This is a genomic window from Nakamurella deserti, from assembly GCF_003260015.1.
Lineage (GTDB): Bacteria > Actinomycetota > Actinomycetes > Mycobacteriales > Nakamurellaceae > Nakamurella > Nakamurella deserti.
Window position 1 is genome coordinate 284,808 of record NZ_QCXS01000004.1, and the last position, 57,671, is coordinate 342,478.

A 57,671-nucleotide genomic window follows, 5' to 3' on the forward strand; every position below is an offset into this window, starting at 1 on the left:
GGCCGACCGAGGACACCAGACGCAACGCGACGCGGACCGCGGCGGGATCCCGGCCGGCCGCCTCCGCGGCACGCCGAACGGTGGCGATCTCGCGGGCCAGTGCCACCGGGTCGAGCTCGGGTACCGCTTGCTGGGCCAGCCAGCCGTCGCCCAGCCGTCCCGCGCGTTTCAACGCCGCCGGTGAATGACCGCCGACGAGGAGTGGGATCGGCCGGGGTGGCGGCAGCATCAGCAGATCCTCGGCCAGCGTGTACTGCCCGCCGTCGTGAGCGGCGGGGCGCCCGGTCCAGCACTGCCGCAGCAGACCGATCCACTCCACCATGCGCGGACCCCGGGTGTCGAACGGCATGTCCAGCGCGTCGAACTCCTCCCGGAGCCACCCTGCCCCCACGCCCAGCGCGAGCCGCCCCGGGGCCAGCGCGTCGATGCTCGCCGCCTGCTTGGCCAGCAGCACCGGATTGCGCTGCGGCAGCACCAGGGCGGCGGTACCGAGCCGGACCCGACGGGTGACCGCGGCGGCTGCGGCCAGCGCGACGAGTGCTTCGACGTAGGGGGTGTCGGTCGGCCAGGTGGCCCGACCGTCCGGGACGAACGGGTAGAACGACGTGATCCGCGTGGGGAAGACGACGTGGTCGGCCACCCAGAGCGAGTCGAACCCGGCCGCCTCGAGGTCGACCGCCAGCGCGGCGATGCCGCGGTCGATGGCCGTCGTACCGGTGTGGGGCAGCTTCGCACCCAGGGCGATGGTCATCCGGCGGCCAGCCAGCCGCCGTCGACCGGCAGATACGCCCCGGTGATGTAGGACGCCCGCTCGGACGCGAGGAACGCCACCGCGTCGGCCATCTCCTCCGGTCGGCCGGGCCGGCCGAGCGGGATACGGCGCATCATCGCGGCCCGCCGGTCCGGATCGCCCAGAGTGCCCGCCGACATGGGCGTGTCGGTGACACCGGGGCCGACGACGTTGACCGTCACCCCGAAGCGAGCCCAGTCCACCGCCAGCGATCTGCCCAGCATGAGCACCGATCCTTTGGAGGCCGCGTAGGCGGCCTGACCCGGCAGGGCGATCATCGCGTTCACCGAGCCGATCAGGACGATGCGGCCGCCGTCGCCCTGTTCGACGAACCGGCGGCAGGCTGCGGCCGCGACGTCGAACGTGCCGAGCACGTTGACCTCGAGCACCTCCCGCACCGTGTCGGTTCCGAGCTCGGCCGCCGGCCCGACGCGCTCGATACCGGCACAGGTCACCAGCGTGTCCAGTCGACCGAACCGTTCGACGGTCCGGTCCACCGCCTGCTGTCCGGCTCCCGCCACCGTGACGTCCATCAGCAGGGCCATCCCACCGACACCTGCCGCCACTTTCTCCGCGGACGCCAGATCCCGGTCCGCGCAGACCACCTCGTCGCCGCGGTCCGCCAGTCGACGGGCCACCGCCGCGCCGATCCCGGAACCCGCGCCGGTCACCAGACTGATCATGTCAACCACCCTCCGTCCACCACCAGCACATGTCCCACCACGTACGACGCGTCCGCTGAGCTCAGGAAGGCCACCGCGTGCGCGACCTCGTCGGTGGTGCCCAAACGGCCCGCCGGGATCCGGGAGCCGGACAGGGCCGCGGTGCCGGCCTCGCCGAGCAGCCCGCGCATCAGCGGGGTGTCCATCGTCCCCGGGGCGACGCCGTTCACCCGCACGCCCGTCGGCGCCAGCTCACGGGCGGCGGCGGCGGTCATCATCCGCAGCGCCGCCTTGGAGGTGTCGTAGGCGACCATCGGCGAGCTGGACGCGGTGAACGACGACGTGGAACAGATGTTGACGATGCTGCCGCTCCCCCGGGGGACCATCCGCCGTGCGGCCGCCCGCAGTACCACGTAGGCGCCCCGCACGTTGACCGCGAAGATCCGGTCGACCTCCTCGATGCCGGTCGTGAGCAAGGGGGTCGTGGCCGCGATCCCGGCGTTGTTGACGACGGTGCCGAGCGGACGGCGAGCGTCGACCTCCGCGATGGCCGCCTCCACCGCGGCGGTGTCGACGACGTCGAGGACGAGCGGCTCCGCCGAACCGCCGCCACCCACGATGTCGTCCGCGGTGGCCGCGGCTGCAGGCGCGTCGCGGTCGGCGACGACGACGTGGTCCCCGCGCTCTGCCAGCCGACGGCAGATCGCGCGCCCGAGTCCGCTGCCACCCCCCGTCACCAGTGCAGCGTGAGGATATCCGTCGGTTTCCATATGAAAATGGAACACGATGAATACTGCGCGGATGTTAAGCCGATGACACATCCGGTCGCTCATCTGAAACACGGCCGACCTACCGTCGAGCTGTCCGGCCACACGGGGCCGGCGCTCGGGACGAAGAGGAGCTGTCGATGGAGTTCGGCGCCGGTCTGTTCTGTCTGCAGTCCACCGCGATGGCCCCCCGCCATCCGACGCTCCCCTACCGCGAACTGATGACGGACGCACGCCTGCTGGAGGAGCTGGGCTACCGCAGCATGTGGCTCTCGGAGCACCACTTCTTCTACGACGGTTACTGTCCGGCGTTGCTGCCGGTGGCGTCGGCGGCGTTGTCGGTGACGAATCGTCTGCGGGTCGGTACCGGGATGATGCTGCTGCCGTTGCAGGACGCGGAACGGGTCGCCGGTACGGCCGCCGACATCGCGTCCCGGTCCGGTGGCCGGCTCGACGTCGGCGTGGGCCTGGGCTACCGCGACGTCGAGTTCGACGGCAAGGGCGTGCCGCCTGCGCAACGCGTCGCCCGGCACTCGGCGGGAGTGGCCGCGCTGCAGCGCATCGCGGTACCCGCCGGCGCGGCGATCTGGGCGGGTTCAGCGACGCCGAAGGGCGTGGCACGGGCCGGTGCGCGAGGACACGGGGTGCTGCTGTCGGGAGCGAACCCGGTGTCGCTGGTGCGCGAGCTGGCCTCGGCCCACCGGCAGGGCTGGGAGGACGCCGGCCGACCCGGCGGCGTCCGGCCGAAGGTCGCCGCACTCCGCAACGTCTGGCTCACCGACGATCCGACCGAACGCGCCGCCGCACTCGACTGGCAGCGCGCCAGTTACGTGCTCTACGCGGGGCTGGGCTGGAGCGTCGCACAGCAGGGATCCACCCAGGCGATGGATTTCCGCGTGGATGCCGACGCGGCCGTTGCCCAGGCCGTGGCGACCACCATCGTCGGTCCGCCCGGCGCCGTCATCGAGGGCCTGCAGGAGGTCGCGGAAGCAGGCGTCGACGACGTCGTCTTCCGCGTCATCATCGAGGGCGCACCCTCGGCCGCGATCCGCCGGGTGCTCACCCGGCTCGCGGACGAGGTCATCCCGGCTCTGGACACGGTGGTGGCGGCATGAGGATCGGGACGTGGTTGACCGGTGACCGGGCGGACGACCCGGCCTGGGTGACCGCCGCCGAGCGGTCGGGGGCTTTCGGGGTGCTGGCCGACCCGGCCGGTCCGGACGGCGCCCGGATCGCCCGGGCGGCCGAGATCGCCGCCCGTACGGTCGATCCGCGGGTCGTCGTGCGGGTCGTACTCGGTGTCGAGCATCCGGTGACGTTGGCCGAGGAGGTCGCGGTGCTGGATCACCTGTCCGCCGGCCGGGTGGTGTGCGTGGTCGACACCGGAGCGCTGGACGCGTCGGCGGCCCTGGAGGATCTGACCCTGCTGCGGCTGAGCTGGTCGGCCCGGTTCTTCCGGCACGACGGGGCGCGTTGGACGGTGCCGAGCGGATTGCTCGGCGACGGGTTGCCGACGACCGTCTCGGTGACGCCGAAGCCCGCCCAGCTCGACATCCCGGTGTGGCTGGACGGTGCCGTCGCCGCCCCACTCGCCGTGTCGACCGGCCTACCGGCAGTGGCCCACGTCCTCGGCGACGTGGACCCAGCGGCTCAGGTGCAACCCGCGGCGGCGACCCTGTCCGGGGACCTCGAGGCCGACCGGCGACTGGTGGGCGCGTGGGCGGCCGCCGCTGCCACCCATCTGCTGGTCGCGCCGGCGGCCGCCGCCGCGCCGGACAGCCTGCCGGACGTGGTGGCGCGATACTTGCAGCCCGAAGTCGGCATGCCGTCGTTCCCGCGGATCATGGCCGAGTCTGCACCGCCACACACCTGGACGCCGCCCGTATGAGCACCCGCCGACCCGACTCCGAGCCCGCGGACGCCGATGCGCCGCCGCCGCGGGCCCGAACCGCCCGCGGCTCGATGGCCGGTCTCGCCGGCGCCATCGAGCGGCAACGACCTGCCGTGCCACTGGACGCCATCGACCGCGACCTGATCCGCCGGATGGCCAAGGACCCCCGCTCGTCACAGCGCCAACTCGCGCGGGAGGTGAACATGAGCGGCCCGGCGGTGGGAGAGCGTATCGCCCGGCTCGAGCGACTGGGGGTCATCCGCGGGTACACCGTCAGCATCGACTGGGCGGCCCTGGGCTATCCGGTGCTGGTGTACATCCCGATGAGCATCGCCCCCGGCGCCGACCTGTCGCAGATCCTCGAGGAGCTCAAGGCCATCGAAGAGCTGGAGGAGCTGGTCGCGGTCACCGGCACCTACGACCTGCTCGGCCGGCTCCGCCTGCGTGACCACGCCCACCTGCAGATGGTGCTGCTCGAGAAGGTCTGGCCGATCTACGGTCTGCAACGCATCGAGACGTTCCTCAGCCTCGGTGAGGTCAGTCGACCCGGCGTGCTGGACGACCTGCTGACCGCCGGCGAGCGTCCCCCACCGTCGGCCTGATCCCCGGTGCGCCGGCATCCACCGGCCGACGCCGGCGCGCGGGAAGGCACGTGCGGACCGACGCCGGGTGCGGTGCCGACGGCGGTGATGCTCAGGCGACGCCCACCAGCGGCTGGGGGGATGCCGGGGCACGTCGATGGCGGATGACGCCGGCGAGGTGGGCGGCGTCGCGGGCGATGCCCGCGAACCGGCCGGATCCCCAGGTGTGCAGCCAGGGCAGCCCCAGGAAGTACAGGCCGGGCACCGCGGTGACGCCGCGGTGGTGGCGTGGATGTCCGGATCCGTCGAAGGCCGGCAGGTTGACCCACCGGTAGTCGGCCCGGTAGCCCATCGACCAGATGACCGAGGTGATTCCGGCCGCGGCGAGATCGAGCGATCCGGGTTCGATCTTCGGTGCCCAGACCGGGGTGTAGCGGGGCTCGGTGGGGGCGTTGATGCCGTTCCGGGCGATCCAGGCGTCGATCGCGTCCTTGATGCCCTCCATCACCGCATCCGCCCGGTCCAGGCTCGCGCCCAGGGTGGGCGCGAAGGTCGCAGTGCCGTCCCGGATGTCGGTCATCCGACCGTAGAGGGCGACACCGCGGGTGGCGAAGTCGCGCAGATCGATGTCCCGGCCGCCGTCGCGTCCGGTGACATAGTGGTTGGTCTTGTCCCGCTGGGCGAGACCCTCGGGGTGGTCCTCGACCGGTCGGTCGTAGTGACCCATGTCGTGCAGCCAGGCGACGCAGTCCCGACCGCGGTAGAACCGCGCCACCCGCGGAGCGCTCCCGACCGCCAGATGGACCTGCCGGCCTTCCAGCATCAGGTCCTCGGCGATCTGGGCACCTGACTGGCCGGTGCCGACGACGAGGACCGCGCCGGCGGGCAGCAGGCCGGCGTTGCGGTACCGGCTGGAGTGCAGTTGGTGGAGGCTCGGGTCCAGCCGCTCGGCGATCCGCGGTACGACGGCTTCGTGGTAGCCGCCGGTGGCGATCACCACCCGTTCACAGGTCAGCGGCCCGTCGGAGGTGCTGAGCAGGAAGCCGCCGCCGGGCCGCTCGGCGAGGCTCGTCACCGCGACGTGCTCGCGGACCGGCGGGGCGAAGCCCTCGGCGTACCGGAGCAGGAACGTGTGTACGTCGTCGCGCACCATGAACCCGTCGGGGTCGGGACCGTCGTAGGCGTGACCCGGGAGCCGACACTGCCAGTTGGGGGTGACCAGCGTGAAGTTGTCCCACCGGCCGGAGCGCCATTCGTGGCCGATGGTCTCCCGCTCGAGAACCACGTGGTCCACGCCGTCCTGCGTGAGGTGCCAGCTGATCGACAGTCCCGCCTGGCCGCCGCCGATGACGACGACGTCGGTGTGCTCGACCGTTCCGGTCACCGGGTCACCGCCGGCAGCGCAGGCTTCATCGCCACGACCGTCACCATCGCACTCGCGTCGGCGAAGTGCGCCGCGCGGCGTTCGATGTCGTCGAGGGTCGCCATCGCCGAGGTGCAGGCGAAGCCGTACCTCGACCGGACACGCTCGGACGCCTCGTGCAGGGCCGCCCGTGAGCGGGCGACGAAGTCGGCCACGGCGTAGTCGGTTCCCGCGGTCAGGTGGTCGTGCATCACCAGCGACGGGGAATAGCAGTCCTGCAGCCGGCCGTCAGGCCACCGGACCTGCACGTTCATCTCAGGCATGGGCCAACTCCGGGGTCGGGTAGGCGTCGGGGCGGCGGTCGCGCAGGTGGAACATCGCCCGCCGCGCGGTGTCCAGTTCGGCGGCGAGGTCCAGCGTCGCGACGGCGAGACCGGCCTCGACGCCGGTGTCGGCGCGGATGTCGCCGCCCGGACCGACGATCTTGGCGCCGGCGACGAAGCGCAGGGACCCGAAGTGGCCGGCCTGGTTCGCCGACGCCCACACCACCTGGTTCTCCAGCGCCCTGGCCGCGTCGAACAGGTCGAACCGCTTCTTCCAGCGGTCCTCGGCGAGATCGGTCGCACCCGCCGTCCGGGCGGCGGGCCACGCCGACATGCAGGCGATGACCTCGGCGCCGTCCAGGGCCAGCGCCCGGGCGGCCTCCGGAAAAGCCTTGTCGTAGCAGATCATCATGCCCATGCGACCGATCGGTGTGTCGAACGCGGTGAAGGCGTCGCCGGCTGCGTAGGCGAGGCTCTCGCCCAACGGTTGGTGGACCTTGCGGTGCACGCCCAGCAACCCGTCGCCGGTCACCGCCACGGCGGTGTTGAAGCGTCGGTCGCCGTCCTGCTCGCAGAACCCGAAAGTGAGAGTCAGGTCGCCGGCCATGGTGATGACGCGGCCGATCTCGGGACCGTCGAGGGCCAGCGCGGGCGGCAGGGTGCGCCCGGCCACCGGGGTCGCCGCATCACCGCCGGGTCCGCCGAGCGCCGACAGGTAGCCGCCCAGCGCGGCCTCCGGCAGGACGAGCAAATTACCGCCCGCCGCCCGGGTCTCGGCGATCAACCGCCCGATGGTGGTGTAGGCCTCCTCGAGGTCCCGGCCGAAGAACGCCGCCGCGGCGGCGATGGTGAGGGTCATGCGGGTCCCAATCCGGTGAGGGTGGTGACGGCGTCGGTGGTCTCGCCGTCCGGCCAGCGGAGGCGGACGCCGGGGGCGGCCGTCAGCTCGCCGCAGACGGCGCTGGTGGCCGGACCGGCCGGTGCGACGGGGCGGTCGGCGGCGTCGGTGGTGAGCATCGCGAACCCCGGGAAGCAGGTGAGCCAGTCACCGGCGGTGGCGCCGGCGGGTCGCGGTACCGCCGCGACGTCGAGGACGGCGCCGGTGCCGCTGGACTCGGCGAGCATCCCCAGGGTGCCGACGGCACCGGCCATGCTGACGTCCTTGGCCGCCGCCGGGGCCGTGCGCGCCACGAACGAGGCCATCGTGCGCAGCTCGGCTGCCGACCGGGTGGACGTCGAGTCCCACTGGGCGCCGGTGTAACCCGGTCGCCAACCCCCGCCGAGATCGGCGGTCACCGTGACCCTGTGCCCGACCCGGCCGCCGCCGGCCGGGACCGGCCGGTCGGTCCGGCCGAGCGCGGTGACCGACAGGGACGCCGGCACCCCGAACTGGGTGTGTCCGCCCAGCACCGGCACGCCCCAGGCCCGGGAGGCGTCCCGCAGCCCGCTGACGATGCGACGGGCGAACGAGGCGTCCCGGGCACCGATCGCGTCGAGCAGCCCGACCGGAGCTGCCCCCATCGCGGACAGGTCGTTGACGTTGACCAGGACCGCGCACCAACCGGCCCACTCGGGGCTGCGCTCCACCATCGTCGGCAGGATCGCGTCGCACGCGGCGATGACGTCCGTGCCGGGCACCGGGGCACCGTCGTCGCCGACGAAACCGCCGCCGCCGAGGCCGGTCACGCCGTCGCGGAAGGGTTCCAACACCGACGCCAGGGCGGCCTTGGTGGCGGACGCGAGCCGCGCGATCCGGTCGATCGGATAGCGCATCTCGACGTGGGGCAGACCGTGCCGGTCCAGGGTGCGGATGGTGTCCCAGCCCAACCGGCGGAACAGGGTCTCGTTCCGTCCCTGCACCATGGCGTCGAACCGCAGGACGCCGGCGGACTCGGCGGCGGCGCAGGCCGCCCGGATCAGCGCCGCACCCACACCGCGGAGCGCCTGTCCGTCCCGGCTGACCACCAGCCGGGAGCCGGCCCACCAACCGATGTCAGGTCCGCGACCGGCGGGAGCCAACCGGACACCGCCGACGATGTGCCCGCCCGCGCGGGCCACGATGACCACGGTGCGGGGGTCGTCGTCGACGTCGTCCCGGTCGCTGCCGGTGAACAGCTGCTGACGCTCCACGAAGGCCGCTCGCCGCAGCCGGTGGTAGGCGGCCAGGTCCGCGGCCGTCTCCGCCCGGGACAGCAGGAACGGTGCGGCGGCGGTGGCGGTGCGCGGCCCGCCGGTGAGCACGCTGACGTCCAGCGGGCCGGCCGTCGGTGTCGTCGGTGGGGCCGGCGTGGTGATCTCGCTGCGCACCTCAGGCCCCCACGCTCGACAGCAGGCCGCAGGCGCCGCACGCCGCGCACCCGGCCTTCTGGTCCGCACCGCGCATCCCGGACGACACGAGGAGTGCGCCGACCCGGCGGCTGACATCCTCGAGGACGTGCGCCCGCGGGGCGGCGGCGCCGTCGGCGGCGGCCAGGGTGCCGGCCAGCGGTCGGAAGGGCACCACGAAGGGATACACGCCCATCTCGACGAGTTCCCGGGCGGCGGCGACGAGTTCATCGGGGTCCTCGCCGAGGCCGACGAGGAGGTAGGTGGAGACCTGGTTCCGGCCGAACACCCGGACCGCCTCGCGCCAGGCGGCGCGGTACTCGTCGAGGCTCACCGTGGACTTGCCGGGCATCCAGGCGCGCCGGACGCGCTCGTCCATCGACTCGACGTGGATGCCGATGGACGACGCCCCCGCTTCGAACAGGTCGGTGAGGGTGGCGAGGTCGCCGGGCGGTTCGCACTGCACCTGGATGGGCAGCTCGGGCACGGCGGCCTTCACCGCCCGGACGCACCGCGCCAGATGGACCGCGCCGCGGTCCCGGCCGGCGGACGTGCCGGTGGTCATCACCATCTGCCGCACCCCGTCGAGATCCACCGCGGCACGAGCCACCTCGGCCAGTTGAGCCGGGGTCTTGACCGCTGTGGTGGCCCCGGCCCGCAGCGACGTCTCGATCGCACAGAACCGGCAGCGGTCGGCCTCGCCGTAACGCACACAGGTCTGGACGACGGTGGTGGCCAGCACGTCCCGGCCGTGCAGTCGGGCGAGCTTCTCGTAGGGCACGCCGTCGGCGGTGGACCGGTCGTAGAACCGTGGCCGGTCCACCACCGTGAGATCGAGTCCGGTGTCGTCCCCGTCGTACAGGATGCGGTCGCCGACCACCTGGTACGGGCTGTCCTGATTGCGCGGGATGGCGGCGTTGAGTCCACCGACGACCACGTGACCGTCGTCGCTGGGACCCGCTCCGGTGCCGCGCTTCACGGGTGCATCGAAGCGGAAACCCTTAAGGGCCAGATCCACTCGTGTGCTCAGGGACGACATCGGGGCCCCGTCAGAGGTTGTAGGTCGAGTTGATGATGGCGCCCTTGCGCGCGAAGTGGATCAGCGCGTCCTGGACGTCCAACGGGTGGCACGGGATGACTCCGGGGATGAGGTCCTCCTCGCGCAGTCCGTGCAACGACAGCCCGAAACGGCAGCAGAACACCGTGCCGCCCTCGGCGATGAACGTCTCCAACGAGTTGTTGATGTTCTGCTCGCCGGGGAACGCCGAATCGCCGGTCGTCGGGAAACCGCGGGTCGCCATGCAGTTCATCGAGCCCGGACCGTAGAAGTACAGGACCGACTCGAAGCCCTTCCGCAACGCGCGGGTCGCCTGCAGGATGGCCACGAAGCTGACCGACGATTCGTGCGCGATGCCGTGCACCAGCGTCAGGTAGGACTCACCCTCCTCGGCCTGGTAGTCGGGGAAGATCTTGGTACTGCCGTAGATGGTGCTGCCCTTCGGCAGTGACGGATGCGGGATCTCGGCGACGGACTTCGCGATGTTGGCGGTGATGGACTCGTCGAACGGCATTTCCGGGGTCCTCTCGAGTGCGGTGCGGGGATGTGGGTCGGCGGTGCGGTACAGCGTCTCGACCGCGCTGTCGAGGGACCGGGGGAGGTGGCGGCTCAGCCACCGGCGGGTCAGGCGTACAGGCGGTGGAAGTTGTCGTAGCGCATCATCTGGGCGAGTTCACCGTCAGCGACGGCGTTGTCGAGCCGCGCGAGTTCACCGGCGTGGTCGCCCCAGGGCTCGTCGCTGGCGAACAGGACACGGTCGTGACCCAGGCCGTGACGGTCGATCTCGGCGGCGAGCCACCGGGGCGCGAACCCGATCGCCCAGCTGGTGTCGGTGTAGACCTGCTTGCCGGCACGGATCCAGTCGAAGAACCGTCCGGAGATGAGCTTGATGTGGCCGCTCATCCCGCCGCCCAGGTGGACCAGGTGGATCTTCACGTCGTCGCCGTAGCGGTCGACGAGCGTTCCCACTCTGTCGATGTCGGAGGCGGCCCCGGGGGAGGTGTGGATGTGGACGACGAGATCGTGGCTGCGGGCGGTGTCGAAGATGCGGGTCAGCTGCGGCTGGGAGGCCGGGTCGTCGGCGCCCCCGCCGAGCAGGAAGCTCGTCTTGAGCGCTTTGACGCCCGCCTCACCGGCGAGGGCCAGCGCCGTGTCGTTGAGAGCGGCGTCCTGTTCGCGGGGGGACACCCAGAGCCCGCAGACGACGCGTTCGTCCTTGGTGGCGGCTTCGACGACGAGTTCGTTCAGGGCGAACGACGACGCCGGGTCGGGGACCCCGTAGTTCGGGATGACCAACGCCCGCTCGGTCCGCTCGCGCGCGAGATCGTCCATGAGCTCAGAGATTTCGGCCCTGGCGTTGACATCCGGGTTGACGGGGGGGCCGCCGTAGAACGAGTGAGCGGGCAGTCTCCCCAGGTGCCGGTGGGCATCGGCCAGCGGTGTGGGGGGCATGCGTCCAGTAAGCGGGCGCAGTGTGTCGGGTGGGTTCAGTCGTGAACAACACCAGATGTCGGGACCGCCGAATCGTGTCACGCGATCGCAACACGTCAGCTCCCGGCGGGCCCGTCGAGCAACCGTCGGTACAGCGTGACGTGGGCGGCGGCGGCCGAGTCCCACGAGAGGGACCGCGCCAGTCGGCGACCCGCTTCCGCCGGCGGCGGGAGCGTCGTGGGGTCGAGGACGTCGGCCAGGGCGGCGGCGATGGCCGGGACGTCGGCGGCGAATCGCACGGCGTCGCCGAACACCTCGCGGAGCACCGGCAGATCTCGGGCGACCACCGGCACACCGGCTGCCAGAGCCTCCATCGCGGCGAGCCCGAAGCCCTCCTTGGTGGAGACGAAGGGGAACGCGGCCGCCGCGGCGACCAGGCTCGGCAGCGTGTCATCGTCGACGACGCCCAGCTGCACCGGCTCGACCCCGAGTGCGGCGGCCCGCCGGTCGAAGGTGGCGCGGTAGTCCCGGTAGTCGAAGAGCGTCTCGCCGCCGGCGATGACCAGCGCGACGTCGGGGAAGCGGTCGCGCACCGCGGCGAAGGCCTCCAACAGGTCCAGGGTGCCCTTGCGTGGCTCGATGCCGCCCACCGCCAGCACGTAGCGGCCGAGCCGGTTCCTCCACCGCCGGCGGCCGTCGAGACCGGCGGCACCGGAGGCCTTCTCGAAGCGGGCGGCGTCGACGCCGTTCGGGATCACGGCGGCGGTGCGGTGCCAGCCCGCGGCGACCTCCGCAGCGACGGCGGCCGACACGCAGACCAGTGCGCGTGGCCGGGAGACGGCCCGGTCGTGACAGGCGACGAGCTCCGGGGTGCTGAACGTGTCCAGGTGGTGCACCGTGCGGACGCAGTCGTCCACGGCGTTGGCGCTGATGCAGTCCTGGGCGTGGACGACGTCGTAGTCGTCCGGCCGCATCGCCGCTCGCATCACCGCGATGGAGCGGGCGATGCGGGCACCGACGGATTCGTCGTCCACCGGCGGGAAGTCGACGATGCGGATTCCGACCGCCGGGTCCACCTGCCGGAAGAACGCGCGGTCGCCGCCGCGGCCGAGGGTCCAGACGTCGACCGCCGTCCCGGCGCGGACGAGCGCCTCGGCGAGCGCGAGCGTGTGCACGACACCACCGCGGGGCTTGGTGGAATAGGTCATCAGGGCGACCCGCAACGGTGGCGTCACCTGCTCTCGGCCAGGTAGGTGTCCGGCCGTCGCTCAGCGAGGTGGTGCAGCACCCGCCGCGCCCGGGTGACCTCGGCGTGGACGTCGAGGTCGGTGAGGGCGATGCCACCCTTCGTCCAGGTGCGGGCGAGTACGTCACCGCCGGGACCCACCACCTTGGCCTGACCGAGGAAGCGCAGCCCGCCGAGGACGCCGGTCTGGTTGGCCGAGACGACGACGACCTGGTTCTCGGCGGCGCGGGCGCAGTCGTAGAGGTCGAACAACCGTGACTGCCGGTCCTGCGGGATCCGGGCGGCGCGGTCGGTGACACTGGCCGGCCATGCGGACAGACAGCCGATGATCTCGGCGCCGCTCCGGGCCAGGGTGCGGGCCGACTCGGGGAACGTCTTGTCGTAGTCGATGAGCATCCCCATCCGCCCGACCGGAGTGTCGAAAGCGGTGAAGGCATCACCCGCCGCGTAGGCCAACGACTCACCTGCCGGCTGGTGGACCTTGCGGTGACGACCGAGAATCCCGTCTCCGCTGACACACCAGGCGGCGTTGTAGCGGGTGCCGGCGGCGAGCTCGGTGAAGCCGAAACACACGGTCATCGGACCGGCCATCGCCACGACCGCCGCGAGTTCCGGCGCATCGAACGCGAGAGCAGGGGGCAGCTCGTCAGGGTCGGGATGGCGTAGATCGGGCAGGTAACCACCCAGGGTGGCGTCGGGAAGCACGAGCAGATCGACCTGCCGGCGGCGGGCGTCCTCGACGATTCCGGCCACCTTCACCAGGGCTCGTGCGACATCCCGGCCGAAGTGCCCGGCGACCGCGGCCAACCGCAGCGGACGACCGGCCACAGGTACGCGCATGTCGGCCACCCTAAGGGATCCCACGAATCCGCTGACCGACCCGCAGGTGGCCCGGAACAGCCGGCGGCGGGCCTCTGGTCCGGACCGACGCCGCGACGGACGCCGATCGTCACAGCGTCATCCATCGGCAGCCGACTCTGCGCACATCACGCGTCCGAGCACTGTGAGAAGTAGTTGACGCTGCTGTCACCAACGGTGAGTGAGCACGAAACGAGCGGTACCCACCATTCGAGGTGTCCGCCCCGGGACTGGCACCTGGCCAGCGTCCTCGGATCGCCGCCGCCTCCGGACGAATCATCCCCGGCGACGTCCAGCGCTGGACCACCGGCCACTCCCTGACGAAGGAACAACGACCATGACCGAACGCACCCTCAGCGGCGTGCCGAACCGCCGCCTCTTCCTGGCCGGCTCCGCCGGCGCCGCCGGCATCGCCGCGCTCGCGGCCTGCTCCAGCAACGACGACACCCCTGCGGCCACCGCGTCGTCCGCCACGGCGACACCGGCCGGCCAGTTCGACGAGGTGACGAATGCCGGCGGCAAGCTGGGCTGGGCCGGGATGGCCGTCATCGGTGCCGGTCAGAGCAACAAGCTGATGATCATCGACGCGAAGTACCACAAGATCGTCACCACCATCTACAACGAGGGCGCCTTCAACGAGCGCACCGATCCGTCGAAGTACCCGAATGTCCGTGATTCGCACGCCATCGTGTTCACCAAGGACTTCAAGCGGATGTTCACCGCCAGCGCCTTCACCTACGAGGTCTCCACCATCATCGAATACGACCCGATCACCCTCCGGGAGGTGGCCCGGGTCGACGCCGGAACCGGTTCTCACCACATCGCTCTCACCCCGGACGACAAGTTCCTCTACGTCGCCAACCAGTACGGCGCCGACCTCACCGTCATCGACACGGCGACGATGACGGTCACGACCACGCTGCCGGTCGGTGAGGGCCCCGACTACATCTCACCGAGCATGTACTGGGACGGTCTGGCCATCGACAGTCCCTACATGTTCGTCACGGTCGACGGCGCGAAGACCATCGCGGTCATCGACTGGAAGAAGAACGAGATCGCCAAGCAGATCCCGATTCCCGCGTCGGCCCACGGGGTCAACCTGACCGCCGACGGGAAGCACTGCTGGGTCGCCGGTCTGGCTTTCAAGGAGGTGTGGCAGATCGACGTCGCCAGCCTGGAGATCATCAAGAAGCTGCCCATCCCGGGATCGCCCGTCCACATCAGTCCCAGCCCGGACAACAAGTACGTCTACATCACGACCGCGGACGACCTGATCTACAAGGTCGACACCACCACCTACCAGACCCTCTGGCAGGCAGAGGGAACCGTCATCCCCGCCCACACCGGTCTCACCCCTGACGGTAAGGAACTGTGGACGCTCAACCACGGAATGGACACCGAGCGGTACCCCTACCTGCTCGGCGGACAACCCGTCGAGGGCGTCCAAATCTGGGACACCGAGACCGGCGCGCTCATCGGCGAGATCCCGCACGAGGCGATGCCCCACGAGATCCAGTTCGTGCCGTACGCCGCCTTCGGCACGCCCACTCCCCAGCAGGACATCAGCACCGGCTGACGGCCGCCCGCCCGCCCGTCCGCCCTCCCCCGCGCCTCGTCAGGAGATCTTCATGACCATCAACCACCTCGACCGCCGCACCGTCCTGCGGGGAGCCGCGATCGTCGCCGCCGGAGCCGGCCTGGCCGCCTGTGGTGACGACGCCGCGTCCCCCGCCGCGACGTCCAGCGCCGCCCCCACCACGACGGCGACCGCCATCGGGAGCTTCTCCGAAGCCCCTGCGGCACCCGTGGAGTCCTCCGACGCCACGGACGCCGGGTCGGCGGAGAACGCCCTCGGACAGGCCGCCGACGTCCCCGTCGGCAGTGGCGTCATCTTCGAGGACGCCAAGGTCGTGGTCACCCAGCCCACCGCCGGATCCTTCAAGGCGTTCAGCGCCGTCTGCACACATCAGGGCTGCCTGGTGTCCAAGATCGAGACGGACAAGATCCTCTGCAACTGCCACGGCAGCAGCTTCTCCATCACCGACGGCTCCGTCCTCGGCGGCCCCGCTCCCACCCCGCTGCCCGCGCAGGACATCAGCGTCGACGCCGGCAACATCCGACTGGGTTCGAGTTGACGGTCGCGGTCGCGCTCCCGCTGAGCCTGTCGTGACCCGATCACCGTTGCTGTCCTGGCGGCCGCGACCGGGTCGTCCGACCGGCGGTCGGCCGCGGGCGGTCCGCACGGTCCTCGGAGGGATCGCGGCCGCCGCGTCGCTCGCCGCCTGCGGCGCCGAGCCCGCGGCGACGACCCCGCCGACCACCGATTCGTTGATCGGACAGGTCTGCTGCGTGGTGCCCAGCCACGGTGCCGCGGAAATGGTGGACGGCATCGAGACCGCCCACAACGGCTGGGACAACACGCTGGTCAGTTGGTTGGCCCCGCATGACGCAGTTGCCAGCCAGATGGCGGAGATGGCCGCAACCCAGGCCGGCAGTGCACAGGTACGCGACCTCGCGGCGGGGCTCGACGCCCAGACCGCGCCGCGCTACCTCCAGTTGTCGGCCATGGCCGGCGCCTGGAGTCAGCCGATCCCGTCCACCGATCCGGCGGACGCCGCCGGTCACGACCACGGCGGCGGCGTCACCGAAGCCGACACAGCGGCCACTCTGATCCCACTGACCGGTGCGGACTTCGACCGCGAGTACCTGAAGATCATGATCGGTCACCACGAGGCGGCCGCGGTGATCGCCGAGAACACGATCGCCAACGGCGAGAACGACCAGGCCAAGGCCCTCGCACAGACCCTTCTCGACACGCAGGCGCCGGAGCTCGCCACGATGCAGGCACTGCTCGGCGAGGTCTCGTGAGAAGTCGCTTCCCGTCCCACCGGCGCGCGGCCCCGGGCCTGTCGATGCGGTGGCGGGTCGTCGCGGCGATGCTGCTGGCCGCGCTGCTCACCGGTTGGTTCGCCCTGCCCGCGCTCGCACACGCCACGCTGACCACGGCGACCCCGGGTGACGCGTCGGTCGTCGAGCGGGCACCGACGGTCGTCACGCTGACCTACGACGAGGCCGTGGGCCTCCAGAACGGCGCGGTCAAGGTACTGGCACCGGACGGCACCCGCGTGGACACCGGGGAGGCGACCACCGGGGACGGCGGCCGGTCCGTGACCGCGCCGCTGCAACCCGGACTCGCTCGAGGCACCTACACCATCCTGTGGCGGGTGCTGAGCGAGGACAGCCACTCGATCTTCGGAGCCTCGACGTTCAGCGTGGGACAGCCCAGCGCCACCGTCGCCGGTGCCGCCGTGGAAGCCGAAGCGGGCGGCGGCGACGCCGCGAAACGGCTGCTCGGTGTCGGGCGTCTGCTGCTCTACGCCGGACTGGTCCTGCTCTTCGGCGGCCTCGCCTTCCTGGTGACGTTGTGGCCGCCGGGTCGCGCGGCGCCCAGGGTGGTGACCATCCTGCGGGTCGGGTGGGTGTCGACCGTCGTGGCCAGCGTCGCCGATCTGCTGTTGCAGGGCCCGTACACCGCGGGGCTGTCGCTCGGGAGCGCGTTGGATCCCGTGCTGCTGGCGAACGTGCTCGAAACCCGGTTCGGCGTCGCGACCGTGATCCGGTTGCTGCTGCTCACCGTGGTGGCTGTCCTGCTACGCCGACTCGACCGGATGTCCCGGCCGGCACTGTCCCTCGGGACCGCAGTGCTCGGTGTCGGGGTCATGCTCACCGTCTCGGCGCTGGGCCACTCCGGCGCCGGCGACCTGGTCGTGGTGGCGATGGCGGCCGACGCGCTCCATCTCGCCGCGATGTCGTACTGGCTGGGCGGGTTGGTCCTGCTCGGACTCGTGGTGCTGACGCGGCATCCTCTCGAAGCGGCCGCCATGCTGCCTCGCTGGTCGTCGATGGCCGCGACCGCCGTGTGCGTCCTGGTCGTGACCGGCACCTTCACCGCCTGGCGCCAGGTCCGTCAGCTGGACGCCCTCGTCAGCACCGAGTACGGCGTGCTGCTGCTGGTCAAACTGGGAGTGGTGGCGGTGGTCATGGGGCTGGCGGTGTTCAGCCGCGCGCTGGTGCGCCGGCGCCTCGGCGGCCGCGTCGGGGGAACCGTCCAGCCGTCCGCGGGTGCGGTGACCGCAGCGCCCGCACTGGTGTACGCCGACGGATCGACCGCCTCGACACCGTCGGGCGGGTCCTCCGGTCCCGTCGAGACGGCCTGTTCCCCGGCCGGTGTCGACACCGCAGGACCGGTCGACACCACCCCGGCGACCGATGGTCCCGTCACCGGGAGCGGGCTGCGGCGCAGCGTCGTGGTGGAGGCGGTCCTGGCCGCCGTGGTCCTGGGCGTCACCTCCGCGCTCGTGGCCACCACGCCGGCCCGGGACACCTACTTCCCGGTCTTCGAGCAGACGGTCGCGGCGACCGACGCACTGCAGGTGGACATCACGGTGGACCCGGCGCGCACCGGACTGAACGACCTGTCGTTCTCCTACAGCGCCGACAGCCGCCCGGTGGACGTGGTCAAGGTGTCGACGCGGTGGACGTCGGAGGACGGCACGTATGTCGTGCCCGCCGAGCTGACCCGGGCCGCCACCGGCGAGTACCGCTTCTCGGGCCTGCTGCTGCCCAGCGCCGGGACCTGGAAACTCGCCGTCACCACGCAGACCAGCGACATCGACACCGGCACCGTCGTTCTCGCCGTCCCCATCCGCTGAGCCGGCGCTCCGCGGCGTCCGGCCACGTGCTCGCGCATCCCGGCCGCGTTCGCGACCTCGCCCACCCCACTGAAAGAGACCCCGAATGAGTCATCGTGCGACCGCTGCCGTCCTGTCCGCACCGCACCGGCCCACGAGCCGCCGTCGGTGGGCCGTCGTGGCCCTGACTGCCGTCGGCCTGCTGCTGGGACCGCTCGCCGGGATCGCCTCGGCGCATGTGTCCGTCGTGTCCCCCGGCGCCACCCAGGGTGGGTACACCAAGGTGACCTTCCGCGTTCCGACGGAGAGCGACACACCCACGACGAAGGTCGAAGTGGCGATGCCCACCGACACCCCGATCGCCTCGGTCCGCGTGCAGCCGAAGGAAGGCTGGTCCTACCAGGTGATCACGGCGGCGCCGGCGACGTCACTGGCGGGCGACGACGGAGCCGTCACCGAGATCGTGAGCCGCGTCGTGTGGACCGCGACCGGCGACGGCATCAAACCCGGCGAGTTCGACGAATTCGACATCTCCGCCGGACCGCTGCCCGACACCGACCAGGTCGTGTTCAAGGTGCTGCAGACCTACGGCGGCGGAGACGTCGTGTCCTGGATCGAAGAACCGGTCGCGGGAGCGGAGGAGCCGGAGCATCCCGCACCGGTCCTGGCCCTGGCCCCGGCGGGCGCGGATGACACCCACATGGGCACGGCGATGGCAGCCGAGACGGCCGCTGACGGCACCACCTCCAACAGCGCTGCCGCGCAGGCGACGTCGACCGGAACGGCCACCACGCTGGCGATCATCGGGGTCGTCCTCGCGCTGATCGCGGTGGCCGGTGCGGCCTACGCCATCACCCGCGGGCGACGAACCGTCGGCTGACCGACGCGCCCCTGCCATCGGCCCGTGCAGGTACGCACGGTGGTCCCGGCCCGGATTCCCGCCAGCCTGCTGGTGGGACATCCGGGCTTTTCACTGTCCCTGTCTCACAACGGCTCTCGTCCCCGACCCCGGCCGTGACCGCGGTGACGTCCGTGCTCACAACGCTCGCCCGGGCGCTGTGCGTACAGCGTTACAGAAGCGGAACCCGCTGCCGCACAGGCGAAACGGCGCCCTCCTACCCTTCCGCCATGACCATGAAAACGAGCGCCGAGCAGCGCCTGGACCCGCCCACGACCTCAGCGGTGGGCACCATCGAACGTCCCCGGAAGGGCCGGTGGATCGACGACTGGCGCCCCGAGGATGAGCAGTTCTGGTCCGCCGGCGGGGCGAAGGTCGCCCGCCGCAACCTGTTCTTCTCCATCGCCACCGAACACGTCGGATTCTCGGTGTGGAGCCTGTGGTCGGTGATGGTGCTGTTCCTGGGCCCGCAGTACGGCGTGGACCCGGCCGGCAAGTTCCTGCTCACCGCGACGCCCACCCTCGTCGGCGCGGTGCTTCGCCTGCCGTACACCTTCGCCGTGGCCAAGTTCGGCGGACGCAACTTCACCATCTTCAGTGCCCTGCTGCTGTTGCTCCCGTGCATCTTCATCGCCATCGTCCTGGAGCCCGGTGTCTCCTACACCACCCTGCTGGTCGCCGCCGCGGTCGCCGGTGTGGGCGGCGGCAACTTCGCCTCGTCCATGACCAACATCAACGCCTTCTACCCGGAGCGACTCAAAGGGTGGGCTCTCGGGCTGAACGCCGGCGGCGGCAATCTCGGCGTGGCGGTCGTCCAGTTGGTCGGCCTGCTGGTGCTGGCCACCGCCGGTGCCGCGCACCCCAAGGTCATGGTGGCCGTCTACATCCCGATCATCGTGATCGTCGCCGTCGGGTCGGCCCTCACGATGGACAACCTGTCGGTGGCCAGCAACGCCAAGGGCGCCATGCGCCGGGTCGCGCGGGACGGCCACACCTGGATCATCGCGCTGCTCTACATCGGCACCTTCGGCTCTTTCATCGGCTTCGGCTTCGCCTTCGGCCAGGTGCTCCAGGTGCAGTTCAAAGGCACCTTCTCCACTCCGGTCAAGGCCGCCTACCTCACCTTCCTCGGACCTCTGCTGGGATCGCTCATCCGTCCTTACGGCGGCAAGCTCGCCGACCGATTCGGAGGCGCGAAGGTCAGCTTCTACAACTTCATCGCCATGGGTCTGGCCACTGCACTGGTGTTCGTCGCCGCCCTGCAGACCTCGCTCCCGCTGTACCTGGTCGGCTTCATCCTGTTGTTCATCTTCTCCGGGCTGGGCAACGGCTCGGTCTACAAGATGATCCCCGCGATCTTCAGCGGCAAGGCGCGGGTCCGGATCGCCGCCGGCGCCGACGCGGTTCCCGAACGTGCCGAGGCGCAACGACTCTCCGGCGCACTGATCGGGGTGGCGGGAGCGATCGGCGCCCTCGGCGGGGTCCTGGTGAACCTGGCCTTCCGGCAGTCCTTCCTGTCGACCGGTTCCGCGAACACGGCCTACGTCGCCTTCATCGCGTTCTACGCGGTCTGTGTCGCCGCCACCTGGGTCGCCTACCTCAAGCCGAACCCGGCCCGCGGCTGGTCGGTCTGACGACGTCACCTGTCCCCCCGGTACCGACCGGAACATGCGCTGGGCCGGATCTCACCGGCCCGGCGCATTCCGCGCGCGTCAGCTCGTGACACCGACCCTGAGAAAGGCACCCCGCCATGTTCGAGACCATCGACGGCATCCCGTTCCACCCCTTGATCGTCCACGCCGTCGTCGCCCTGATGCCACTCGCGTCGATCCTGGTGTTACTGGACGCCGTCTGGCCCCGGTTCCGTCGGACGGTGGGCCCACTCCCGCTCGTGTCTGCGGTGCTCGCCACGATCTCCGTACCGTTCGCCACGAGCTCGGGTGAGTATCTGCAGGGCGCGATCGGAGCGGCGGAGAATCCGCTCGTGCAGCACCATCAGGCGTTGGGTGACCTGATGCTGTACTGGGGCCTGGGACTGGTCGTCGCCGCAGGACTCCTCTTCGTCGTGCGTCGTCGGGTCGCCGGCGGTTCCGGTGCGCGGCGGGTGGTGCTCCCGGTGGCCGTCGCGCTCGCGGTGGCGGTCAGCGTCGCGACCATGGTGCACATCTACCGTGTCGGCGACAGCGGGGCGCGTGCCGTCTGGGAGGGCGTCGGCACGTCCGCGCTGGGCTGAGCCCCCGGCCGACGGGCCGGCGGGTCAGCGGCCGGTCCCGAGTTGCGCCCAGAGGAATCCGGTGGCATCCGACGGCCCGACTCCGGTTCCGGCCGTCGGACCGGCTCCCGGCCACACGTGTCCTCCCCCGTCGACGAGAGCACGGACGACCCGTCGACCGTCGGCGCACCGCCAGATCGTCACCGCCGCGGTGCCGTCGGTGGTCACGTCGGCGGCCTCGGGGCAGCGGGACGCCTTCCGGAACGGGGCGAGGGACGACTGCACCGAGGGGAACGCGACCCCGTCCGGACCCGGTCCGCCGGTCGCAGGGATCGACGGGTCGGCGGTGCCGTGGACGGCGACGACGTCCGTCGGCGCCGGATCGGCACATCCGGTCATCACCGCACCGGCGACCACACCGATTCCGGCGAGCCGGCCGGGCCGCAGACAGGCCCAGGCGTAGGCCATCACGGCGCCGTTGGAGAAGCCGACGGCGTAGACCCGACCACCCACCCCGTCGTAACGGCGAAGTCCGTCGACCAGCGCCTCCAGGAAGCCGACGTCATCGGTGCCGAGCTGACTGGCGGGTGGGCAGCAGGCGCCACCGTTCCAGGTGTCCTGGAACAGGTCGAGCAGCCCGTTCGGGTACGCGACGACGAACCCCTCGCGGTCGGCGACCCGGTCCCACCCGAAACCGGCTTGCATCGCCGACGCCGGCGTCGCCGCCGGATGCAGGACGACCACCAGCGGCGCATCCGGACCGGCACCCGGGGGATGATGCACGATCGCGGATCGGGCGCCGTCCACGGTGGTCAGCGTGACGACCCCGTCCACGGGGGCTGGTGCGAGGCCGCTGGAACCGACGCCTGCGGTGACCGTCGGGGCGGTGTCCGCGTCAGGCGCACACGCCGCGAGCAGGACCGCCAGAACCAGGGCGCCCACACCATGACGCCCCCGGCGCCGCCGTCGGGCGGACACCGGCAACACGGTCAACGCCACCGCTCATGACAACCGCAGCGGCATGGTCCGGGGCGGTCGCGCAGCGCATCCCAGGCGGCGTCGACCCGGGCGCACGGGGCATGGTCGCCGGAACGCTCACACGCCGGCGACAGCTGCATCTGCTCGAGATGGCACCAGCAGCCGCACTCGGCGGCGTGGTCGAGGACGGGATCCCAGGCGGCGCATGCAGAGCGGCGGGCGTCGTGGCGCACGTCGACACCGCAGGTGGGGATGGTGGGAGTCATCGTTGTCCGTGTGTCGTCCATGCCTTACCTGACGTCGGGTCCGCAACCGCCGGCGACGCCGACGCGGCGTCCGGGTGATCCTCGGGTGAGGACCGGCCCGGACGTGCACCCAGCCTGCCGTCGAGATGTTGCCGTCCCGCCGCACCACCGGAGGCGGCACGTTTTTTTCGTTCACCACACCCGATCGGTGAGCGAGAGGTCGCCCCGCACCTCACCGAACCGATCATTCACCGGCGATCCACCCACCCGCCGTCGGCGGGTTCGACCCGGGTGCGCCCGACGAACGTGTTCACACATCTCCTGTGCGGCCGTACCTGGCCGAATCGTCCTCCGACGACTGGCTCACCCGCACGCCATCGACGTCGTGCGCCGACCGCCCACCGCGGGGCAGGTGAAACGACACCTGTCGAGGAGCCGGGCACAATGCTGTCGCCGGGGGCGCAGGCCCCGGCTCAGCGGTCGATGCCGCAGTTCGCCGCCAGCTTCGCGGGCACCACGTACCCGGCGGCGGCCGCCTCGGCGACGACGGCCCAGTTGGCGGCGTTGTCCAGCGAGGACGACGCGGCCGCGGGTGCGCCCGTGGTCACGGCGGCGGACGCCACGGGTGCGCCGGTACCGGCCAGGGTCGCCGCCGCCGCGAAGGTGCCGATGACCACGGCGCGGTTCAGGCGGGCGAAACGGGGGATGAGTGTCATGGTTGACCTTCCGGGTCGGATGTCAGGCGCTTTCGTGGCCTGGATGGACGTGAACTCATGGTCGTCGCGGAATGTGAAGACCGACGCTGCCGGCCGTGTCCGCCCGGTAACCATGACCTCTTCGGGGCCCGGGTGCCGTTGTGAGATCGACGCTGAGGGCGCCACATTCGCGGCGGACCGGATCGTCACTGGCGACCGTGAACACCGCCGGGCAGAGCTGTGGCAACGCGAGGGTGCGGAGGGCCCACGCCACCCGGTGACCTGACCTGCGAACGTTCCGGCGGTGCGCCGACGACGTCGGCGTAGCGTCACGACGCCGAGGATGACGCCTGTGCCTGCAACGATGAGGGGGATCCGACGGCCTCGAGGGCCTCGGCGATGGCCCGGACGCCACGCCAGCGAGGGCGAGGACGACGACGAACCAGCCGCAGGCGTCCACCCGGGGTCGGAGCTCTCAGCGACCCGGACGTGTCCCCTGGTGAACGCCACCGACGACAGCGTCAGGCGGCGGGCAGCTCCGGTCTCGTGGTGCCGCGCCCGTCCTCGCTCGATCCTCAGCCGGCCTCGACGCGAGACGCTGTCGACCGGCACCGACGATGCGCGGTCTCCGGTGAGCACACGAGGTCGAGCCGCTGCCGCCGGATCAGCCCGATTGGCCGCTGGTGTCCGGTCTCGGGCCGGTTTAGGCTGAATCCGCTGAGTCCACAGCCGGTCTGGATTCGAGTCGTTTCGCCTTCCAGGTGTACCACTCGACGAGCGACATCCCGCTGCCGCCAGAGCTTTTCCGGGTTGTGTCCGTGTGTCAGGACCGCGCTCGTGTCCCTCTCCCGTCGTTCACCCGGGTCGCCGACCCGGCATGGCGTCAGCTGTGTCGCCGTCCCACCCAGCGCATCAGGATGCCCTGGTGCGCTGGGGCGTGTCCTCGGGTGGTGCTGAGCGGTGTCGGCCGCTCGGGCCGTCTGGCCTGCAGAACTGATCGAGCGCCGGCGGCGGCTCGAGCTCGAGCGACCGATCCGCCGGGCCGACGACGCGAGGCGCGCCGGTGTGGACGCGCTGCGGTCCGCGCTGTCCGGATGCCCCTGTCCGCGCTGGGACGTGGAGACGGATCACCGTGGCATCGGTGCGTGGTGGTGCGTTTCCTTCGACGAGGTCGTCACCCCGATGTGGGTGGCGATCGACGAGCAGGAGCCGTCCCTGCGGCGCGCCGCCCGTCAGCGCTCCGCCCACCACGTCAGTCGCCGGTGATCCGGCACTCGGGTGGGCTTCTCGGTTCCACCCGCGCAGGTGGCCAGGGCACCTGTCCCGCGGTCGCCGGCCGCTGCGACCCTGGTCGGTGGCCGGAAGCGATGCCGATCACCACCGCAGGTCGCGTGCAGGTTCGCCTGGTTCGAAAGGGTGTCCGTTGACGGAGGTTCCCCGGTTCCTGTCGGTCTTTCAGCAGCTGAAGTCGGTCGTCGACGACGGGCCGTGGTCGATGGCGACGCGGGCGGCAGTGGCCGTCGTCGAAGTGCTCCCGGCCGTCGAAGGCGCAGTCGTGTGTTTCTCCCAGGCCGAAGGCATGCGGGTACCGGTCGGGGTCAGTGACAACCACGCATTGTTGGCTGAGCAGCTCGAGTACACCGTGGGAGAAGGCCCTGGGCACGAGGCGTTGCGCCGGCGGCGCCAGGTGGTGGCCGGGGCGGACTTCGCGCACCGGTGGCCCGTGTTCAACGATGTCCTGTTGTACGGAACCGGGTACCGGGCCGTCCGCGCCCTGCCGCTACCCCACGAGGCGGCCGTGGATCAACGAGGCGTGCTGCTGCTGATGTACGGGACCGCCCGAGAGGCGGACCGACTCACCGAGAACCAGCGTCTGGACCTGGCCCAGTTGGCACTGCTGATCGGTCAGGCGTTGATGGTCATCCCAGATCCGTTCACCGCCCCGTCCGGCTGCGACGCCGGCGCCGACCGCGTCGCTAGGCGGGCTGCGGTGGCGCAGGCGGTCGGCATGATCATGGCGGCGCACCACCTGTCGATGCCCGACGCGTTCGCGGTGCTGCGTGGTTATGCCTACGCCCGGACCGAACTCGTCGACGACGCGGCCACGAACATCGTCACCCACCGCGTCCCCGTCCACATTCTGGCGTGATGGTCCAGAACGGCCGTTGACGCTGAGCCCGGGGGCCCGGAGTGGCACGGACGGACACCGCCCGGCCCGGGGTCACCTCCGCTCGGAGAAGCGGTCGCGACGGACAGGTGGGGCCGTGCCGGACTTCGGACGGTTCGAGGAACACCACGAACGCCGCGGTGACCGCGCCCGGGCGAGGATGATCACCCGGAGGGGCGCGCGCCGTTCCGCGGTGCCAGGCAGCGGTTTCTGCGCGCTCTCCAGCGGCAGAGTGTCCTGTGCTGCCCGCCGGCGTCGGCGGCCGGTGGCCTGGATGCCGACACTGCCGAGCCGGCCGTCGCAGGCCCGGACCGCCCGTTCACCGCCGGACCGTAAGGGGCGGCTGGACACGGGCTGGGCGTTCTGCGGGCATAGTCGGGTGTGCGGGATGGTCGGTCGGACCACGGCGCCGGTCCCGGCGACAGCGACGGAGCTGGCGGACGTGCGAGGTCCTGGAGGTTCGATGTCGATGGCACGAAGGTTCTCGGCTGCGCTGCGGACGATGCGCACCGCGGATGGCACGCCGCCGACGGGGGTCGCCGAGGTGGCGGCTGCCGCCGTCAACGCCATTCCGGGTGTGCTCGGCGCCGTGATCTGCGTCCACGGCGACCGTGACGCTCCGAATTCGCGTCTGGCCGTCAGCGTCAGCGATGCCCAGGCACTGCTGGTGGAGCAGCTGGAGTACACGGCGGGAGCCGGACCGGGCCTGTACGCGGCGCACACCGGCTGCGTCGTCCGCGCCGGCGTCGACCTGGAACGACAGTGGCCGGCGTTCAGCGACACCGTGTTCGCGCGTACCGACGTCCGGGCCGTCTACGCCGCGCCGTTGTCCGACGGGCACCAGTTCCTGCACGCGGCGCTGGTGCTGTACTTCCGCGACGCACCGTCCATCGACGCTCTGGACGAGACCGAACTCCGTGACGTGACCGCGGCGGTCGCTGACGCCGTCGTCGACGCCACCCCCGCGATCGCCTCCCTGGCCGACACCGTGCCGGCCGACACGCCATCGTCGGATCCGCTCCGAGAACGACTCGCCGTCAACGTCGCGGTCGGCATGGTCATGGCGACCTTGAACGTCGTGGCGTCGGACGCACTCGCTGTGCTGCGCGGGTTCGCCTGGTCTCATCAGACCGTCCTGGAACCTGTCGCCGCCGACATGATCTCCGGCGAGCTGCCGGTGACATCGGTTGCCTGATCGGGTCGCTCCTGATGGCCAGTCACTTCGCCTCGATCGCCCAGCCTTCAGGGTGGCGTGTCGGACGGCTGACCTGTCGGGGGCCGGTTCGGCTGCGCTACCGGCGCACCTCGTCGAGTCGTACCGGCTGGAATCGGCTCGGGGGGTGGTCGGCCTCACCGTCGGTCGACTGTGAACCGTGACCGATCTGCGCCGCCCGAGCTAGGGACGAGTGGTCACGGGTGCAGGGTGGGCCGGTGCATCAGTTTCTGGATGTCACCGTCGAACGTGCGGCTCGCGAGGAGCTGCGGGTCGAGACCGGTGACGCCGTCGATGATGTGGACCGGCCGGTGCGTCCGGTGAGCATCGGGAAGACGGTCAGCCCGATCCGGTCGACCACTCCGGCGGCCATCAGCGACCGGTTCATCGCCACGCTGTCGCGGGATGCCGGAGCAGGTCGGATTGCTGCTGCAGGCGGGCGGCGAGGTCAACGGCGTCGCCGGCCACTACGACGCCGGGCCGGCCGAATGGGCCGCCGAGGGTACCGGACAGCACTGTCGTCGGGTGGCGGCGCATCTTCGTGGGCCAGGTGTCGCCGTCGTCGGTGCTGTCGGCCCAGAACTTCGAAAAGAGCCGACCGGTGTCGGCGCCGAGGATGGTCCGCTGATGTGCGCTGCACCGGACGGCGCGGTGCTCGGGGAACTCCGAGCCCTGCTTACCCAGGAGCCATCCCCGTCACCCGTGTAGGACCCGTACCCGTCCAGACTGGGAACACATCGAAGGAGTGGGACGCAGTCGTGGGCTCCTCCCCGGGGGCCGCCGTCGATCCGGCTCTGATCCTGACACCACGACCACGGAGTCCGCATCCGAGGGCCGTTCGACGGGCAGCGCCACGGGCCGGTGCCGGCTCTTCCGCGTTCGCCGTGCCGAGCCGATGGCGACGACGGCTGCACTTCGGCGCTGCCTTCGCGACCGAGCGGCCCGCAGCGGGCGGGTGAGCCGGTGACGGCCGTTCGGTTCCCGGACCGCTTGGGTGCCGCCGACTGGGACGAGGACCTACGGGGGGTCGGTTCAGCTCGAGTCGTCCGCGAACCGGATGAGCGACTTCGGCGCCTGCCGCCCCGCCGGGACCGACCCGGTCGTCAGCGCTGCGAGAGCTCTTTCAGGTTCGATGATCTCGGCGATGAGGGGCGTGGGGTCCACGGCGCCGGACGCGAGGAGGGCGATGACGTCTTCGTAGCAGTCCAGCCCGTGGAGGACGCCGTACACGGTCAGGTCCTTCAACGCCAGAGCGGTCTGATCCACCTGCACCGGGTTCGGCGGCAGGCCGATGACCGCGACGCGGGCACCGAGATCGGCGATCTCGACGGCGGTCTGCAGGCCCCGCGGGGACCCTGACGCTTCGATGACGGCGGTGAACCGCTCACCGTCGAGTTCGTCCGGGTGCCACGTCGCGTCGGCGCCCAGCCCGGCCGCGAAGTCGAGCTCACTGTCGCTGACACCGACCATCTCCACCCGGCCGGCGACCAGTTTGGCGAACAGCATCGCCAGTAGACCCAACGTCCCGGTGCCGATGACGGCGACTCTGTCGACGGCCTTCAGGTCGATCCGGGCGCCGGCCCGGTATGCCGCGACGCTGGGTTCGACGAGAACCGCAGCTCGGAAACCGACGGTGTCCGGCAGCACGCTGACCGCGAATTCGGGGACGGTCACGAACTCGGCGGCCGCTCCCTGGATGAACCGGAGGCCGACCTCCTTGAGGTTCCGGCACAGGTGGGGCCGGCTGCGCTGGCAGGTGTCGCAGCGGTGACAGGGCACCATCGTATGGCCGACAACCCGATCCCCGACCCGCAGGTCGGACACACCTGGACCGGTGGCTGACACGGTTCCCGCGTACTCGTGCCCGAACACGAAGGGGTACTCCTGGAACCCGTTCTCGAGGTAGAAGCTGTGGCCGGTGAGCAGGTGCGTGTCGGTGCCGCACACACCGGTGAACGTGACGCGGACCTGGATCTCACCGTGACCGGGCGCAACGACCGGTACCTGAGTCACTTCTCCGGTGCCGGGCCCGGTGATGGTGACCGCGGTCATCATGGCGGTGTGGAGCGGCATGCATCCTCCTGCAGCGCATTTCGGACAGGGCGGGACCACTCACCCGGTGGTGAAGCCACCGTCGACCATCAGCTGGGCGCCGGTGATGAAAGAGGCCTCGTCGCTGGCCAAGAACAGCACGGCGTTGGCGACCTCTTCCGGCCGGCCGATCCGGCCCAGAGGGGTGACGTCGATCAGGCCCTGTGAGATCGAGTCGTCCTGGGCTGCGATCATCGGCGTCGCGATCAGGCCGGGGTGGACGGAGTTCACCCGCACACCGTCAGCGGCGTAGGTCAGTGCGGCGTTCTTCGTCATGGACGTGACCGCACCCTTGGACGCGGTGTACGCCGCGACACCCGCGGCACCGACGTGTCCCCAGATGGACGAGATGTTCACGACGGACCCGGCGCCCTTGCGACGCATCTGCGGAATGAGAGCTCTCATGCCGTAGAAGGTTCCGTGTTGGTTGATGCCGATGATGTCGTGGTAGTCGTCGAGGTCGATGTCGACGATGCCGTCGTAGTTGCGAACTGTCCCGGCGTTGTTGACGAGGATGTCCGCGCCGCCCGCGTCGGCGACTTCCGCGGCGAGGGACTCCCAGGATTCGATCCGCGCCACATCCAGGGACCTCGTCCGGATCCCCCCTGTGGATCCGGCTTCGGTCCAGACCTGATCTGCGGCGAACACCGTCGCGCCCTCCGCGGCGAGCCTGTCGGCGATGGCTTTGCCGATCCCGCCAGCTGCTCCGCTGACGACGGCGATCTTGCCGGCGACTCTCATCTCACATCTCCTTCGGCAGTCGTCGGTGTTCGGTGGTGCGTCGGAGCGCCGGATGTGACACCCGCGCCCGTTGAACTCCCCCTCCAGCGGCCGGCCCCGGATCGCCGGTCCCGATCAGGTCCGGTCTGTCACCCGAAGGGCCGGGGAGCGGGTTCGACGCGTGGCAGGTCACAGGGAATGAACCGTTCGCCGCGCGCCTGGAAGCTCGTCGCGACGCAGACGCAGCGAATGGTGTTGCCATCGGTGGGCCAGATGCTGTGCCGCGCGTTGCGCGGAATGGTGATGAGGTCGCCTGGCCGCACGATGTGCGCTTCGTCCTCGACCTGCATGACCGCTTCACCTGCGACCACGTAGTAGAACTCGTAGGTGTCGTGGTAGTGCGGTTCCAACTGCGTTCCAGGCTCCAGGGTGAACTCGGAGATGAAATCGAAGAAGGACGCACCCTCGGTCTCATCCCGCATGGATCCCTCGGGAACCAGCCACCACACTTTCCCGGTCTGGTGGACGATCTCGACAGGAACCTGATCGGCTCTGGTCAGCAGCATTCCGGCGCTCCTTTGCGTCGTGTCGTTCCGGGAGCCTCCAACACCATGGATCCCTGGGTGGCCGCCACCTGCGATGTCGGCCGTCCCAGCATGGCACGCATCGTCCGTCCTGGCTACACATGTCCAGCGTCGCCGCACACTCCGTTCGACAAGCGGTATGGCCGCGGCCATGCCCTCCCAGAGCCTGGGGACGCTCGTCGACGTCGCGGTGGTCGCCCGGACTGGCTGCGTCGTCGGCAGGCGCTGGGCCTGAGACCATCGGACGACTCGAAGCCGAACCCGCCACCGGGCCCGAGCGGGACACTGATCTTCAGTTGCGGCGCCGACCCGGCGTCATGTCGGCGAGCCCGGCCAGCGCCGGGGTAACGCCCACGAGTGGCGTCATCCGGGCTTCACCACCAGTGTCGCGACGCAGCGGTGATGGGGTGAGCTGTCGTCTGGAGCTCCTGCTGCGGTGAGGCTTCGGCCAGTACACGGGCCCGCGCCACCGCCCGGAATGGAGTTCGCTGTCGGCGCTCACGGGTCCTTCCTCGGATAGCTTCGGTGGCATGGAGCTGGACGCACCCGTGCTGGACTGGTTGCTCGATTCCGACCCCGCGCTGCGCTGGCAGGTCGAGCGCGACCTGCAGGGGGCACCGCCGCAGGTCTGGGAGGCGACCCGCCGCCGCGTCGCCACCGAGGGCTTCGGCGCACAGCTTCTCGCCCGCCAGGACCCGGACGGGCAATGGGCCGGCGGAGCCTATTTCCCGGCCGGCTTCGACGCCGCGAGCAGCGGGCCCGGGCAGCCCTGGACCGCCACGACGTGGTCGCTCACCACCCTGCGGGACTGGGGACTCGACTCGTCGGCGTTGGCGGGCACGGCCGAGCTGTTGGAATCGAACTGCCACTGGGAGTACGACGACCTGCCGTACTGGGGCGGCGAGGTCGACTGCTGCATCAACGCTTTCACTCTCGCGAACGGCGCCTGGCTGGGAATTGACGTGTCCGCCCTGGCGGGCTGGTTCGCCGAGCATCGGCTGCCCGACGGCGGCTGGAACTGCGAATGGGTCGACGGCTCCGTCCGGTCGTCGTTCCACTCGACGATCAACGTCGTGAGCGGGCTGCTGTCGTACGAGCGGACGACGGGGACCGGCGGCGAGATCACGGCGTTGCGGCATTCGGGGCAGGAATACCTGCTCGAGAGGCGGCTGCAGTACCGCCGCTCGACCGGGGAGCGCGTCGGACCCTGGACGACCCGGCTCGCCTACCCGTTCCGATGGGTCTGCACCCCGTTGCGTTCTGTGGACCACTTCCGGGCGGCCGCGCTGCACGACGGGGTCCCGCCCGACCCGCGGTTGGCCGACGCCGTCGAGGTGATCCGGTCTGCCCAGCGCCCGGACGGCCGCTGGCTGCAGGGCGAGCCGGAGCCGGGGGCGGTCTGGTTCGAGGTCGACGCGCCCCACGGCGAGCCGTCCCGCTGGCTGACGTTCCACGCCGTCCGGGCGCTGCAATGGTGGGACGGCACCCCACGTCGCTGACCGAACCACCTCCGGACGACTCGACCCCGCAGACGGCTGCTTCACGGGTTCCCGTACACGCGGGGAGACACCGCACGATCCCGGAGGTCGGCACGGTTGTTTCGCAGATCCAGCGGGTGAGGAACAGCGACGGAACCTCGGGCGGCACCTGCAGCCACGAGCCGCCGCATCACACCTTCCCCGAGCCGGGCGGCGTCGGCCGCGATCACCGCGCCGGCGATCTTGTTCCTCCGCAGATCCTCACGGCCCCTCGGCGTCGGGCCGGCGGCCGGCTGGCACAGGTGGAGCCCCACCGGTGTCATCGTCGTCGCAGCCGTGTCGATCCTGATCCCGGTCGCTGTTCAGGTCGCCGGTGTCGGCCTGATCAGGCAACGGCGGCCCTGGCGTTGAGCATCATCGAGCTCCCCGCCGTGGCCATCGCCGCCGCCGGCGCCGCACTCAGGGCCGCGGTCAGCATCATCGGCATCGAACCCGCCGCCCCCGAGAGCACCGCCGAGCCCCACAAGTCCCTGATCACCACCGCCGTCGCCGGCGTCACCGCCTTCGTCAGCAGCATCGCACTGACCGCACACACGATGGACTGAGCCGTCGGCGACTTCACCGTGGAACGTTCCGCGACGCGTTCACCATCACCGCCCCGGTGCAACCCCTGGAGGCTCCTGATCTCGAGCCCGGATTTCTCGGCGAGATCGCGCTGCACAGGAAGTACCACGGCGGCTCAACCGGTTGGAGCACACCGAATCGCAGAGCTCGAGCCGAAGTTTCCGACACGCAATCCGTGGAGCACAGACCTCCCAGCCCCGCACAGTCGACAGGCGTACGTACCCGAACATCACCGGCGCGAGTAGCGACGGCGACCAGAGCTCCTGTAGGGACCCGGGCACCTGACGAGACCACGCGCCCGGCGCCATCAGGCCTCGTACGGCGCTGGCCTGCGGTGGTGGGGCGCCCCGGCGGGTCAGCCGAGCCAGTTGTGGACGGACCGGACGATGGCGTCGATGGACAGCCCGTACCGTTCGTGCAGGGTGGGTAGCGCGCCGGTGCCGAGGAACTCGTCCGGCAGTCCGATGCGTTGGATGGCCGGCACGCTGCGGGTGGTGGTGCCGGCGGTGTTGTAGATCAGGCTGGTTGCGACGGCATCGGCGAGACCGCCGATGATGGTGTGGTTCTCGAGCGTGACGACGAGCCGGCCGCCGGCGGCGGCGCGGGCGATGGCGGCGTGGTCGAGCGGTTTGATGGTGGGGACGTGGGTGACGGCGACGTCGATGCCGTCGGCGGCGAGGCGGTCGGCGGCGGCCAGGGCGCGCATGGTCATCAGGCCGGTGGAGATGAAACTGACGTCGCGGCCGGTGCGTAGTTCAGCGGCCTTGCCGAGCTGGAAGGTGTAGTCGTACTCGTCGAGGACGGTCGGGACGTGGCCGCGGAGCAGCCGTAGGTAGGTGGGTCCGTCGGTGGCGGCCAGCTGGGGGACGGCTTGTTCGATGTCGATGGAGTCGCAGGGGTCGACGATGGTGAGGTTGGGCATGGCGCGCAGCATGGCCAAGTCCTCGGTGGCCTGGTGGCTGGGGCCGTAGCCAGTGGTGAGACCGGGCAAAGCGCCGACGACGTTGACGTTGAGGTTGGGCTCGGCGATGTCCAGGCAGAGGAAGTCGTAGGCCCGACGGGTGGCGAACACCGAGTAGGTCGAGGCGAACGGAATCAGTCCGGTCTCGGCCATGCCGGCGGCGGCACCGAGCATCAGCGCTTCGGCCATCCCCATCTGGAAGAACCGCTCGGGGTGGTTCTTGGCGAAGATGTGCATGTCGGTGTACTTGGCGAGGTCGGCGGACAGCCCGACGATCGCCGGGTTCTCCGCTGCCAACCGGGACAGGGCATGCCCGAACGGCGCGGGGGCGGTGCGCTGTCCAGGCTCAGCGATGCTGGCGATCATCGCCGAGGTCTTCAGCCGGGGTGTGGCGGGCGCTTCGGGGGCGGTGGTCATCTCAGTGCTCCTTCTCGGCGGCGTCGTGCAGGGCGGCGTGGGCCAGGGCCCATTCGTGTTCGTCGATGCGCATGAAGTGCGCCTTTTCTCGGCCCTCGAGGAACGGCACCCCGCGGCCGATGCGGGTGTCGCAGACCACGACGGCTGGTCGGGTGTCGTCGGCCGGGACGGAATCGAATGCGGCGGTCAGTGCGGCGATGTCGTTGCCGTCGACGCGGACGGTGCGCCAGCCGAAGGCTTCCCACTTGGCCTCGACCGGTTCGATGCGCAGGACGCCGCGGGTGGGGCCGTCGGCCTGCAGGCCGTTCATGTCCACGACGCAGATCAGGTTGCCGAGTCCGTGGTGGGCAGCGGCCATCGCCGCCTCCCACGTGGAGCCCTCGTCGAGTTCGCCGTCGGACATCAGGTTGATGATCCGGGCCGGATTGGCCTGGAAGCGCAGTCCGAGGGCCATGCCGACGGCGATACCGAGCCCGTGTCCCAGGGAGCCGCCGGAGATCTCCATGCCGGGGGTGTACGTGCTCATCGCCGACATCGGCAGGCGGGAGTCGTCGGAGCCGTAGGTGTCGAGCTCCTGGGTGCCGAGGATGCCGGCCTCGGCGAGGGCGGCGTAGAGGGCGATGGCGTAGTGCCCCATGGACAGCAGGACCCGGTCCCGGCCCGCCCATTCCGGATCCTCGGGACGGTAGTGGGCAAGGTCTTTGTAGACGACGGCGAGGACGTCGGCGAAGCCGAGTCCCTGGCCGACGTAGCCCTGGCCCTGGACCTCTCCCATCGTGAGGACGTGGTGACGGATCCGGTCGGCGGCGGCCGCGAGTTCGGTGACCCGGGTGGACCGGTCGAGAGTTTGCGTCATTGGTGCTCCTTCGCTGCGTGGTGGGATGGCCGGCTCAGGCGATGTACGAGCCGCCGTTGAGGTTCTGAGTGGTCGCGGTGATGTAGCCGGCTTCTTCCGACGCCAGAAATGCGAACAGCGCGGTGACGTCGTCGACGCTGGCCTGCCGGCCGAGCGGGACGCTGGCCACGATCGACGCTTCGAGCTCGGGAGTGGTTCCGGCGACGCGGATGTCGGTGTCGACGGCACCGGCGGCGATGGCGTTCACGGTGATACCGGTCGGTCCGAGTTCGCGGGCCAGCGAGCGGGTGAAGCCGATGACGGCGGCCTTGGCCGAGGAGTAGGGGGTCTTGCCGAAGACGCCGCCGCCCTGCTGCGCCGACACCGACGACATGTTGACGATGCGGCCGTAGCCGCCCTCGATCATGTCGGGCAGGAACGCCTTGGTGACGAGGTAGGTGCCGGTGGCATTGACCGCGAAGATCTTGTTCCACAGCGCGAGGGTGGTTTCCAAGAACGGCACCGGGGACGTGATGCCGGCGATGTTGAGCACCGCGCCCACCACCGGCAGCTCGGAGTCGCGGACGGCCGCGGCGGCGGCGGTCACCGAGTCCTCGTCCGCGACGTCGACGGCCCCGCCGTAGGCCGGGACGCCGTACCGCTCGGTCAGCTCGGCGGCGAGCTTCTCCGAGGTCGCCCCGTCCAGGTCGAGGGCCGCGACGGCCCAGCCGTCGCGGGCGAAGCGGCGGGCGGTGGCGCGGCCGATGCCGCGCTCGGCGGCGGCGCCGGTGATGACGACGGTGCGCTGGACGGTGGTCATGAGATTCCTCCGGAGGGGGTGTGGCCGGCGAATGACGCCGGCGCCTGGGTGGTGCGAGCGAGGCCCGCGGTGGACTGGAGCAGGGCGGAAACGAAGCCGGCTGCGCGGGCGGTGGCGGCGGGGCGGTCGGCGTCGGCGACGTCGCGGGTTTCCAGCTCGAGCGCGAAATGCCCGTCGTAACCCGCGCTGTCCAGCGCAGCGACACCGGCGGCGAAGTCCACCGCGCCGTTGCCGATGCTGTGGTGGATGTTCCCCGTGGTGGCGTCGCGCAGGTGAACGTGCCGGATGCGGTCACCGAACAGGTCGACGAACTGCTCGAGACGGGCGCCCGAGGCGACGACGTGGCTGAAGTCCATCACCACACCGACGGGGCTGCCGGCGAGGGCCTTCGTGAGCTGCGTGGCCTCCGGTAGCGAGTGACACAACCGCAGCACGTGCAGGGACTCCACCCAGAGCTGCAGGTCGAACGTCGCAGCGAGCTCAGCCGCCGCGGCCAGTTCCATGGTCACCCGGGAGATGTCGATGTCCAGGTCGACGACAGGCCGGTGCGACAGCGCCCCGTTGGGCAGCACCAGGGCGACCGCACCGACCCGGGCGGTCAGATCCAGCAGCTGCTGCAGGTGAGCACGCCGCTCGCCGTGGCCCGGCACATCGAGAACGGTGTTCAGGTCGCCGATGTCGCCATTCACCGTGCGCACCCGGAGCCCGGATCCGATCACCTCGTCTGCCACCTGGGTGACCGCCGGTCCGTTGAGCGTGAACGGCACGTGGTCACACACTCCCGGTAGAGCTCCGAGGTCGATTTCGTCGAACCCCAGATCACCGATGACGGTCAGGGCATCGCACAGCGGCAGGTGTCGGAAGCTGATCGTCGAACAGCCCAGCCGGTCACTGATGCGCATGAGCTGACAACCCTGTCTGCGAGGCGTGCGAGCGCCGCGGCAATGCAGCGCTGGATGGTTGCGGCCCAGCCTGCCACGTCAACTGTCAACAGTCAACAGTTGTCCGCTGGCGGGTAGGGTGGGAAGGACGAAAGGGGCCGCCATGGCCGTTGTGACCCAGGGCTCGGGCGTCTCACGCTTGGGCGGTCTCGCCAAGACCAGCCTGCGCGAGCAGGCCTTGGATGTCCTGCGCAACGCGGTGACCTCCGGCGAGATCGCTCCCGGCACCCACCTCGTCGAAACCGAGCTCTCCGCGGCACTGGCCATTTCACGCGGCACCCTGCGGGAAGCATTACGCCAGCTCGAGCAGGAGGGCCTGGTCGAGCCCTCTGAACGGGGGCGGCTGCGCGTTCGAACCCTCAACGCCTCCGAGATCGAGGAGATGTTCGCCGTCAGATCGGCTCTGGAAGGTCTGGCAGCGGCGTCCCTGTGCCGACGAAGCGATCGCACCTCCGTCGTGCGGAAGCTGCAGGAGGCACTGGACGCATTGGCCGACGCCACCGGTTCCATCAACGACATGGTCGAGATCGACCTCGACTTCCACCGCACGCTGTGCGCCTTGACGGGCAACTCCGCCCTCGTGCGCAGCTGGGAAGGGATCGCCGGCTCCATCCGGATGTCCATCATGTTCGCCGGCGCGGATCGGGCCATGACCAACATGTCCGTTCCCCGCCACCAGGCCCTCGTCGATGCCGTCGCCGTCGGCGACCCGGATGCGGCACGAATCGCCGTCGAGGAGCACATGCGGGGCGCAGCAGCCAATCTGGTGACGCACATCGACTCGGACGGGTCCCGCAGCGCCTGACCTGGACGCTACTCACCACGCGCGCCAGCCGGCGGACCGCCCTGTGGACATCCCGCCCGGTTTCCGTGATCTGCCGCTCGCTTCGTCCGACATCCCCAGTGTCCTTCCGTGCATCCTTTCCGCTTTCAGTTGACTGTTGACAGTCAACGGTTGAGTGCCCCATGCTTCAGGAGAAGGTGTTGACTGTTGACAGTCGCCAAAGGCGGGGACTGCGGTCAGCCACCAAAATTCGCATGGACGCGGACCAGAGATGGAGCCTCAACGATGAGCAACTCGCATTCACACTCCCTGGAGGGCAACGCCCAGGGCACGCCACACTCCCGCAAGGTAGCGATCAGCTCCGGGATCGGAGCCACGATCGAGGCCTACGACTTCATCGGCTACGGCACAGCCGCGGCGCTGTACTTCGGCACCTACTTCTTCCCCTCGACCGATCCCCTGACCGGCACTCTGCTGTCGTTCGCGACCCTGGGAGTGGGGTTCGCGGTCCGGCCACTCGGCGGGATGATCGGCGGCTACCTCGGCGACAAGCTGGGCCGCAAACCCGTTCTCGTCGCCAGTCTGATCATGATGGGCCTCGCGACGTTTCTCATCGGCTGCCTGCCCACCTATCAGAGCGTCGGCATCTGGGCCGGGATCCTGCTGGTCCTGGTCCGCGTCCTGCAGGGCCTGGCCTACGGCGCGGAATGGGGCGGCGCCATCCTGATGACCTACGAACATGCCCCCTGGAAATCCAAAGGCAAGTTCACCGGCATCGTCCAGGCCGGATTCCCGGTCGGCCTCCTGCTCGCCAACCTCGTCTTCCTGGTCAGCGTCCACCTCCCGGGCACCTGGGCCTGGCGAGTACCGTTCCTGCTCTCCATCGTCCTGGTCATGGTCGGCGTCATCATCCGCACCAAGGTGCCCGAGTCCCCCGTCTTCGAAGAGGTCAAGGCCCGCGGCGAAATCGTCAAGAATCCGATCACCGAGGTTTTGAGGGAGGACTGGCGCAGCATCCTGCGCGGTATCGGCCTCCGCATCGCCGAAACCGCGGGCTATGCCGTCTCGATCACCTTCATGCTGAGCTACCTGAAGTCGGAGAAGCTGGCCGACAACACCCTCACCCTCACCGCTCTGTGCATCGCGTCGGCAATCGGGATCGTCGCCACCTACAGCTGGGGCAAGCTCACCGACCGCATCGGGCGACGGCCCGTCTACTTCTTCGGTACCGCGTTCATGCTCGCCTTCGCGTTCCCGATGTTCATCCTGGTGAACACGGGCTCACCGATCGCCATCATCATCGCTGTCGTTCTGGCCTACGCCGTCATCCAGAACTCCCTCGCCGGCGCTCAGGGCGCCTGGTTCCCCGAACTGTTCAACGCCAACACCCGCGCCTCCGGCGCCTCGCTTGCCTACCAGTTCTCGGCCATCGTCTCCGGCTTCACCCCCTTCGTCGTCACCCTGCTCTACTCCGCCTGGGGCTGGGCCGGCGCCGCCACGCTCTTCGGCGCCTACGCCTTGATCGGCCTGACCGCCACCCTCGTCACCCGGGAGACCTTCGGTCCCGTCGAACGCGCCGCCGCCGCACACAACGACCAGGCCATGCGAGTCAACGCCTGAGCCCATACCCGACACGCGGATGCAGGACGACAGTCGCCCGCCGGTCTGCACCCCTCACGGGCACGGGCCTTCACCATGAGTCGAGGCGATCGGGAGGACCCAGGACCGCGTCGGCATCCGGATCGTCATTGACGTTGTTGCTGTTCGCCAGGTCTCGCGCTTTCAACGGTTCCCGCACAGCGTCGCGGCGGCGCCCGGACCTAGCTGGTCCTCCACCAACGCCGCGTACCGACCGTCCGACCTGTCCCCTCGACAACTTCACGTGAGTGGTCGGTAGCACCATCCATGTCCCCCGCACACGTCGCGGTGACTTCCCAGCTGGCGACCGCCGTCATCGCGTCAACTGGCACGAGATCTGCTGTGACACAGGAGGACTCGCCGTGCTCTCCACAGCACCTCGCGACGGCTCACCGGCCTGTGCGGCCGCGAGCCGCTGAACGCCGGAACACGCAGCAACTCCGGCGACGCAGGGCCCGCGACGAAGGCACAGCCTGCGCACAGGATCGCGCTCACCCCTTCTCAGTCTCACCACCGATGCTTCTGCGGTGACGGAAGGAATTGTCGTGATTTCTGTGCTGCCGGAGACGATGTCTCCCGCTGTGTGCGCCGGGACACCGGGACGGAACCACCGATGAACGCCTCGGTGCTCACCCACCCGACCGCCCGCGCGCTGTCCGACGGGACCGCCGACCGACTCGTCCTGGGCCGGGACCACCGCCGCGACCGGGCGGTGCGACTGGTGACCGGCGTCCTGGTGTGGCTGAGCCTGCTGCTGGTGACCTACCTGTGGGACGCGGACGGCGGGATCTCCGACCTCACCGACTGGGCGGCCGGCCTCACCTCGGTCGGCCGGTTGAGTGGCCTGTGGGCCTCGGACCTGCTGTTGATCCAGGTGCTGCTGATGGCGCGGCTGCCGTTCCTGGAGCACGCCCTCGGCCGGGATCAGCTGACCCGGGTCCACCGGCTGGTCGGGTTCACCTCGTTCAACCTGATGCTCGTCCACATCGGCACCGTCATCGCCGGCTACGCCTCGGCACGCTGGTCGTCGGTGCTGCCCACGACCTGGGACCTGCTGGTGAACGACGGCGGGATGCTCCTGGCGCTGGCCGGCACGGTGTGCCTGGTGATGGTCGTGGTGACCAGCCTGAAGGCGGCCCGCCGGAAGCTGCGCTACGAGTCCTGGCACCTCCTGCATCTCTACGCCTACCTCGGGGTGGGGCTGGCGCTACCGCACCAGCTGTGGACCGGCCAGGAATTCCTGAACTCCCCGCTGGCGACGATGTACTGGTGGTCGCTGTGGGCGGTGACCGCCGCGGCCGTGGTGGTCTGGCGACTGCTGGTCCCGACGGTACGCAGCCTGCGGCACGACCTGCGGGTGGCGGCGGTGGTGCGGGAGTCGTCCGACGTGGTGTCGGTCTACCTCACAGGCAACCGACTCGACCGGCTGCCGGCCCGCTCCGGCCAGTTCCTCACCGTCCGATTCCTGACCGGCCGCGGCTGGACGCGGGGCAACCCCTACTCACTGTCCACCGCCCCGGATGGCCGGCACATGCGGATCACCGCGAAGACCCTCGGCGACGGCAGCGCCCGGCTCGCAGCGCTGCAGCCCGGGACCCGGGTCTGGTTCGAAGGTCCCTACGGGCGCCTCACCGACCGGGCCCGCACCCGCCGCGGGATCGTGCTGGCCGGTGCCGGCGTCGGGATCACCCCCCTCCGGTCGCTGGCCGAAGGGCTGCCCTACGCGCCGGGGGACGCGGTGCTGCTGCAGCGCTACACCGACGAGCCGCTCTTCACGGCCGAGCTCCACCGGCTCAGCGCGCAACGCGGGCTGCAGGTCTTCCCGCTGCCCGGTCCCCGCCCGCACCCCGACTCCGTCCTCGGCCAGCAATTCCTCGGCATCGACGAACCCGCCGCGCTGCGCCGGCTCATTCCCGACCTCGCCGAGCGCGACGTCTACTTGTGCGGCCCGAAGGCCTGGACCGACGGCTTCGAACGACTCCTCCTGACCGCCGGGGTTCCCCGCGACCGTGTCCACACCGAGAGCTTTGGTTGGTGACCTGATGAAGCGCATCGTCCTGTGGCTGATGTCCACCCTGACCGTCGTGGTCGTGCTGTTCGGCTACCGCACCTCCATCAACTCCGGAGCCACCGCCGCCGCCAGCAGCGCGATCGCCCCCACGCTCGCCGGCGGGACCACGTCCGGGGCTCCGACCGACGGTTCCAGCGGGGGGACCTCCACCACCGCAGGTGCGGGCGGTACCACCATCACGGTGCCGTCAGCGGGCACGGCCGGGAGCTCGTCCACGCCGACGGCGACGTCCCCGTCATCGGCTGCCGCGACCAGAACCGGGGCGGCGAACGGCACGAGCGCCACCTACACCGGTGCGACGGCGTCGACCCGATGGGGCGACGTACAGGTGGCGGTCACGGTGACCGACGGCAGGATCACCGCTGTCGACGTACCGGTCTTCCCGAACGGGAACGGCAAGGACCGACAGATCAACGCGCGGGCGCTGCCCGTGCTGGTGCAGGAGACGATCACCGCGCAGAGCGCCGACGTGGACATGGTCACCGGCGCGACCGTGACCAGTGACGGCTACCTGCAGTCCCTGCAGTCGGCGCTCGACCAGGCCGGGCTGTGACGGCCCCCACCCGGGCCATGGCTTCGGACTTCCGGACGGCGAACCGGGATCCGGTGCGGCGGTGGGTGACTCAGCTGATGGGGATGCCGGTCAGCCTCGCGCTGCGCGGACGGCACGACGACACCGCCGCGGGCCGCCGCGCGTGGGCCGCCGTGACCGCACAGCTGCGCCGGGTGGACCGGATGTTCAGCACCTACCGCGACGACTCACCGGTCAGCCGGCTGGGCCGCGGCGAACTGACCGAAGCGGACAGCCCGGCCGAGGTGCGCGAGGTGCTCGAGCTGGGCCGCGCCGCCGCGGAGCAGTCCGGCGGGGCGTTCTCGATGTGGCTGCCCGACTCCACCGGACAGATCCGGTTCGACCCCAGCGGCGTCGTCAAGGGCTGGGCGGTGCAACGCGCCTCGGCGGCCCTGACCGCCCTGGACGACACCGACTTCTGCCTGTCCGCCGGCGGCGACATTGTCTGCCGTGTAGCCGATCCCGACCGACCCGACTGGCGGATCGGCGTCGAACACCCACTCGACCCCCGGCGGCTGATCGCGGTCGTCCCGGTCCGCACCGGCGGAATCGCCACGTCGGGCACCGCCCACCGCGGACGGCACCTGCGGGACGGACGTACCGGGCGGCCGGTCACCGGCGTCGCCTCGGTCACCGTCATCGGGCCGGACCTGACCTGGGCCGACCTCGACGCCACCGCCGCCTACGCCCGGGGCGCCGACGCCGCCGACTGGCTGCGCACCCGCATCGGCCGCAGCGCCCTCGTGGTGTGGCCCGATGCCACCACCACCGTCGTCGTTGGACGGCTCCCCGACCATTCGTGACCCACGTGGACCGGAGTCCGGGCCGTACCGGCCGAATCGTTCGAACGCGCACTTGGACGGTCCGCAAGACTCTGCCCGGCGTCATCGCCACCGCCCTGGCCACCGTCGTGTCCATACTCGCCTGGTTCGTTGCGCTCGAGCTTCGAGTACGAGTTCGACGGTTGCACGACGCGACGTACGACGGCCGGCGTGGTCGGTTGCTTGCCCGAACAGCTCGAGCGGTCACGGTCCTGGTTGACAGTTCCGACCATGATCGGCTTCCCTCCGACGCGAGGTTGGGTGGGCGCCGGCGTGGCCATTGATCCGGCGACACATCAGCCCTCACTGTCGGACTCTCGCCCTATGCTCACGAGATGACCATGGAGGTGTTCACCGCGGCGCATTTCGACGAGCCGACCGAGGCGACACCGGCCGGCGGAGCCTGGGGCGGCGGCGAAGGGCGCATCGCGGCGGTCCCGGCATCCCTCGCTGCGGACACCGGCCTGCTCCGTGACGACCTGCCCGGCTGGGGTCGGGACACCTTCGTCCTCGTCGTCGCCGCGGTCGGCCACGCCGGCGGCAGACACGAATCGACCCGGCTGATCGCCGGCGGTCCGTTTGGTAGGAAGGCGAGGTGACACGCCTGTTGATCGGTCCGGTGCTGCGGCATGTCGGCTTCACCGACGCCACGGTGTGGGTGGAGGTCGACGGCCCGTGCGAGGTGGAGATCCTCGGTCACCGGGAGCGCACGTGGAGCGTCGCCGGTCACCACTACGCGCTGGTCACCGTCACCGATCTGGAGCCCAGCCGCCGGTACCCGTACCAGGTGCGGTTGGACGGCAACCCGGTCTGGCCGTTGCCGGACGATCCGCGGCCGGCCTGCCGGATCCGGACCCTGGCCGAGGGCGCGGACGTCGACCTGGCCTTCGGATCGTGCCGGTACTCCACCGAGGAGGCCGTCGGCAGCGACCAGCAGTACGACGACGACGCGCTCGACTGCTACTCGCGGGACCTCGTCGACGTCGCCGAGGAACGATGGCCCGACGCCCTGCTGATGCTGGGTGACCAGGTGTACGCCGACGACACGTCCGAGGCGACGCAACAGCGCATCAGGGCCCGCCGGGATGCCTCGGTCGGCGCGAAGTACGAGGTCGCCGACTTCGAGGAGTACACCTGGCTGTACCACGAGTCGTGGAGCGATCCCGATGTCCGGTGGCTGTTCTCGGTCCTGCCCACGTCGATGATCTTCGACGACCACGACGTGCACGACGACTGGAACACCTCGCACGCCTGGCGGCAGGACATGCAACGGACGTCCTGGTGGCAGGAGCGGGTGGTCGGCGCGCTGTCGTCCTACTGGGTCTACCAGCACCTGGGCAATCTCTCCCCTCGGGAGCTGGCTCACGACGAGCTCTATCAGGCGGTGCGCCGGTCCGGCGGGGACAACCGGGCGACCCTGGCGGACTTCGCCACGGCCGCCGACCGCGAGGCCGACGGCGGCAAGGGCTACCGCTGGTCCTACCGGCGCGATCTGGGCCGGGTCCGGCTCCTCGTGGTCGACTCGCGCTGCGGACGCATCCTGGCCGACGGGCGCCGGACGATGGTCAGCGACCCGGAGTTCGACTGGATCACCGAGCAGGTCGCCGGGGACTACGACCACCTGTTGATCGGCACGTCGCTCCCGTGGCTGCTGCCCCGGGCCATGCACGACGTGGAGGCGTGGAACGAGGTGCTCTGCGCAGGCCGGCGCGGCCGCGCGGTCGCCTGGGTCTCCGAGAGACTGCGCCGCGCCGCGGATCTGGAGCACTGGGCGGCGTTCGGGGACTCCTTCACACGGTTCTCCGGGATGATCCGGGAGGTCGCCCAGGGTGTCCACGCGCCGGACGGGAAGGCTCCGGCGACCGTGTGCGTGCTGTCCGGCGACGTGCACCACGCGTACGTGGCGACCGCCCACTTCCCCGAGCCGGTCGACGCGGCGGTCTACCAGCTGACCTGCTCGCCCCTGCACAACCACGTGCCGCCGGTGATGAAGATGCTGTTCCGCGGGGCGTGGAGCCGGGTCGCCGAGCGCTCCACCCGGGTCGTGCTCGGGCTGCTGGCCACGGTGCCCGTCCCGGCGCTGAGCTGGACCCGTGACGCCGGCCCGTTCTTCGGCGACGAGATCGCGGTGCTCCGGCTGTCGGGCCGCCGCGCCGAGGTCGTGCTGCAGAAGGCGAGTTCGGGGGGTCAGCCGAGCGCCCTGCACCCGGTCGAGCGGATGACGCTGTCCTGACCGGCGGGGGCGCGGCCGTCCGTGAAACCCGTCCCGACACCGAGGGCCCGTCTCCTCGGCCTGTCGTGGGCCGTCGTGTGCCGCGGCGGGGCCGGCGCCGCAGTGGTCCTTGCGTGACGGCCTGGGGATGCCGAGCGAGGCCATGTCAACGAGATTCGTATTCCCACAGGGAGTTCCGCAGTCATTGGTGGGCGCCGGTGATGCGGGGGTCGGGTCCGTACTGATGGGGGACGCCGAGGTTCGCGCGGAGGGTCGTACCCGGGTAGTCGGTGGGGTAGATGCCACGTTCCTGCAGGATCGGCACGACCTCGTCGACGAATGCGTCGATGCCGTCCTCGTAGATGTCGGGCGTCATCCAGAAGCCGTCGGCGGCTCCGGCCTCGAACCACTCCTGCAGGTGATCGGCGTGGAGCTTTCCCGGTCCGACGACCGTGGGGTGGTAATCGATCACCCCGTGCGCGAGGATGTCGCGGGGCGACCACCCCTGGCGGGCCACCGCGAGGGCGTTGGCCGAACGTGGGTCCCGCGGCGAGGCGTGCGCGGAGGCCAGTTGTGCCGGCGTGAGGGGTTCGTCGTACCGGTCCGGGTCGATGTGGATCCCGAGCACCGCGCCGAGGTGGGGAAGGCGGGCCTCGATGACGTCGCCCGCGTACCTCAGGCGGCGGTCGAGGCCCTCACGCACGGTCGGTGCGACGGTGGTCATGATGCCCGGGATGTACCTGACCTCGTTCGGGTCGCGGCCGGCGTCACGCGCGGCCTGGCGCACGAGATCCCGTTGTGCGCGGGCCTCTTCGATCGTCCACACCTCGGCGATGAAGCCGCTGGCGTAGCGGCCCGCGATCGACAGCAGGTGCGGGCTGGGGCCTCCGGAGGTGAAGACGACCGGCTGTCCCTGGTCTGAAGGCGGGATCGCCAGTGGGCCACGGGACGCGACGTACTGGCCCTGCAGGTTGATCGGCTGCAGCTTGTCCGGGTCGATGAAGCGGTCCGCTGCCTGGTCCTTGACCCACGCGTCCTGCTGCCAGCTGCCCCAGAGCGCCTGGACGATCTGGATGGTCTCGTGGGCGCGCTGGTATCGCTCGTCGCGATCGGCGACGGGCCGTCCGTAGTTGGCGGCGACGGCAGGGTCGCTGGTGGTGACGGCGTTCCAACCGGCGCGGCCGTGGCTCATCACGTCGAGGGCCTTGAACTGGCGTGCGGTGTTGAACGGTTCCTGGAAGGTCGTCGACCCGGTCGCGACGAACCCGATGTGCGTCGTCTCGCGTGCGACGGCGGCGAGTTGGATCAGCGGGTCCATCAGGTTGCTGGTCGTCGTGTGCTCGACATCGCCTCGCACCGCGGGGAAGTCGGGGGTGAAGAGGAAGGCGAAGAGGCCGCGCTCGGCGGCCCGGGCGTGGCGCACGGTGGCGTCGACGTCGGCGTAGGTTCCGGGGTCCACGTGCGGGGCACGCCAGGCGCCGTGCAGGCCGCCGTATCCGTCGATCATCCCCATCCCGAGGATGAGCTTTTTGTCCGTCGTGGTCACCGAACCGCCTTCTCGGCCAACGCTGTGTCGGTGGGGGTCGCAACGGCGGGGTCCGGTGAGCGGCGGACGAAGAGGACGCCGAGCAGGATGACCACACCGATGGCGAAGGCGGTCAGGAAGGCGGCGTGCCCAGCGGACGTGGCCTGGTCGGTAGTGAGTGCGCCGGCGTCGCTTGCACCGGAACCGATGGTGTACGACGAGATGAACACCGCACCGAAGGCGGCACCGGCGAGCTGCTGGACGGTGGCGAAAGCGGAGGCGCCGTGCGGGTAGAGCTCGGCCGGCAAGCCGCCCATCGCGCTGGTCGTCAGCGACGCCCACATCGCGGCCTGCGCGCTGGTGAACACCAGCCACGCGAGCATCAGCGTGACCACGCTGGTGTGCTCGTCAACGCGGCTGAAGAACCACAGGACGGCCAACCAGACGACCGCCGCCGGGATGACCAGCGGGCGCGGTCCGACGCGGTCGTACACCCGGCCACTGGCGGCCGCCACGATGGAGATGGCCGCCCCGCCCGGGATCAGGAACAAGCCGAGCTGCAGGGTGGTCAGACCGGTGACGTGGGTGAGCACCAGCGGGACGACCACCAGCAGACCGATCCCGGTGCCCGCGACGAAGAGCATCACCAGAAGAGGCGCGGTGAATGACCTGGCGAGGAAGATCCGCATGTCCAGGAAAGCGCTGTCCCGTCGTTGCAGCGGGATCTGGCGCAGGACGAACGCCGCCAAGCCGACCAGCCCCACCGCGATGGGCAGGTACGGCGAGATCGGAGCGTGCCCCGAGGACGCCTCGCCGAGCAGAGACAGCCCGTAGACGAGGCCACCGAAACCGACCGCGGACAACAGTAGCGACGGCACGTCCAGTGCCACCTTCTCGGGGGTGGTGGTGTTACGCAGCTTCCAGGCCCCCAACGCGAGGGCGACGACCGCGATGGGCAGCATCAGGATGAACAGCCAGCGCCAGCTCAGTACCGACAGCACGACTCCGGACAGCGCCGGACCGACAGCGGGTGCCACGGCCGGGACAGCCGTGGTGATCGCCATCATGCGGCCGCGGCGACCGGCCGGGACCAGCCGCATGGTCGTGGTCATCAACAGGGGAAGGAATACCGCGGTGCCGGACGCCTGGACGACCCGGCCGGCCACCAGGACACCGAACGTCGGCGCGATCGCGGCGAGTGCTGTGCCCGCGATGAACAGCGACATCGCGACCAGGTAGATCGTCCGGAGGTGGAATCGCCGCATCACGAAACTGCTGGCCGGGATCAGCACGGCCATGGTCAGCAGGAAGCCGGTGGTGACCCACTGCCCGGTGCCGGGGGTGACCCGGAAGTCCTCGATCAGCGTGGGAAGCGCCACGCCCAGCAGCAACTCGTTGAGGAAAACGATGAACGTCGAGACGATCAGGACCCCGATGACCAGGGCGACGCCCGGGGGGAGTCGGTCGCCGGAGTGGTTGGTGGGTGCTGCTGCGGCGAAGTCGGATGCCGATGGGGTGCTCACGTTTACTCGCTGTTCTGTGATGTCGACGAAAGATCTGTTGCTGCACAGGACCGAGCTGCGCCACGCGCCACGCGCGTTCTGCCGGGCCGAGTGCGCGGAACTGGGGTTCAGCCGGCGAGGACGTCACGGTTGCGTGCAGTCCTGTCGGCTTGACTCCCGTGACGGCCTCGCTGGCCGCTTCGGTGCTCAGGTGGTAAGCGGCACCAGCATGGGGTGCGGGCTCGCGCAGGATCTCTGCGGCGACGCGGGCGATGTCGGTGCAGTCCACCCGGCCGACGGGTCCGTCCCCCAGGTGCCGCAGTACTTCTCGCTGTCCAGCTCCCCCAGGATGGCCTGCATGAACACGTTGGGGCGCAGGTGGGTGTAGCCCAGTCCCGGGGCCTGGATGTAGGACTCGAGGAGTTGGTGCCAGATCATGTGACCGACGTAGCGCTCCATCGGGCGACCGGGTTGGTGAAAGGTGCCGAGGTGCAGGATGTGCCGAATCCCGGCGGCCTCGGCCGAATCGACCAGGTTCTTTCCCTGGGCCAGCATGTCGACCGTGTAGCCCGCGATAAGGAACAGCCAATCGATCCCGTCGAGCGCCGCGGCGAACCCGTCGTAGTCGTCGAGGTCCAGGTGGACGCTGCGCACTCCCTGCGCCGCGAAGTGCGCGGCCTGCTCGGGCCGCCGCACGGCTGCCCTGAGCTCGATCGAGGTGTCCTGCCGTACGAGGCCGACGAGCTCGCCGCCGATGCGTCCGGTGGCGCCGGTGACGAGGACGACCGGGAGTCTCGTGAGGTCCGTGGCGGCGGTGGTCGCAGTGGTGGTGCTGACGACCTCGGATTGCCGGCGAGCAGACGACGGTGACGTCACAGCTGGCTCTTTCTGTCGGGCGTTGAAGGGAAGTGGCGTGCAACAGAGCCGCCGCGCGGGTCCGTCTCGGTCAGCACGACGCACGCAAGGACTCCCGCCGCCTACCGCGGCCGCTGTGGGCCGCCGTCAACCGGCTGGTCGCACTGCGGCCAGGACCTACACGTAGAGCAGACGGTTGACCCGCACCAGGAAGTCCTCACCGAGCTCGCTGGTCGGGTCCCCCATCAGTTCACTGATGACGTTCATCGCCAGATCCCGCCGCCTCGGGGACCGCGCGGCGATAGCCGACTCGAGTGCACGGGGCATTTCGTCTGCGGTGAGATCCGTGCAGTAAACGGGGGTTCCGGGCTGTTGACGCCACGAGTCGGTGATGGTGCCCGCGTCGAAGCCCTGAAAACCGGTCTGCTCGACCAGCGACATGCCCAGGCCCCGGTCGTCGTCGTGGTCTGCCGCGACGGGAACCGCGATACGGCCTGACGCGCCACTGGGGGCGGCATAGGCGCCGAAGGACTGCGCCGTGATGGCGTTCCACGCTTTGACGATGGAGCGGCCGAGCTGTTCCTCGACCCAGCGGCTCTCCACGAGTCCGCCATCGAGGGCTTCGATGTGCCCGTCGCGGGCCGGATAGTAGTTGGAGGTGTCGATGACGACGGCCTCACCGGGTAGTTGGCCGAGCAGCGGTTTGAGGTCGGGCACCCGGACGAGGGGGACCGAGGTGATCAGGACATCCACACCCGCTGCAACCTGATCCGCGCGCACAGCCTCAGCGCCGCTGGCCAGAACCTCAGCAGATATGGTCTCCGGCCCGCGAGAATTCGCGATCTTGACCTGGTGCCCGTGAGCGCTCAGTCGATCAGCGAGCACGCTGCCGATGCTGCCAGCTCCCATGATGCCGATTTTCATGCCTGTCCTCCGGGTGGTGTGTGCTGAGTCGTCGTCTGTCCGGTGCTCCGCCGCATCCGGGGGCGGAGACGGGCCGCGGGCATGCTGCCCGGTCACCGCCCGACGTGCGCGAAGAATGGGCGACGATGAGCGGCAAGCAGCGCTCGCAACTCCCGGCGCGTCAACGAACCGAGCGAAACGGAGTCGGTGTCCGCTCCATCCAGGACGATACGGAGGCGGTGTCCGCCTGTCAATGAGGGCGTGACGACCGTGGCCGCGGTCATACCACGGCGACCGGCAGGAGAACCTGAAGGCGTACATCGACCGTGTGGCCATCACGCCGGTGCCTGCGGAAGAGACGCCCGGCGCCACCGCCGACACGAGGTGCCGCGCTGGATTCCTGCCAACGCTTGGTCGGAGGCGACCAACGCCGACAGGCGCCCGGGTCAGGACGCGGGAAAGGCACTCCGAAGTGCGGACGGCATTAGCCAACCCTCTCTCGCGATCGCGCGAAGGGACTGCGTGGATCCCTCGTCCGCCAGTTGCGCATCACTGATCCACGCGGAAGCCAGCACGCTGAGGACGAGGTCCCGGTCGCGCACCCACGGGCGGGCGTACCCGGCCGCCTGGGCATCGGCCAGGAAATGCCCGGTGATCTCGATGAGTGACTCGCACGCGACTGCGAGTGGAGAGGTGGTCTCGAGGAGGGCTTCTCGCAGGGGGCCGGGCAGGCCGTCGAAGACCGTCACATAGTCACCCAACGCGGTCAACCACAGCTCCAGTGCCGCGAGGGGGTCACCGCACTGGGCCTCGATTTCGGCCCGGCGGGCGTCCAATTCCTCCCAGCGGGCCAGAAGGAGCGCCGCGAGCAGCGACTCCCGTGTCGGGAAGTGGCGGTACAAGGTGCCCGGCCCAAGACCGGCCCGCTTGGCGATGTCCTGCATTGCTCCGCTCACGCCCTGCTCGGCGAAGAACTCCTCGGCCACGTCCAGGATGTGCAGCCGGTTGCGCGTCGCGTCAGCACGCGGCTTCGGCGGCGTCGCCTCCAGGTGTGTCTCCATACGACCTCCTCCATCAGAAACGGAGGATACTTCCACATGCTCCGCACCGCCAAGGGTGAACGGTCGATTCGGGTGACGCGGACAGGCACCGAATGCGGCTATGCCGGCCATCGGTCGCGACCCCCGTATGGATCGCCGCACCGCGACTGCGGCAGTGTCCGTCGCACGGATCGCCTCCACACCACGGGGTGCACCGGGCGGTGGTCGCTGTCAACAAGGGTCGGCAGGAGGCCGGTCGGGTTCGATGCTGATGCACCCGCGCCGTCGGCGCCGTGGGATGGCGCTTCGTACCCGCCTGGAATGGCATGGCACGGCTCAGGCAGGCTCACCTCGCGCTGAGCATCGACCAGCTCAAGGTTCCATTGTCCGGAGCCTTGGCGTCGGGGTCCGTTGCAGTGGCACAGCGGCGATCTCGTGGAGGCGCCGACGCCGCGCGGACGACTCACCCGGCCCGGTGCGTGGCGCACTCGCCGCGCCGACTGTCGTCCCCTCAGACCGGCCCGTGCACGAACCACACCCCGAGCATCCGCTCGGTTCCGGGGTTGCGCAGCGTGTGCGGGATGGTCGAGTCGAAGCCCAGCGACTCACCGGCCTGCAAGGTGAACACCTCGTGGCCGATGGTCACCTCGAGCACCCCGCTCACCACGTAGCCGTACTCGTAGCCAGGATGGCAGGAGACCTCACCGATGTCGGACGACGACGCCCCGGGCTCGTAGACGATCTGCATGAACGCCACCTCGCGTTCCGGCGTCGCCGCCAGCCGCTCCCAGATGACGCCGGCGGCCATGTCCAGCCGGGACCGGTGGCTGGGGTGCACGATCGACACCCGGTTCGCGTACTCCGACGGCCGCCACACCGCGGCGGGATCGGCCGTCGGCGACAACGGGGCCCCGCCGGTCCCCTCCGACGCACGGTCGGACCGCTCCGGGAGCCCGTGCAACCCGTCGACCAGCGCGGTGCGCACCACGTCCGCGGCCGCCACGCCCTCGTCGAACAGGTCGTCGACCGAGACGTGCAGGGACTGCGAGAACGCGTACAGCGTGGACACCGACGGTTGGGACTTGCCGTTCTCGATCTGCGACACGAACGACGGCGACACGTTCACCTGCCGCGCCAGCTCCCGCACGGTGAGCCCCGACCGCAACCGGAAGTCGCGGAGCCGCGGGCCCAGGGAGGCCGCTCGGGGATCCACCTGGACCCCACCCGGCTCCGCGGCCGGCCTCACACCAGCGCCTGCTGCCGCCGGCGCCGCGCGCGCGTCACCGAGAACAGCACCGCCGCCGCCAGGATCAACAGACCCTGGAACAGGTACTGCCACATCTGCGAGAGCCCGAGGAACGTCGTGGCGTTCAGCACCTGGATCAGCAGCACCGAACCCAGCAGCGTCCCGACGAACGTCCCCCGGCCGCCGAGCAGGCTGGTCCCGCCGAGGACCACCGCCGTCACACTGGTCAGCGTGTAGCTGACCCCCTGCAGCGGGTCGCCCACCCCGATCTGCGCCATCAGCATGAAGGCGCCCAGCGCGGTGAACAACGACGTGGCGAGATAGGCGAGCACCACCGTGCGGTTGATGCCGACACCGACCTTGCGGGCCGACTCCTCGTGCGAACCGACCGCCCGCAGCCGCCAACCCCACCGGCTCCGGCGCAGGAGCAGCTCCATCACGATCGTCGCCGCCACCAGCACCAGGAATGCCACCGGGATCGGCCCGACCTGCTGGGTGATCATTGCGACCACGTCACCGTTGATGTAGCCGTCCGACGTCGGCCGCAGCAGCAGGCTGACGCCCTGCAACGCGATGTAGGTGGTCAGCGTCGCCGCGATCGCGGTGAACCGGCCGAACCGGATGAGGCTGCCGTTGATCAGGCCCACGACCGCGGCCAGCACGATGCACAGCACCAGACCGACGGCGATCTCACCGGGCGGTGACTCGTCGGTCACCCAGAACGAGGCGACCACCACCAGGAAGCCCGCGAGCGGCCCGACCGACAGGTCGATACCGCCGATCAGCAGCGGGATGGTCTGCCCCATCGCGATGAAACCCAGTGCGGTCACCAGGGTCAGGATCGAGGCGATGTTGAAATCGGAGAGGTAGTTGGCGTTCTCGTTGTAGACGTAGGCGCCGAGCACGACCATCACCGCGACCAGCAGCACCGACGGCGCGTAGTCGCCGCGGAGGAAGCGGGCGAACGGCGACGAGTTCGCCTTCGTCCCCACCGTCGGCGCAGTCGCGATGTGCGTCGTGGACTCCACCGCGGCCCGGACGATGCGCTCCTCGGTGATGTCGTCGCCGTGCAGCGTCTCGACCACATGCCCCCGCGACATCACGATGACCTGGTCGCAGAGACCCTCGAGCTCCTTGGCGTCCGACGACGCGACGACCACCGGGATCCCGGACGCCGACACCTCCCGCAGGATGCGGTAGATCTCCGCACGGGCACCGACGTCCACGCCCTGGGTGGGCTCGTCGGCGACGACGAGCAGCGGCTCGGACAGCAGGGCGCGGGCCAGCACCACCTTCTGCTGGTTACCGCCGGACAACGCCGAGACCGGCGCGCTCATCGACGGCGCCTTGACCGCCAGCGAGTCGAGGGTCTCGCCCACCAGCCGTTGCTCGCGACCGTCGTTGAGCAGCCCCCGGCCGTACCGGCCCAGCGACGCCACGGCGGCGTTCTCGCGCACCGACAGGGTGCTCATCACGCCGTCGCGCTGCCGGTCGGCGGGCAGGAACGCCGCACGGTGCAGCAGGTCCTTGCCGGACGTGGACCTGCCGGCCACCTGCACGGTGCCGGTGAACGACTCGAGCCCCGCGAGGGCGCGCAGCAGATCCGACTGGCCGTTGCCGACGACCCCTGCCACGCCGATGATCTGGCCCGGCGTGGCGCTCAGCGACACGTCGGTGAAGCCGGTGCCGGTGACGCCCTGAAGCACGAAGTTGGGCGTCGCCCCGGGGGCCGGCGCGAGCTTGTCGGGGAACGTCGAGTCGAGCTGGCGGCCGACGATCATCGCCAGCAGCTCGCCGTCGGTGATGGCCGCGACCTCGGCGGTGCCGCGGACGCGACCGTCCCGGAGCACGGTCACCGAATCCGCCAGCTCCCGCACCTCCGCCAACCGGTGCGTGATGTACACGACCGAGGTGCCGTCGGCGACCGCCGACCGCACCTTGGCGAAGAGCAGCTCCACCGAGTCCTGACCGAGCGGAGCGGTGGGCTCGTCGAGCACCAGCAGCGCCGGCCGCACCGCCAGCGCCTTGGCCACCTCGAGGAGGTGCTTCTGGGCGACGCTCATCGTCTCGACGCGGTCGCTCAGGTGGACCTGGAGTCCGACGCCGTCGAGCAGTTCCCGGGCCGTGTCGGCGACCTTGCGGCCGGCGAACACCGACGCCGGCAACGCCACCCGCAAATTCTCCTCGACGGTCAGGTCGGGCAGCACCGCCGGGTGCTGGTGCACGATCGCGATACCGAGTTCGGTGGCCAGTGCCGGGGTGAGCGAGCCGATCTCCCGGCCGCCGACCGCGATCGTGCCGGTGTCCGGCTGCAGCACACCGGTGGCGATGTTCATCAGCGTCGACTTGCCGGCGCCGTTCTCGCCGAGCAGGGCGTGCACCTCACCGGGCCGCACCGTCAACGACACGTCGGTCAGCGCCGCCACGCCGGAGAACGACTTGGAGACGCCCGTCATCACCAACGTCGGCGTGCCGACGGCGCCGTCGGCCGCCGCGGAGGTGTCCCCGGCGGCACGGAGCGGGCTGGACCCGGCCGCGGCGGTCGGCCCGGCCGGGGTGTGCAGAGCAGGAGAATCGGTCACGGCTTCGCCTTCGTCAGCGGCCCTCGCGGGCCGACGGGACCGGGTCCCGGGACGGCGGTCACCGCCCCGGGACCGCGGGGTCTACTTGAGCAGCGCCGCCTGGGCGTCGCCGGGCAGCTGGGCCGACAGGTAGACGTCGGCCGGCAGGTTCTTGTCGCACTTCACCGGGTTCGGCTTGCCGCTGACCGAGTCCTCGAACACCGGCGCCTCGAAGGTGAGGTTGGTCGGCGGGACACCGCCGGTGGCGGTGGCGACGGCGTACTGGATGGCGAGGCGGACGTTGTCGTTGCCGGTGGTCACCGTCATCAGCTTGAAGTCGGGATTCGCGGCCTTGTTGTCCTCGTAGAAGCAGGACAGCACGTTGCCGTCGGAGGCCGCGACGGCCGGGATGGACCGGCCGCTCTTGGCGAACTCCGGAAGTGCGCCCACCAGCGACGGACCGAAATCACTGACGATCACGTCGATCTGGGGGTACTTGGCGATCGCCGCGGTCAGCACCTGCTGCGTCTTGGCCGGGTCCCAGTTCGTCACCTCGAACGGCGACTCACCGAGGATCGGGTACTTGTCGGCCGGCAGCTGCTTGTCGAGCTCCGCCCGCTCGGTGGTGCCCTGCGTGTTGCCGGGAGGGCCCGACAGGAACAGGATGTTGCCGCCGTCGGGGAAGTTCGCCTTGATCCAGGTGGCCCAGTTGGTGGCGTCCGCCGTGGGATCGGAGCCGACGTAGGCGTTGTAGTCGACTCCGTCCTCGCCGCCCGGGTCACTGCGGTAGGGGACGGTGACCACACCGGCCTTGTAGGCGCTGCGCAGCGCCGGCAGGATCGCCTTGCCCGCGTCCGGGAAGACCACCATCGCGTTGACGCCCTGGGCGACCATGCCCTGGATGTCGGAGATGGCCTTCTGGGTGTCGCCCTGGCCGTCGGCGTAGAGGTACTTGGTGACGCTCGGGCACTTCTTCGCCTCGTCCTCACCGGAGGCGGTCGTGACGAGGCGCCAGCTGTTGCCACCGAAGCCGTCGAGCAGGCCGAGGGTGATCTGCTTGCTGCCGCACCAGGACGGCGCCCCTTCCAGCGGGGACGCCGACTGCGAGGGCTGCGCTGCGGTGGACCCGCCGCCGCCGGAACCGCAGCCGGCGAGGACCGCGGCCAGACCGGTGGCGAGGGCGACTGCCCGGAGAGTGTGCCGTTTCATGGTGCTCCTTGGGTCTCGACGCGGCGTCGATGCCACGTCAGCGGATGTGCGGGAGGCGGATGCGGACAGGGAAGCCGGAATCAGGCCGACGACGGGGTGGCTGCGGGCCCGGACGCCGGACGCGAGCCGAAGCGCGCTCGCAGAGCCGCCCAGTTGACCGTGTACAGCGCGACGCCACCGGCGAGAGCGGCTGCCTGCACCAGGGTCTGGACCGCGAACGGCACCCCGAGGGCGAGCACGAACTGGTCCAGCTGGGTCAGGAACAGCGCGGCGATCACCGTCGACACCGGGAAGCCGCGCCCGCCGAGCAGCGACGTGCCACCGAGGACGACCACCGCCACCGACGGCAGCAGGTAGGCGTTGCCCTGGAACGCGGTCGGCTGGGCGGTGATGCCGGCCAGCAGGATGCCGGCCAGGCAGTACAGCAGTTGAGCCCAGATGAACGCGAGGGTGTGGTGCGACCGGACGCGCAGGCCCACCGCGCGGGCGGCGAGCCGGTTCGCGCCGATCGCGGTGAAGCGGCGTCCGGCGACGGTCTTCTTCGTCAGCACCGCCACGACCAGCAGTGCGGCCAGCGCGAACAGCGCGGCGTGCGGGATGCCGAGGGTGCGGCCGGCGGCCACGTCGCTGAGCAACCGGGTGGTGCTGCGGGGGATGCCGTTGGAGATGCCGAGCACCGCCCCGAACAGCAGGGCGTTGGTCCCCAGGGTGGCGATGATGGAGTTCAGACCCAGCCAACCCACCAGCAGGCCGTTCAGCGCCCCGGCCGCGACGGCGTAGGCCACGGCGATGAGAACCGCTGTCAGGACGCGGCTGTCGTCACCGTTCGGGTAGTGACTGACCACCACGATGGCCAGCGACATCGCGCCCGGAACGGACAGGTCGATGCCGCCCTGCTGCACGACGAGCATCTGGCCGAGACCCGCGATCGCCAGGACCGCCGCGAACGGCAGCATGCTGGCGATCACGCCACCCGAGACGCTGGACGGCGCGACGATCGCACTGACGATGAACAGGACCACGGTCGAGACGACGATCGTGATGGCGCCTTTGGCGGTGGCGAACCGGGATCCTCTGGCGACGGCCGGCCGCAGCCGGTCCGTGGACGTGGCGTCCGTCATGCTGTCTCCCGCACATCGTCGTTGAAGAGGAGATTTCGGAGGTGACACCGCACGCTGTGCGCGGCGTGTTCACAAGTGTTGAGTGAGACTGTACACATGAGGTGACGGCGTTCACAACCGCTGCGACGGTCTCAGTTCGGTGAATCTTCCGCGCGGCCGCCGGGGTCCGTACGTCCGGATGATGACGGCCCGACACGACCAAGGCGCCGTCGCCACGGCCGACCGGCGAACCCCCACCCGGTCGGCGGAACGGCCACCGCGGGCGCCGACGGCGATGTGCAGGTCACTCCTGCCGCTGTGAACGGTGCGTCAGTACACCATGTAACCGCCGTCGGCAGCGAGCACATGGCCCGCCAGAGCCGAGGCGGCGTCGGAGAACAGGAAGCAGACGACGGCGGCGATGTCCGCGGGCTCCATCAACCGCTGTTGCGGCGTCTGACCGACCCAGTCCGCGACGATGGCCGGATCGGTGCGGCCCACCGCATCCAGGATCGGGGTCCGGGTGTACCCGGGGGCGACCGCATTGACCCGGATGTTCAGCGGTGCCCATTCGACCGCCAGGGTGCGGGTCAGCTGGGCCACCCCGGCCTTGGAGACGTCGTAGGCGACATGGATCTCCGGGTGCACGACCTTGAGACCGGCGATGGACGAGACGTTGACGATGACGCCGCCGCCGGCGGCGGCCATCACCCGGCCGAACTCCCGCGCGCACAGGAAGGCACCGGTCAGGTTGACCGCGATGGTGCGGTCCCACACCGTCTGCGACAGCTCCAGGGTCGGGCTGTTCTCGACGATCCCGGCGTTGTTGAACAGCCAGTCGACACGACCGTGGGCGGAGACCAGAGTGTCGGCGAGGGAGCCGATCTCGCGGCCGTCGGTGACGTCGAGATGCCGGTACTCCGCGGTCCCCGGTGTCGTCGCCGTCAGCTCCGCGGCCATCCGCTCGCCGGCCTCCGGATCGAGATCGGCCACCACGACGGTCGCCCCGCGCTGCGCCAGCAGGGTGGCGGTCGCGCTGCCGATCCCGCCGGCACCACCGGTCACGACGGCGACCTTGCCTGCGAACTCCTCCATGGACGGTCCTTTCGGTCGGGCTGCGCGGCCGGCGGGACCCGTCACGGGTGTTCCGCTCCCGCCGCGCGGCGCAGGTCAGAGCAGGATCTGCAGGGGGTTCTCGAGGGTGGTGATGAGGGCGGTGAACCACTCGGCGGCGAGGGCTCCGTCGACGGCGCGGTGGTCGACGGAGAGGGTGAGTTGGAGGGTGGTGGCGATGGTGAGGGTTTCGGTGCCGTCGGGGTGGGTGTCGATGGCGGGGGTGCGTCGGCCGGCGCCGACGGCGAGGATGGCTGATTGGGGTGGGTTGATGATGGCGCCGAAGTCGTCGATGCCGTACATGCCGAGGTTGGTGACGGAGAGGGTGCCGCCCTCGAGTTCGTGTTGTTTGAGTTTGCCGGTGCCGGCGCGGGCGACGAAGTCCTTGACGGTGGTGGACAGTTCGCTGATGGAGAGTCGTTGGGCGGCGCGGATGACGGGGGTGACGAGGCCTTTTTCGCCGGCGATGGCGACGGAGACGTCGATGTCGTCGTAGCGGCGCAGGGCGTCGTCGGTCCAGATGACGTTCATGGCCGGGACCCGGCGGTGGGCGAGGACGGCGGCTTTGACGACGAGGTCGTTGACGGAGATGCGGGTGGTGGCGGCGGCGTTGAGTTGGGTCCGCAACGCGAGGAGCGCGTCGATGCGGGCGGTGC

General features: G+C 70.4%; 55 protein-coding genes (2 of these 55 cut by a window edge). 23 read left to right on the top strand and 32 right to left on the bottom strand.

The features are described 5' to 3' along the window. The 3 genes in view from DB033_RS19750 to DB033_RS19760 are tightly spaced (each overlapping or abutting the next) and all read right to left on the bottom strand, a layout consistent with a single transcriptional unit that may run on beyond the window. Positions 1–751, bottom strand: the 5' portion of a protein-coding gene (locus DB033_RS19750; RefSeq protein WP_111768671.1) for a TIGR03619 family F420-dependent LLM class oxidoreductase. The gene continues 155 nt to the left of window position 1, outside the view; only the first 751 of its 906 coding nucleotides appear in the window; its start codon is at positions 749–751; its stop codon lies off the left edge, out of view. Beyond that, complete coding sequence (locus tag DB033_RS19755; RefSeq protein ID WP_111768672.1) at positions 748–1,473, bottom strand: SDR family NAD(P)-dependent oxidoreductase; 726 nt, start codon at positions 1,471–1,473, stop codon at positions 748–750. The genes DB033_RS19750 and DB033_RS19755 overlap by 4 nt, the downstream gene beginning before the upstream one ends. Further along, a complete protein-coding gene (locus DB033_RS19760; protein WP_157970818.1) occupies positions 1,470–2,189 on the bottom strand; it encodes an SDR family NAD(P)-dependent oxidoreductase in 720 nt (239 codons plus the stop codon). The genes DB033_RS19755 and DB033_RS19760 overlap by 4 nt, the downstream gene beginning before the upstream one ends. A gap of 170 nt (positions 2,190–2,359) precedes the next feature. Here DB033_RS19760 and DB033_RS19765 point away from each other — a divergent pair, with 170 nt between their 5' ends. From DB033_RS19765 to DB033_RS19775, 3 genes are read left to right on the top strand one after another with little or no spacing between them, the layout of a single operon-like run. Next, positions 2,360–3,334: an LLM class flavin-dependent oxidoreductase gene (locus tag DB033_RS19765; protein WP_111768674.1), complete on the top strand. Its 975-nt coding sequence runs from the start codon at positions 2,360–2,362 to the stop codon at positions 3,332–3,334. Further along, complete coding sequence (locus DB033_RS19770) at positions 3,331–4,107, top strand: LLM class oxidoreductase (protein WP_111768675.1); 777 nt, start codon at positions 3,331–3,333, stop codon at positions 4,105–4,107. The genes DB033_RS19765 and DB033_RS19770 overlap by 4 nt, the downstream gene beginning before the upstream one ends. Then, the gene (locus tag DB033_RS19775; RefSeq protein ID WP_111768676.1) at positions 4,104–4,712 is read left to right on the top strand and encodes an Lrp/AsnC family transcriptional regulator; all 609 of its coding nucleotides are present in this window, start codon (positions 4,104–4,106) and stop codon (positions 4,710–4,712) included. Before DB033_RS19770 ends, DB033_RS19775 begins: the two co-directional genes overlap by 4 nt. Positions 4,713–4,803: 91 nt before the next feature. Here DB033_RS19775 and DB033_RS19780 read toward each other — a convergent pair whose 3' ends face one another. The 9 genes from DB033_RS19780 to DB033_RS19820 all read right to left on the bottom strand — a co-directional run bounded on the left by DB033_RS19780 (position 4,804) and on the right by DB033_RS19820 (position 13,276). Then, positions 4,804–6,075 carry an MSMEG_0569 family flavin-dependent oxidoreductase gene (locus tag DB033_RS19780; RefSeq protein WP_111768677.1) on the bottom strand — a complete coding sequence of 424 codons (1,272 nt, stop codon included), beginning with the start codon at positions 6,073–6,075 and terminating at the stop codon, positions 4,804–4,806. After that, positions 6,072–6,377 (bottom strand): MSMEG_0570 family nitrogen starvation response protein, encoded by a 306-nt coding sequence (locus tag DB033_RS19785; RefSeq protein ID WP_111768678.1) that lies wholly within the window; start codon positions 6,375–6,377, stop codon positions 6,072–6,074. The genes DB033_RS19780 and DB033_RS19785 overlap by 4 nt, the downstream gene beginning before the upstream one ends. After that, the gene (locus DB033_RS19790; protein ID WP_111768679.1) at positions 6,370–7,236 is read right to left on the bottom strand and encodes a carbon-nitrogen hydrolase family protein; all 867 of its coding nucleotides are present in this window, start codon (positions 7,234–7,236) and stop codon (positions 6,370–6,372) included. The genes DB033_RS19785 and DB033_RS19790 overlap by 8 nt, the downstream gene beginning before the upstream one ends. Then, positions 7,233–8,684, bottom strand: a complete 1,452-nt coding sequence (locus DB033_RS19795) for an MSMEG_0567/sll0787 family protein (protein ID WP_240615991.1) — start codon at positions 8,682–8,684, stop codon at positions 7,233–7,235. The genes DB033_RS19790 and DB033_RS19795 overlap by 4 nt, the downstream gene beginning before the upstream one ends. A gap of 1 nt (position 8,685) precedes the next feature. Further along, complete coding sequence (locus tag DB033_RS19800) at positions 8,686–9,741, bottom strand: MSMEG_0568 family radical SAM protein (protein ID WP_111768681.1); 1,056 nt, start codon at positions 9,739–9,741, stop codon at positions 8,686–8,688. A 10-nt stretch (positions 9,742–9,751) separates the two neighbouring features. Further along, on the bottom strand, positions 9,752–10,273 hold the full coding sequence (locus DB033_RS19805; RefSeq protein WP_111768682.1) for an MSMEG_0572/Sll0783 family nitrogen starvation response protein: 522 nt from the start codon (positions 10,271–10,273) through the stop codon (positions 9,752–9,754). A gap of 110 nt (positions 10,274–10,383) precedes the next feature. Continuing rightward, positions 10,384–11,211: an amidohydrolase family protein gene (locus DB033_RS19810; protein WP_111768683.1), complete on the bottom strand. Its 828-nt coding sequence runs from the start codon at positions 11,209–11,211 to the stop codon at positions 10,384–10,386. Between the two features lie 95 nt (positions 11,212–11,306). Further along, positions 11,307–12,413 carry an MSMEG_0565 family glycosyltransferase gene (locus tag DB033_RS19815; protein ID WP_111768808.1) on the bottom strand — a complete coding sequence of 369 codons (1,107 nt, stop codon included), beginning with the start codon at positions 12,411–12,413 and terminating at the stop codon, positions 11,307–11,309. Positions 12,414–12,421: 8 nt separating this feature from the next. Next, complete coding sequence (locus tag DB033_RS19820; protein WP_111768809.1) at positions 12,422–13,276, bottom strand: carbon-nitrogen hydrolase family protein; 855 nt, start codon at positions 13,274–13,276, stop codon at positions 12,422–12,424. A gap of 355 nt (positions 13,277–13,631) precedes the next feature. On the opposite strand from DB033_RS19820, the gene DB033_RS19825 reads away from it, so the two are divergent. From DB033_RS19825 to DB033_RS19855, 7 genes are all read left to right on the top strand, one after another. Further along, on the top strand, positions 13,632–14,870 hold the full coding sequence (locus tag DB033_RS19825) for a YncE family protein (RefSeq protein ID WP_111768684.1): 1,239 nt from the start codon (positions 13,632–13,634) through the stop codon (positions 14,868–14,870). Between the two features lie 52 nt (positions 14,871–14,922). After that, positions 14,923–15,429, top strand: a complete 507-nt coding sequence (locus tag DB033_RS19830) for a Rieske (2Fe-2S) protein (RefSeq protein WP_111768685.1) — start codon at positions 14,923–14,925, stop codon at positions 15,427–15,429. A gap of 31 nt (positions 15,430–15,460) precedes the next feature. Continuing rightward, entirely contained in the window at positions 15,461–16,162 is a 702-nt protein-coding gene (locus tag DB033_RS19835) for a DUF305 domain-containing protein (protein WP_111768686.1), read from the top strand. Next, complete coding sequence (locus DB033_RS19840; RefSeq protein WP_157970819.1) at positions 16,159–18,006, top strand: copper resistance CopC/CopD family protein; 1,848 nt, start codon at positions 16,159–16,161, stop codon at positions 18,004–18,006. The genes DB033_RS19835 and DB033_RS19840 overlap by 4 nt, the downstream gene beginning before the upstream one ends. 157 nt (positions 18,007–18,163) lie before the next feature. Beyond that, positions 18,164–18,865, top strand: a complete 702-nt coding sequence (locus DB033_RS19845) for a YcnI family copper-binding membrane protein (protein WP_240615993.1) — start codon at positions 18,164–18,166, stop codon at positions 18,863–18,865. A 254-nt stretch (positions 18,866–19,119) separates the two neighbouring features. After that, positions 19,120–20,517, top strand: a complete 1,398-nt coding sequence (locus DB033_RS19850) for an MFS transporter (RefSeq protein WP_111768689.1) — start codon at positions 19,120–19,122, stop codon at positions 20,515–20,517. Positions 20,518–20,633: 116 nt separating this feature from the next. Beyond that, positions 20,634–21,116, top strand: a complete 483-nt coding sequence (locus tag DB033_RS19855) for a DUF2231 domain-containing protein (protein ID WP_111768690.1) — start codon at positions 20,634–20,636, stop codon at positions 21,114–21,116. 24 nt (positions 21,117–21,140) lie between these two features. On the opposite strand, the gene DB033_RS19860 is transcribed toward DB033_RS19855, so the two are convergent. After that, entirely contained in the window at positions 21,141–21,902 is a 762-nt protein-coding gene (locus DB033_RS19860) for a CE1 family esterase (RefSeq protein ID WP_170315606.1), read from the bottom strand. A gap of 889 nt (positions 21,903–22,791) precedes the next feature. Next, entirely contained in the window at positions 22,792–23,034 is a 243-nt protein-coding gene (locus tag DB033_RS19865) for a hypothetical protein (RefSeq protein ID WP_111768692.1), read from the bottom strand. A 939-nt stretch (positions 23,035–23,973) separates the two neighbouring features. Between DB033_RS19865 and DB033_RS19870 the strand changes: the two genes are divergently transcribed. The 4 genes from DB033_RS19870 to DB033_RS20855 all read left to right on the top strand — a co-directional run bounded on the left by DB033_RS19870 (position 23,974) and on the right by DB033_RS20855 (position 27,101). Beyond that, entirely contained in the window at positions 23,974–24,279 is a 306-nt protein-coding gene (locus DB033_RS19870) for a hypothetical protein (protein ID WP_111768693.1), read from the top strand. 157 nt (positions 24,280–24,436) lie between these two features. Beyond that, the gene (locus tag DB033_RS19875) at positions 24,437–25,162 is read left to right on the top strand and encodes an ANTAR domain-containing protein (protein ID WP_111768694.1); all 726 of its coding nucleotides are present in this window, start codon (positions 24,437–24,439) and stop codon (positions 25,160–25,162) included. Between the two features lie 487 nt (positions 25,163–25,649). Further along, positions 25,650–26,375 (top strand): ANTAR domain-containing protein, encoded by a 726-nt coding sequence (locus DB033_RS19880; protein ID WP_157970821.1) that lies wholly within the window; start codon positions 25,650–25,652, stop codon positions 26,373–26,375. A 423-nt stretch (positions 26,376–26,798) separates the two neighbouring features. Continuing rightward, a complete protein-coding gene (locus tag DB033_RS20855; RefSeq protein ID WP_157970822.1) occupies positions 26,799–27,101 on the top strand; it encodes a hypothetical protein in 303 nt (100 codons plus the stop codon). Positions 27,102–27,425: 324 nt separating this feature from the next. On the opposite strand, the gene DB033_RS19890 is transcribed toward DB033_RS20855, so the two are convergent. The 3 genes from DB033_RS19890 to DB033_RS19900 all read right to left on the bottom strand — a co-directional run bounded on the left by DB033_RS19890 (position 27,426) and on the right by DB033_RS19900 (position 29,770). Further along, entirely contained in the window at positions 27,426–28,466 is a 1,041-nt protein-coding gene (locus DB033_RS19890) for a zinc-dependent alcohol dehydrogenase (RefSeq protein WP_111768696.1), read from the bottom strand. Between the two features lie 39 nt (positions 28,467–28,505). Beyond that, entirely contained in the window at positions 28,506–29,225 is a 720-nt protein-coding gene (locus tag DB033_RS19895; RefSeq protein ID WP_111768697.1) for an SDR family NAD(P)-dependent oxidoreductase, read from the bottom strand. A gap of 128 nt (positions 29,226–29,353) precedes the next feature. Then, positions 29,354–29,770, bottom strand: coding sequence for a cupin domain-containing protein (locus tag DB033_RS19900; protein WP_157970823.1), 417 nt, complete (start codon positions 29,768–29,770; stop codon positions 29,354–29,356). Positions 29,771–30,318: 548 nt separating this feature from the next. Here DB033_RS19900 and DB033_RS19905 point away from each other — a divergent pair. Both DB033_RS19905 and DB033_RS19910 read left to right on the top strand, forming a co-directional pair. Beyond that, positions 30,319–31,287: a prenyltransferase/squalene oxidase repeat-containing protein gene (locus tag DB033_RS19905; protein WP_111768699.1), complete on the top strand. Its 969-nt coding sequence runs from the start codon at positions 30,319–30,321 to the stop codon at positions 31,285–31,287. A gap of 386 nt (positions 31,288–31,673) precedes the next feature. Continuing rightward, positions 31,674–31,871: a hypothetical protein gene (locus tag DB033_RS19910; RefSeq protein WP_111768700.1), complete on the top strand. Its 198-nt coding sequence runs from the start codon at positions 31,674–31,676 to the stop codon at positions 31,869–31,871. 374 nt (positions 31,872–32,245) lie between these two features. On the opposite strand, the gene DB033_RS19915 is transcribed toward DB033_RS19910, so the two are convergent. The 4 genes from DB033_RS19915 to DB033_RS19930 are packed head-to-tail and all read right to left on the bottom strand — an operon-like array spanning position 32,246 to position 35,825. Further along, complete coding sequence (locus DB033_RS19915) at positions 32,246–33,268, bottom strand: transketolase family protein (protein ID WP_111768701.1); 1,023 nt, start codon at positions 33,266–33,268, stop codon at positions 32,246–32,248. A 1-nt stretch (position 33,269) separates the two neighbouring features. Continuing rightward, complete coding sequence (locus tag DB033_RS19920) at positions 33,270–34,124, bottom strand: transketolase (protein WP_111768702.1); 855 nt, start codon at positions 34,122–34,124, stop codon at positions 33,270–33,272. Positions 34,125–34,158: 34 nt separating this feature from the next. Next, positions 34,159–34,923, bottom strand: a complete 765-nt coding sequence (locus tag DB033_RS19925; RefSeq protein WP_111768703.1) for an SDR family NAD(P)-dependent oxidoreductase — start codon at positions 34,921–34,923, stop codon at positions 34,159–34,161. After that, the gene (locus DB033_RS19930; RefSeq protein WP_111768704.1) at positions 34,920–35,825 is read right to left on the bottom strand and encodes a sugar phosphate isomerase/epimerase family protein; all 906 of its coding nucleotides are present in this window, start codon (positions 35,823–35,825) and stop codon (positions 34,920–34,922) included. Before DB033_RS19930 ends, DB033_RS19925 begins: the two co-directional genes overlap by 4 nt. Before the next feature lie 142 nt (positions 35,826–35,967). Between DB033_RS19930 and DB033_RS19935 the strand changes: the two genes are divergently transcribed. The 7 genes from DB033_RS19935 (at position 35,968) to DB033_RS19965 (ending at position 43,982) form a co-directional block, all read left to right on the top strand. After that, positions 35,968–36,669 (top strand): GntR family transcriptional regulator, encoded by a 702-nt coding sequence (locus tag DB033_RS19935; protein ID WP_111768705.1) that lies wholly within the window; start codon positions 35,968–35,970, stop codon positions 36,667–36,669. A 264-nt stretch (positions 36,670–36,933) separates the two neighbouring features. Then, complete coding sequence (locus DB033_RS19940; RefSeq protein WP_111768706.1) at positions 36,934–38,268, top strand: MFS transporter; 1,335 nt, start codon at positions 36,934–36,936, stop codon at positions 38,266–38,268. Between the two features lie 631 nt (positions 38,269–38,899). Then, positions 38,900–40,324 (top strand): ferredoxin reductase family protein, encoded by a 1,425-nt coding sequence (locus DB033_RS19945; protein ID WP_111768707.1) that lies wholly within the window; start codon positions 38,900–38,902, stop codon positions 40,322–40,324. Between the two features lie 4 nt (positions 40,325–40,328). Continuing rightward, positions 40,329–40,910: an FMN-binding protein gene (locus tag DB033_RS19950; RefSeq protein WP_111768708.1), complete on the top strand. Its 582-nt coding sequence runs from the start codon at positions 40,329–40,331 to the stop codon at positions 40,908–40,910. Positions 40,911–40,975: 65 nt separating this feature from the next. After that, positions 40,976–41,731: an FAD:protein FMN transferase gene (locus tag DB033_RS19955; RefSeq protein ID WP_205844058.1), complete on the top strand. Its 756-nt coding sequence runs from the start codon at positions 40,976–40,978 to the stop codon at positions 41,729–41,731. A 353-nt stretch (positions 41,732–42,084) separates the two neighbouring features. Next, positions 42,085–42,348 carry a hypothetical protein gene (locus DB033_RS19960; RefSeq protein ID WP_111768709.1) on the top strand — a complete coding sequence of 88 codons (264 nt, stop codon included), beginning with the start codon at positions 42,085–42,087 and terminating at the stop codon, positions 42,346–42,348. Next, on the top strand, positions 42,345–43,982 hold the full coding sequence (locus tag DB033_RS19965) for an alkaline phosphatase D family protein (RefSeq protein WP_111768710.1): 1,638 nt from the start codon (positions 42,345–42,347) through the stop codon (positions 43,980–43,982). The genes DB033_RS19960 and DB033_RS19965 overlap by 4 nt, the downstream gene beginning before the upstream one ends. A gap of 181 nt (positions 43,983–44,163) precedes the next feature. Here DB033_RS19965 and DB033_RS19970 read toward each other — a convergent pair whose 3' ends face one another. The 11 genes from DB033_RS19970 to DB033_RS20020 form a co-directional block, all read right to left on the bottom strand. Beyond that, positions 44,164–45,507: an NtaA/DmoA family FMN-dependent monooxygenase gene (locus DB033_RS19970; protein WP_205844059.1), complete on the bottom strand. Its 1,344-nt coding sequence runs from the start codon at positions 45,505–45,507 to the stop codon at positions 44,164–44,166. Further along, complete coding sequence (locus DB033_RS19975; protein WP_157970824.1) at positions 45,504–47,009, bottom strand: MFS transporter; 1,506 nt, start codon at positions 47,007–47,009, stop codon at positions 45,504–45,506. The genes DB033_RS19970 and DB033_RS19975 overlap by 4 nt, the downstream gene beginning before the upstream one ends. 186 nt (positions 47,010–47,195) lie before the next feature. Next, the gene (locus tag DB033_RS19980; protein WP_157970825.1) at positions 47,196–47,864 is read right to left on the bottom strand and encodes an SDR family oxidoreductase; all 669 of its coding nucleotides are present in this window, start codon (positions 47,862–47,864) and stop codon (positions 47,196–47,198) included. 156 nt (positions 47,865–48,020) lie between these two features. Continuing rightward, on the bottom strand, positions 48,021–49,082 hold the full coding sequence (locus tag DB033_RS19985) for an NADPH-dependent F420 reductase (RefSeq protein ID WP_338066278.1): 1,062 nt from the start codon (positions 49,080–49,082) through the stop codon (positions 48,021–48,023). Positions 49,083–49,192: 110 nt separating this feature from the next. Next, entirely contained in the window at positions 49,193–49,807 is a 615-nt protein-coding gene (locus DB033_RS19990; protein ID WP_111768713.1) for a TetR/AcrR family transcriptional regulator, read from the bottom strand. 490 nt (positions 49,808–50,297) lie between these two features. After that, a complete protein-coding gene (locus DB033_RS19995) occupies positions 50,298–50,999 on the bottom strand; it encodes a cupin domain-containing protein (protein WP_170315607.1) in 702 nt (233 codons plus the stop codon). 29 nt (positions 51,000–51,028) lie between these two features. After that, positions 51,029–53,614, bottom strand: coding sequence for an ATP-binding cassette domain-containing protein (locus tag DB033_RS20000; protein ID WP_205844061.1), 2,586 nt, complete (start codon positions 53,612–53,614; stop codon positions 51,029–51,031). An 81-nt stretch (positions 53,615–53,695) separates the two neighbouring features. After that, a complete protein-coding gene (locus DB033_RS20005; protein ID WP_111768715.1) occupies positions 53,696–54,802 on the bottom strand; it encodes a substrate-binding domain-containing protein in 1,107 nt (368 codons plus the stop codon). Between the two features lie 80 nt (positions 54,803–54,882). Continuing rightward, positions 54,883–55,923: an ABC transporter permease gene (locus tag DB033_RS20010; RefSeq protein WP_111768716.1), complete on the bottom strand. Its 1,041-nt coding sequence runs from the start codon at positions 55,921–55,923 to the stop codon at positions 54,883–54,885. 309 nt (positions 55,924–56,232) lie between these two features. Beyond that, positions 56,233–56,997: an SDR family NAD(P)-dependent oxidoreductase gene (locus DB033_RS20015; RefSeq protein ID WP_111768717.1), complete on the bottom strand. Its 765-nt coding sequence runs from the start codon at positions 56,995–56,997 to the stop codon at positions 56,233–56,235. A gap of 75 nt (positions 56,998–57,072) precedes the next feature. Further along, positions 57,073–57,671: the end of a 2-oxo acid dehydrogenase subunit E2 gene (locus DB033_RS20020; protein ID WP_111768718.1), read on the bottom strand. It continues 943 nt past the right edge of the window; the window shows 599 of its 1,542 coding nt (coding positions 944–1,542); its start codon lies off the right edge, out of view; the stop codon is at positions 57,073–57,075.

Coding starts and splice junctions, on each gene's coding strand:
- DB033_RS19755 (WP_111768672.1), bottom strand. CDS start 1,473: ATGATCAGTCTGGTGACCGGCGCGGGTTCCGGGATCGGCGCGGCGGTG.
- DB033_RS19765 (WP_111768674.1), top strand. CDS start 2,360: ATGGAGTTCGGCGCCGGTCTGTTCTGTCTGCAGTCCACCGCGATGGCC.
- DB033_RS19770 (WP_111768675.1), top strand. CDS start 3,331: ATGAGGATCGGGACGTGGTTGACCGGTGACCGGGCGGACGACCCGGCC.
- DB033_RS19775 (WP_111768676.1), top strand. CDS start 4,104: ATGAGCACCCGCCGACCCGACTCCGAGCCCGCGGACGCCGATGCGCCG.
- DB033_RS19785 (WP_111768678.1), bottom strand. CDS start 6,377: ATGCCTGAGATGAACGTGCAGGTCCGGTGGCCTGACGGCCGGCTGCAG.
- DB033_RS19790 (WP_111768679.1), bottom strand. CDS start 7,236: ATGACCCTCACCATCGCCGCCGCGGCGGCGTTCTTCGGCCGGGACCTC.
- DB033_RS19800 (WP_111768681.1), bottom strand. CDS start 9,741: ATGTCGTCCCTGAGCACACGAGTGGATCTGGCCCTTAAGGGTTTCCGC.
- DB033_RS19805 (WP_111768682.1), bottom strand. CDS start 10,273: ATGCCGTTCGACGAGTCCATCACCGCCAACATCGCGAAGTCCGTCGCC.
- DB033_RS19810 (WP_111768683.1), bottom strand. CDS start 11,211: ATGCCCCCCACACCGCTGGCCGATGCCCACCGGCACCTGGGGAGACTG.
- DB033_RS19820 (WP_111768809.1), bottom strand. CDS start 13,276: ATGCGCGTACCTGTGGCCGGTCGTCCGCTGCGGTTGGCCGCGGTCGCC.
- DB033_RS19825 (WP_111768684.1), top strand. CDS start 13,632: ATGACCGAACGCACCCTCAGCGGCGTGCCGAACCGCCGCCTCTTCCTG.
- DB033_RS19830 (WP_111768685.1), top strand. CDS start 14,923: ATGACCATCAACCACCTCGACCGCCGCACCGTCCTGCGGGGAGCCGCG.
- DB033_RS19850 (WP_111768689.1), top strand. CDS start 19,120: ATGAAAACGAGCGCCGAGCAGCGCCTGGACCCGCCCACGACCTCAGCG.
- DB033_RS19855 (WP_111768690.1), top strand. CDS start 20,634: ATGTTCGAGACCATCGACGGCATCCCGTTCCACCCCTTGATCGTCCAC.
- DB033_RS19865 (WP_111768692.1), bottom strand. CDS start 23,034: ATGACACTCATCCCCCGTTTCGCCCGCCTGAACCGCGCCGTGGTCATC.
- DB033_RS19880 (WP_157970821.1), top strand. CDS start 25,650: ATGGCACGAAGGTTCTCGGCTGCGCTGCGGACGATGCGCACCGCGGAT.
- DB033_RS20855 (WP_157970822.1), top strand. CDS start 26,799: ATGCCGGAGCAGGTCGGATTGCTGCTGCAGGCGGGCGGCGAGGTCAAC.
- DB033_RS19890 (WP_111768696.1), bottom strand. CDS start 28,466: ATGCCGCTCCACACCGCCATGATGACCGCGGTCACCATCACCGGGCCC.
- DB033_RS19895 (WP_111768697.1), bottom strand. CDS start 29,225: ATGAGAGTCGCCGGCAAGATCGCCGTCGTCAGCGGAGCAGCTGGCGGG.
- DB033_RS19900 (WP_157970823.1), bottom strand. CDS start 29,770: ATGCTGCTGACCAGAGCCGATCAGGTTCCTGTCGAGATCGTCCACCAG.
- DB033_RS19905 (WP_111768699.1), top strand. CDS start 30,319: ATGGAGCTGGACGCACCCGTGCTGGACTGGTTGCTCGATTCCGACCCC.
- DB033_RS19915 (WP_111768701.1), bottom strand. CDS start 33,268: ATGACCACCGCCCCCGAAGCGCCCGCCACACCCCGGCTGAAGACCTCG.
- DB033_RS19920 (WP_111768702.1), bottom strand. CDS start 34,124: ATGACGCAAACTCTCGACCGGTCCACCCGGGTCACCGAACTCGCGGCC.
- DB033_RS19925 (WP_111768703.1), bottom strand. CDS start 34,923: ATGACCACCGTCCAGCGCACCGTCGTCATCACCGGCGCCGCCGCCGAG.
- DB033_RS19930 (WP_111768704.1), bottom strand. CDS start 35,825: ATGCGCATCAGTGACCGGCTGGGCTGTTCGACGATCAGCTTCCGACAC.
- DB033_RS19935 (WP_111768705.1), top strand. CDS start 35,968: ATGGCCGTTGTGACCCAGGGCTCGGGCGTCTCACGCTTGGGCGGTCTC.
- DB033_RS19940 (WP_111768706.1), top strand. CDS start 36,934: ATGAGCAACTCGCATTCACACTCCCTGGAGGGCAACGCCCAGGGCACG.
- DB033_RS19945 (WP_111768707.1), top strand. CDS start 38,900: ATGAACGCCTCGGTGCTCACCCACCCGACCGCCCGCGCGCTGTCCGAC.
- DB033_RS19950 (WP_111768708.1), top strand. CDS start 40,329: ATGAAGCGCATCGTCCTGTGGCTGATGTCCACCCTGACCGTCGTGGTC.
- DB033_RS19960 (WP_111768709.1), top strand. CDS start 42,085: ATGACCATGGAGGTGTTCACCGCGGCGCATTTCGACGAGCCGACCGAG.
- DB033_RS19985 (WP_338066278.1), bottom strand. CDS start 49,082: ATGGCCACACGGTCGATGTACGCCTTCAGGTTCTCCTGCCGGTCGCCG.
- DB033_RS19990 (WP_111768713.1), bottom strand. CDS start 49,807: ATGGAGACACACCTGGAGGCGACGCCGCCGAAGCCGCGTGCTGACGCG.
- DB033_RS20005 (WP_111768715.1), bottom strand. CDS start 54,802: ATGAAACGGCACACTCTCCGGGCAGTCGCCCTCGCCACCGGTCTGGCC.
- DB033_RS20010 (WP_111768716.1), bottom strand. CDS start 55,923: ATGACGGACGCCACGTCCACGGACCGGCTGCGGCCGGCCGTCGCCAGA.
- DB033_RS20015 (WP_111768717.1), bottom strand. CDS start 56,997: ATGGAGGAGTTCGCAGGCAAGGTCGCCGTCGTGACCGGTGGTGCCGGC.